This window comes from Flavobacterium sp. Leaf359 (genome assembly GCF_001423985.1).
GTDB lineage: Bacteria > Bacteroidota > Bacteroidia > Flavobacteriales > Flavobacteriaceae > Flavobacterium > Flavobacterium lindanitolerans.
Map to the genome: position 1 here is coordinate 380,685 of NZ_LMPW01000001.1, position 57,671 is coordinate 438,355.

Here is a 57,671-nt window from a genome sequence, read left to right on the forward strand (position 1 = left end):
TTGTCGGAAGAAACCAACAAAGACAAACGTTTTATTTATCGAACCCCGGGTGCTGACGGGATTTTTGATACGGCTGTAAAGAATAGGGATAATGGGCAGACCAAATGGGAGGTATTAAGATGGGCAGCTACTAATTTTGTTCCAATGGAAGAATCTGACTTCAACGGATTTGTAGTTGGCATGAAAGAGTTAGGAGTCTGGATAGCAAAAAACAAACATTCATACACCATTGCGGAACTGACACAAAAAGTTACGGCAATTCAACAGGCATTGAGTTTAAGTGACGTATTCCTTTTATGGGAAAACCTTTTTTATCAGGTAGCGACTCATAAAGATTTTTATTTAAAGGAATCCATAATGCAGCTTTTGAAAGCAAATCATGTGTTTGAAAATTTTGATGCTAATAACACCAAATTAATTAAACAGCTCATGAACGTTAAGGTAGTGTTACCTAAAGAACTTTTTGTAGAAGATGCTGCTGTATTACCGACTACTCCGGCAGGACAAACAATTACATTACCGGGTAAGGAAATGAAAAGGGTACAGACTATTTCCAAAACCAATGAAAGTATTGAGAGGCACAGAAAACTCAAGAAAGAGATGGAAAAAGTGGAGAAGATTTATAAAAGAGATTATAAAATCGCTTATGATAATGCATTAAAGCAATATAGAGAGGATATAAAGCCTATTTTAGCTGCTTATGAAGCTGCTTTAGAAACTGAAAAGCAAAACTGGTGCTCAATAAGAAATCCTGAACTACCCTATAATCCTAATGATCCGTGTGATAATCCTGTGAAAGTTCCGGAGCCGGAATTGCCGGAGTTTAAGTTTTCATTTAGGGATGAGTTGGATTTAGGTTATTTGGAAGGTGTACTGTCTGCTCCTTCTTATGAAACCCTCTTGGAGGTTTTAGATATTGATACAAAAATTGCATCAAGATCGGGCGCAATTGAGAATTTTTCTCTTGATCCTGTTTTGCCATCTTTTGGAGGGCTTAATCTTTTGATTGATGACGGTATTAATAATAATACACAGGTCATTATTGGTAACACGCCGGGGCAAGGCAATACTTCTATTAGTATAGGTGGAGTGGTAATTCCTTCTACTGGAACCCTGGATTTATTGGCAGAACCGTTTGCCTATCAGATTTGCCCAAAAGACTATAAGAGTTCCTCTGTTGGCGGTACCTATATAAATTTTGACCTTACATTTTCGATACCGGATTCTTCATGGCAAATAATTGGAGTTAGAACTACAGTAGAGAATTTGTCAGGTGTAAAGACTTATGGAACTGCTTTTACACAAAGTTGGACAGGAAATAAAGTAACATTGCCCAATCTTCATAATGATGCTTTGACAGAAGATGATTTCTATTCGACTATGAAAACACTGACAGTGGAAATTTCTTTTTCAAATGGTGCTAAAAAGTCACTAACTGTTAATTTCTTCCAATCATTTAATTGTATTTCCGGAAGAAAAATGGTGACTATTACAGAGCCAAACCAAGAAACACCTGAAATACCAACAATACCGTCTGTGCCTGAAACGGGAATTGAAGGTACGTTTATTCCTTCCGGGTTTGGGGTGAGGCAGTTAGGAATTGCCGATTATAAAAAAGTAGAGCAAAGTATTCAAGGGTATGTTGAGGGCGAAGTAGCGGCGATTGAAAATGTTATGGCCCGTGAATACAAAGAAAAAGCAACCCGCAGACTGCGTAGAAGCGAAAACACAACTACCACTTCGTCTGAAAATGAAAGAGAGCAGTTGACGGATACTACGAGTACCACACGCCATGAAATGCAGAATGAAATAGCGAGGATTATCCAAGATGATAAGAATTTTGCAGCCGGAACTTTTTTTAATGCTGATTTAGGAAAGTATAACATTGGGGGGAATGTCAACATGGCTACGCATTCATCGAAAGAAGAAAGTACACGTCAGGCTGTGACCGAGGCCAAAGAAATTACTGAACGTGCCATGGAGCGAATCGTTGCAAAAGTCAAGGAAGAACGTATTGAGAAAATCATTGATGAATTTGAGGAAAATAACAAACATGGTTTTGACAATACAAAAGGCGACAACCATGTTGTGGGCGTTTACCGCTGGGTAGACAAGGTGTTTAAGAACCAGGTTCTTAACTATGGCAAGCGCCTTATGTTTGAATTTATGATTCCTGAACCGGCAAAACTACACTTTTTGGGGATGGCAGAAAATCCTGCAATAACAAAATTGGTAGAGCCTGTTGATCCAAGAACTTATGTAGATCCGGCTAATGCAGCTATTAAATTCAACTTAGAGAACTATGCTTTGGTGAATGAGAATACGGTAAGATATTGGGCCGGAAAATACAATGTTGAAATACCTGACAAACCTGAAGAGGTAATTCATTGTGGTGCTTCATTTGGAGTTACTTTTGATGGGGTTACATCATCTCGACATGAAGGTGCTGCAGGGTCTGGAAAGATTGAGATTCCTGAAGGATATATCACAACTCGTGGGACTTTAAATTTTACTGCGACAAAAGATAATGACAGACAAGTATATTCAGGAATGCATGCTTCACTTGGAAAAGTAAATAAGCTATTGCCAGGTCAGGATGGTTCGATTGACCTTAATGAAACATTTGATTTGGTAGGTTATGTGAAAAATGTGCCCGTTTCTTATACTATGTCCAACTTCTTACATGGAAATCTGAACGCTTCGGTTGAATGCAAGCTTACTAACGAAGTAAAAGACAGATGGCAAAAAGAAACTTTTAAGGCAATTATTGATGCTTATGAAGATGCTGTTGCAGAATATGAGCAAAAGTTAGCTGAGGAAAAAGCTAAGGAAGTGATTATTAAAGAAACGAATAGCGGTTTTTATCGCCAGATAGAGAACCTGATACTCCGCAAAAACTGTATCTCTTATATTATTGACCAAAATAGCACTGCAAAAAGAACTTATGGCAAGAATATGAGCAAACCACTAGGCGCAGGAGTTGTAAAAAACTTTGGTAATCATGAAATACAGGTAGATGCCAATCTTGATGACTATACAGCTTTCGTGAAATTTATCGAACAGGCATTTGAATGGGATATTATGTCTTATAACTTCTATCCGTATTACTGGGGAGCAAGACAAAGTTGGGAGAAATTATACCAAAATGAAAATAATGATCCATTATTCCGAAGCTTTATACAGGCAGGTATGGCAAGAGTTATTGTAACGGTTAGACCAGGATTTGAAGAAGCTGTAAGTTATTATATGCAGACAGGCCAAATCTGGAATGGTGGAGAAGTACCGGTAATTGAAGACAAGTTATTCCTTTCTATTGTAGACGAATTGAATCAGACAGAAGGACAGAAAGAAGGAAAAGCATGGGCGACAAGAATCCCGACTTCCCTGACTATCCTTCAGGCAGACAGCATCGGATTAAAAGTCGACAAAGCATTGCCGTTTGATGAAGACTTGTCTGATTTTGAAGATCCGACATCAGTACCGCAATCTGAAAATTTCTATGTCAGTGATTCGTTGCTTAGTGGAGAAGATGAAAATTTAGCGGAACAAGTTGAGGAAATAGCCTCAAAAATGATAGGAAAAATAGCTATCGAAGATGGATATTTAAAACTGAAGACTAATTCTGAGCCAAGCCAGACCATCTCACAGATTACTATTGAAACCCTTAAGGAATCCATGAATTTTTAATCTTAACCACAAGGGAAGAAGGTAACTCTTCTTCCCTTATTTTATAATAAAAGATATGGCGACAAATATATTTGAAGATTTTGATGAAGAAAGTCAAAATCGATTGGCAGGATTGAAGATGCTGGATTTTGAACAAGTTATGGAGAATAGACAAAACAGCAGTTTTCAGTCGGTAATTAAAAATAAAAGTTTTGAAGAACGTTCAAATGAATATTCTAAGAAAAGTCCTTTTGGAGAAGGGAGTGTTTTTTATAAACAAAAAGGTATAAAGGCTTTAATTGGAGAGATAGAAAATAAGAATGTTGGAAAATGGGTATATATTATCAAAACAGCATCACAAGGAACGGAACTTATTGAAGAATATAAGAAATATGATTCTGTCCTGGCGGAATCAGAAGGGAAATTCGATAAAAATATAGATTTTATAATTTATCTCGAAACGGATTATAATGTAAGTTTTGGCGATGTGTTGTTGGTTAAAATGAGTAATGCCATGTTAAAGGCTCATTTTGAATCATTAAAAGAGCTACCTGACCCAAAATTATTAATGACATGGAGTAAGCTGATTTACGAGCAAAATAGAAATACTCCAGGTTTTAAGGCTTCTATTGAAGATTTGATGAATGCTTTTATAATTGAGGTTGAATATAGGCTAATTAAAAATTTTGGCGAAATGAAATACACTCCGTCAGAATTTTGGTCTGCAGCTACGGATAAAATATCTGAAAAAATACGGGAACTAAAAATTGACAGAGAAAGTTGGGATCCGACTGTAAAATCAGAAAAATATAAAGCAGTAATCTTTGAAAAAGCTATCGATTCTGTTGTTCTTCGTATGGAAGATATAAGAAATGAAATTTCAGGCTTTAGAAAGAAACTGGAAATAATGAACAGGATTGCGGGATTCTTTTCTGACCGACCAGGCTTTATTGATAAAATCGTTCAATTTTTACAATTTATAGAACACACAATTACAAAGACTACCCAATTGCTCAAAGGACTTAAAAATGGAGGAAGATATTACTTTGCATTTATTTGTGGGATTATTAATGGAATGATTGAGTTTATTTGTGGGTTGGTTGATGTCGTTCTTTTAATAATGAAAATCCTTGCCTATGATAGTCTTAGTCAGGGAGCAGAAGTAGAACTTGATATTTTGAAGATTAGAGAGGGGCTAGAAGAGTTTATAGAAGATTATATAAATAATCCTAATCTTATCGATAAAAAAGTTAGTGAAATGGCTGCTTCCTATTCTTATGCCAGATATGAGGACAAAAATCTAACCGGATATCAGGTAGCTCACAATGCAGGCGAAGATTTTGTAATAACTATAGATATTATACTTAGCTTTATAGCTATAATAAAAGGAATTACAAAATCATCTGAGTATTTGCCTAAATTTGCTAGATGGATTGATGATGTGGTAGAAAGAAACCCTAGAATTGCTAATAAAGTTGAAAATGTAATTCTAAAGATTGTTAAAACAGCTTATGGGGAAAGTGAATTAAGTAAATTAGCTATTGAATTGAGGAAAACTTTATCTGTTCCACGTCATGGCGGAAATATTGCTGTTTTTGAATATATTGATGATAGTGGGCAAATCTTGAGAAAGGGGTTTACCACCGAAGTAATGAGTGACGCACACTCGGAAGCAATAGGTATACAGTGGCTGAATGAGAATAAAATTCCAGATGAAAGAGTATTGAGAGTTTATAGTGAATTAGAACCATGTAGTCTTAAGAAGCATAACTGTAAACAAAAATTGCTAAAATTTAAGAATGCTCGAATTGAATATAGTTATGACTATCCTGGAGATAATACTATCGGAGTAGAAATTAGAAAAATGTCAATAACTGAAAGAGATAAACAATTGAGAAGAATGATAAAATAATATGTTATGATAGTACTAGAAGAAATAAAAGAATATTTTGGAGAAAAATGCAAGACATTTCCCGAAGCAACAGAAGTGAATGATAGATTATCTGAAAAGACCAAACATATTTTATATAAAATAGGGTTGCCAAGCTATTCAGGGTATGGGGGAGATTATATTGTATTGGATGCTTTACAAATTATTAATAATAGATACTTGAAATTTGCAACACGAAAAGGAGATGAAGAGTATTACAGTGAATGTATTGATTTATTTACAGAAAAAATCGTTTTTAATTTAAACTATGAGGGTAACAATAACGAGTTTCATGTTTTAAATTCAAATCTGGAGTTTTTCTTAAAATACACATATATCTATGTCAAGTTTAAAAATGAAATTAAAATACCTCAAAAATTAGGGGATTATTATAAAAACCATTCCAAATATGCAAAAGAACTAAAACGCCAATTACTGCAGATAAATAAAGATGTTGAGGAAGGTTCATGGGGTGATTTGATTGAGGAAATGGATTTAGGAGTAATCTGATGCTTTATTAATAACATGCATGTCCCATCCTGAAATAAGTTAACACAAAATGATTTTACACATACAATGTAAAATTTGAAAAGTAGTTTTTGATTATAAGAAGTTTTTTACGCTGGGATATATATAATGAGTTTGTTTAAAATTCATTAGAACCGGTTTGCAATTTAAGTTCATCAAAAAATACAAACAATATGGAAAAAAAGTTTTATATATATGGTGTAAGACCAATATTTGAAGAAGTTGAGGAGAATTATTCTACATTTTATGCTTTTCAATTTGATACTGGTGAATTTAAAGAAGATATGACCTATGCCTCTAAAATATGGTCAGATTTTTCAGGTGATGCAAAAGAATTTACAGAAGAAGAATTTAATGCTTATGTAAGAGAATTGAAAACAGAAAGAGGGTTGCCTTGAAAGATATCAATGATGAGGTAATCTGAATTAAGATAAGCATAATTAAAATTAAAAGGTCAATATTTATGATAACATTAGAGGAAATAAAAGAATATTTTGGAAAAGAAGGCAGGACATTTCCCGAGGCAACAGAAGTGAATGATAGATTACCTGAAAAGACAAAACAGATTTTATATAAAATAGGTCTTCCAGATTATTCAGGATATGGAGGTGACTACATTACGTTGGATAGATTAGAAATTATCAATAACAGGTACTTAAAATATGGTACTCGAAAAAGAGATAGTGAGTATTATCGCGAATGTATTGATATGTTTACTGGAGAGATTGTTTTTAATTTAAATTATAAAGGTGATAATAATGAATACCATTTTTGGAATTCCAATTTGGAAGCATACCTTAAGTATGTATATACGTATACAAAATATGTCAATGAATTAGAGATTCCTCAAAAACTAGGTGATTACTATAAAAATCACTCTAAATATGCAAAAGAGTTAAAACGTCAATTTTTACAAATAAATAAAGATGTAGAAAATGGTTGTTGGGCTAATCTTATTGAAGAAATGGACTTAGGTGTGATTTAATCCTTCACTGTATTTGACAAAAGAAATTGTATATAATAAAAAATCCAGCTTTAAGCTGGATTTTTTAATATCAAAATACGATTAATACAAATTAGGAAACTTCACAGGATTCACCTCATTCATAATAGCATATACTTTTTCATAGATATCTTCAACAGATGGCTTAGAAAAATAATCTCCATCGGTTCCGTAAGCCGGACGGTGTGCTTTTGCAGCCAATGTTTCCGGTTTGCTGTCCAGATATTTATATCCGTTCTGTTCGTCAAGAATCTGTTGCAGGATATAAGCTGAAGCTCCACCAGGAACATCTTCGTCTATGACTAACAGACGGTTTGTTTTGGCAAGTGATTTTACGATATCGTGGTTGATGTCAAAAGGCAATAACGACTGTACGTCAATGATTTCAGCATCAATACCAATTTCCAGAAGTTCTTTTGCAGCTTGCTCAACCAATCGCAATGTTGAACCGTAAGAAACCAAAGTAATATCTTTTCCTTCTTTAAGTGTTTCCACAACACCAATTGGTGTTTTGAATTCACCCATATTTACAGGCATGGCTTCTTTTAGTCGGTAGCCGTTTAGGCATTCCACAACTAAAGCAGGCTCGTCTGTTTCTAATAAGGTGTTATAGAATCCGGCGGCTTTGGTCATGTTTCTGGGAACCAAAACGTGTATTCCTCGAATAGCATTGATAATCATTCCCATTGGAGAACCGGAGTGCCAGATACCTTCCAAACGGTGTCCTCTGGTTCTGATGATTAGCGGTGCTTTCTGTTTTCCTTTGGTTCTGTATTGTAATGTAGCCAAATCGTCGCTCATAATCTGAATAGCATACAACAGATAATCCAGGTATTGGATTTCGGCAATAGGACGTAATCCTCTCATTGCCATCCCAATTCCCTGTCCTAAGATTGTAGCTTCACGAATACCGGCATCAGCTACACGCAGCTCGCCATATTTTTCCTGCATTCCTTCCAAGCCCTGGTTCACGTCACCAATATTACCGGCATCTTCACCAAAAACAAGAGTTTCAGGATATTTGCTGAAAATAGCATCAAAGTTGTCACGGATGATAATTCTTCCGTCTACTTCTTCCGCATTTTCTGCATATTGAGGGCGTACTTCCTCTACAGAAAGAACATTTTGTGTTGATTCTGAGAACAGGTTAGAACTGAATTTTGGCTGTATTTTTTCAATATAAGTTGTAATCCATTGTGCTAACTGGTTTTTACCGTTTTCTTTAGCAATTAGACGTAACACTTTTCGCGCTGTTACGATAATATCTTTACGGATTGGTTCTTTAATACCTGCTAAATCAGAAGAGAACTTTTGGATAAAAACCTTGTTCTCGCTTGAAGCTGCAATGTTTTCTAATAGAGCAACCAATTCCTTCTGTTCTGTTTTTATTGGGTCTACAAAAGCGCTCCATGCCGCTTTTTTGCCTTCAAAAACCTCTTTTTTAACGGCATTGTCAATCTCATCTAATTCTTCCTGAGTTGCAATATTAATAGCAATCATCCATAATTTCATTTGGCGGATGCAATCGTAATCAGCTTCCCATGCCAAACGGTCTGCATTTTTATAGCGTTCGTGCGAACCTGAAGTTGAGTGACCTTGCGGTTGAGTCAATTCCTGAACGTGGATTAACACAGGAACGTGTTCTTCTCTTGCAATTTGTGCTGCCTGTTCGTAAGCAGTGACTAAAGCCGGATAATCCCATCCTTTTACGCGGATGATTTCATAACCTTTATTTTCATTGTCTCTTTGGAAACCTTTCAGAATTTCAGAGATGTTTTCTTTTGTAGTCTGGTATTTGGCATGTACAGAAATTCCGTATTCGTCATCCCAAACGCTCATTACCATCGGAACCTGTAAAACTCCGGCAGCATTGATGGTTTCAAAAAACAAACCTTCGGATGTACTTGCATTTCCAATGGTCCCCCAGGCAATTTCATTACCATTGATAGAGAAATTGGTTTTGTTGTTGATTCCCGAAACGTTTCTGTATATTTTAGAAGCCTGTGCCAATCCTAACAATCTAGGCATCTGGCCTGCAGTAGGAGAGATGTCGGCACTTGAGTTTTTCTGTAAGGTAAGATTCTTCCACGAACCGTCTTCATTCAAACTGTGCGTCGCGAAGTGCCCACCCATTTGACGTCCGGCAGACATCGGGTCATGGTCAATATCGGCATGGCCATAAAGTCCCGCAAAAAACTGTTGTATTGTCATTTGCCCAATAGCCATCATAAAAGTCTGGTCGCGATAGTAGCCGGAACGGAAATCTCCATTCTTGAAAGCCTTGGCCATAGCCAGCTGCGGCACTTCTTTTCCGTCACCAAAAATCCCGAATTTGGCTTTTCCGGTCAAAACTTCACGGCGTCCTAACAGGCTGCATTCCCTGCTGATAACGGCAATTCTATAGTCATTCAATACTTCAGTTTTGAAATCTTCAAACGAAAGTTCTTTTTTGGAAGCTATCTGTGTCATAAAATGGAATTTCTTGAATAGAAAACAAATTTAATCATTTCTGCTTACAAAACAAGAGAGAATTAATTTTGATATTTTCAGTCAAGTTGTTTGAAATGCTATTTTGGATAGAAAATAATCAGGAAAACCTCTTTAAAATTATTTTTTATGCAATTTTAAGGCGAAATAATTGATTCTCAATATTCTTGTGCCTAAATTGAGATTTAAAACCATTTTCTGGTAAAGAGATTAATTAATGTTCTTGGACTGAAAGTAATGATGAAGCGTACCTTTTCATTGTAATGAGGTTGTCCTACTTCCCATCCGTTGCTGGAGTACACAGGGAAATAAAGTTCAAAATAATCGGTGACGAGATTGAGTCGGATACCACTGTCATACACAAAATTTGGGTCATTGTGTCTGTTTTTGACGAATCCGGCATCTCCGTAGATTTCAATCCATTGCCAGATATTGAAACTACCATTTAGGGTTGCCATCCAATGATTGGCAAAAGGAGTATCGAGCTTTGATTTAAAACCACCTTCGGCAAGAATCAATTGCTGACTAAAAAATCCGGTACTTTCGGAACGTCCGTAATAGTTGTAATCAAATAAATAGTCGGTTGGGCGGTCAAGTGCAAAACTGAAATAATCCGTATTGGTTTTATTATACAGGAAGGTTCCGGCATACAATCTAAGATTTAGCTGCCTGTTGTCTTCAAACAGCCTGCGGTATTCGATTTCGGTTGAAAGTTTACCAAATTTTCCTGAAAGCTGCAGGTCGGTCAAAAAATTAAAATGGTTGGTTACTTCTGTTTTTATATTGTAGTATTTGGCATTAAAGACAGAATAATTTTCAGTTCTTTCTACACTATAAGCCGATTTGTCCCTGTTTACGAGCACTTCCCGAAATTGGATACCCTGTTTTCTGTTGTCCCTGAAATTGTTTTCACGGAAAAGCATGGTTACCGTTGGTGTTAATTTGGTGTAGGCTGCATCGGGCGCATAATGGAAATAGGAGCCGCTTAACTGATAACGGACATTAAAAGGACTGTTAGTATTGCGATTGTGTTGGTTTACCAGAAATGAAAACGAACCTGTCAGTGTTTGTGTATTAGGAGAGTAAATAGGATTGATTTCATAAATAAACGGTTTGTCGAGTATGGTCTTATTGTTGAAACGAATACCAGGCGAAAGTCCGTCATAAAGGTTATAACTTATTGTGGGTATGTAAAGTATCTGGTTGTAATACGGGTCTTCAAGGTCTTTCATGAAATTGAACTTGATTGGCCGGTTCTGAGAAAAGAAACCTTTTAAAGATTTCCAGTTGTTGCGGAGATTGTATTCCGGAACCTCGTTTTTATAATTTAATACGATTTTATCGGCATCATTTCGCGGAACGGTAAAAGTACTGTCGGTTTTGATATTATTGAGCCATTTTTTAAAAACGACTTCATTTTTTTTAATTCCGTAAACAGGAATAGGAACAACGGTTTTTGTCTTGTTCCGTACCGTAAATGTCACGCTGTCTTTTGTTTTTGAAACATCCGTAAATCTATAATCTACAATGTCTCTGGAATCGATGATGGTATTGAAAAACCAGTCGATATTTTGGTTGGCGTTAGACTTGAGAATGTTTTCAAAATCAGTACGGGAAGTGATATGCTCACTGTTGAGGTTATAAAACTCTTTGATACTGTTTTCTACGATATCATTTCCAAGATAATTGTCTAAATATTTAAGGCTGAGTCCGGCTCTGTATTTGCTTGCAATCTGCTCGTTGAACTTAATGAAAGTGTTTTTTGGGTCGCCTAAGGGCTGGTCGAGGTTTTTTCGGGCCATGAGCATATAGAAATAGCTGTACTGCTCATTAAAGTCAATAGTGGTGAGATTATAGCCACGCAAAAGCCACCATTGCGAAAGGTTACCCATCATTTTGCTGTTGGGATGATTTTCGTCAATGTATTTCATCATGGTATAAATCTGTATGCCGTCATAAATCCAGTTGTCGTCTCTGGCATTCAGATGCAGGCTGGTTTTTAGAAAATTGTTGAGGTAAGTCTTTAAGAATTTTATCTCAAACATAAACTCATCCGGAAACGGACTTATAAAGGAAGGAAGCTGGTTGAGTCCGTAAAAAGGGTTTCTCTCGTAGTCGGTTTGGGAAACCGTTATTTTTTCAAATGGATAGCTTCCAATATTCTCATGGACAAAATTCACGATTCTGTCAATTACAATAGCTTTTTGTATATCGTTCAGCCTGTTTTCCTTCAAATTGGTTTCTACTGTAACATTATTGTTTTTGTAACTGTAGAATGTTGTCTTTGGCTCTACAAACAGATTAAAGTCCAGACGGTTTTTTCCCGTCAGTTCATAAGTTGAAAATGAACTGTCTTTTATGTGGTTTACTTCGTCGAGGTCTGAAGTCGCTATCAGTCCCGGTGGCAGTTTTAAGGTTACGTCAAAATCAGTCGCTGCATTGGTAATATCGTCAAGATTGTTATTGCTGTACATTATGAAACGATGGTTTTCATAGCGGGCAGGAGCAAGGCACCAGTTTTTAAGGTTAAATTCGCCTTTATCGTTCCATCCGTATTTTGTAAAACGGTCGTTAGGGAATTTAACCTGATAGGTCAGTTTTAGTATTATTCTTTCGTTTGGAGCTAATTTTTCACGAAGATTGATTTCGATCACGTCAGGGTGCTTTTCAAATCGGTGCCACTTCAAAAACAGATTTTCCTGGTCAATAATGGTTATGTTTTCTGTTTTTCCTCTGTCTTCATCATGGGCTAGGTGGAAGCTGCGTACAAATTCATCAGAAAAACGTTTGGCTAAAGGCGTGTTTTTATCAGAATAAGCCTGATTCCAGTCGTTTACTACAATTGAAGTTAACGTATCGCCGGTTTGGTTGTAGAAAGTAATTTCCTGCTGCACATAGGCTGACTTTTCTTCGCTGTTGATTTCAACATTCACTTTTGAATGATGTTGTGCATTTCCCCTGGTGGAAAAAAATAAAGACAGGCAGGCAATAGCAATTTTGGCGAAAGTCTTCAAAGGATGATTTTAATTATAGCAAGTTTACTTATAATTAGATACATTTCCTAATAAAGGTTGCTTAAGATTGGCTTAAAGATTCAAAAACAAAAAAGCACCCTTGTTTGAGGATGCTCTTTAATATGTGACTGGTATTCCTGAATTAAAAGTTTGGACTTAAATTGTATTTTTTATAGAAGTTATCCAGTACATCCAGTACTTCGTCTTCGTTGTCTACAATTTTAATAAGGTCCATATCACCAGGACTTACATTGCTGTATTTTTCAATCAGTACGGTTTTTACCCATTCAATCAGTCCGGCCCAGAAATCTCTTCCTACCAGAATGATTGGGAATTTCCCTATTTTTTTGGTCTGAATCAACGTTATCGCTTCAAAAAGCTCATCCAGAGTTCCAAAACCACCCGGCATAACCACGAAACCTTGGGAGTATTTCACGAACATTACCTTGCGAACAAAGAAATAGTCAAAGTTCAGGTTTTTGTCTTTATCGATATAAGGATTGAAGTGCTGTTCAAAAGGCAGTTCAATGTTCAAACCTACAGAAGTTCCGCCTCCGAGGTGGGCACCTTTGTTTCCGGCTTCCATAATTCCGGGACCACCACCGGTAATGACACCATATCCGGCTTTACTTATTTTATAGGCAATTTTTTCTGCAAGCAGGTAATATTTATCTTCGGGCTTAGTTCTTGCTGAACCAAAAATCGAAACGCAAGGGCCTATTCTTCCCATATTTTCGTAGCCGTTAACAAACTCGGACATAATCTTGAAAATTGCCCACGAGTCATTGCTTCGTATTTCGTTCCAGGTTTTTTGTTTAAATACTTCTTGTATTTTGTCGTCTTCGTTTTCGAATGTCTCTTTTTTCATCTTTCTTAAAAATTAATCAGCCTGCTAAGATAGCTCTTTTTTGAGGAATTGCGCGGTGTAGCTGTTTTTATTTTTGGCAACTTCTTCCGGCGTTCCTTTGGCAATCAGCTGTCCGCCGCCTTTTCCTCCTTCAGGTCCGATATCGATAATATAGTCGGCTAATTTGATAACGTCCATGTTATGTTCAATAATTAGGACGGTATTTCCTTTGTCGACCAGTTTGTCAATTACTTCCATCAAAACGCGGATGTCCTCAAAATGCAACCCGGTTGTAGGTTCGTCCAGAATGTAAAATGTATTTCCGGTATCTTTTTTAGACAATTCGCCGGCCAGTTTAATTCGTTGGGCTTCACCACCGGAAAGCGTTGTACTTTGCTGTCCGAGTGTAATATATCCTAAACCGACATCTTGCAAGGCTTTGACTTTTCGGTAGATTTTCGGGATATTTTCAAAAAACTCCACACCTTCATCAACCGTCATGTTCAATACGTCAGAAATGGATTTTCCTTTGTAGCGTATTTCTAAAGTTTCACGGTTAAAGCGTTTTCCCTGACAGGTTTCACATTCTACATACACATCTGGCAGGAAGCTCATTTCAATAGTTCGTACTCCGGAACCTTCGCAGGTTTCGCATCTTCCACCAGAAACGTTAAAGCTGAAACGTCCCGGTTTGTAACCGCGTATCATGGCTTCGGGTGTTTGTGTAAACAGGCTTCTGATTTCCGAAAAAACTTCGGTATAGGTTGCCGGATTGGAACGCGGTGTTCTTCCAATAGGCGACTGGTCAATATCAATAATCTTGTCAATATTTTCCAATCCTTCAATCTTTTTGTAAGGCTGAGGTTTTTTGACACCATTAAAGAAATGGGCGTTCAGAATTGGATAAAGCGTTTCATTAATGAGTGTTGATTTCCCACTTCCGGAAACTCCGGTTACGCATATCAGCTTGCCCAAAGGCAGCTCAATCGAAACATTTTTCAGGTTGTTTCCGGTTGCTCCCGTGAGTTTAAGGAATTTTCCGTTGCCCTCACGTCGCTTTTTCGGAACGGCAATTTCCATCTCACCATTCAGATAGGAAGCCGTAAGGGTATGTTCTTTTAAAAGTTCCTTAGGTGTTCCTTTGCTGATAATCTGTCCGCCAAAACGTCCTGCTTTTGGACCTATGTCAATAACATAATCCGCTCTTTCAATCATGTCTTTATCGTGCTCTACAACAACAACTGAATTTCCGATGTCACGCAATTGTTCTAAGGAATGGATTAGCTTTTCGTTGTCTCTTTGGTGCAATCCAATGCTTGGTTCATCCAATATATAAAGTACGCCAACCAATTGTGAGCCAATTTGGGTAGCCAGACGGATTCGTTGGGCTTCTCCACCGGAAAGCGATTTGGAACTTCGGCTAAGGGCAAGATAATTTAATCCGACATTCACTAAAAAGCTCAATCTGGATTTGATTTCCTTCACGACTTCAGAAGCAATTTTCTTTTGTTTTTCTGTTAGGTCGTTATCCAGTTGCTCAAACCAAACCGCCAGGTCAGAAATATCCATATCGGTTAATTCTGCAATATTTTTTCCATTTACTTTGAAATATAAGGATTCTTTTTTCAGACGGGAACCTTCGCAAACCGGACATTTAACTTCATCCATGAACTCTTTTGCCCAGCGTCTGATGGTTGTAGAGCCGCTTTCGTCGAATTGGTTCTTTATAAAGTTGGAAATTCCTTCAAAGTCAATCTTATAGTCTTTTGTAACTCCCAGTGTTTTAGAAGAAACCTCAAATTTCTCTTTGCCGCCATGCATGATAATTTCCATGGCTTCGTCGGAGATTTTTTCAATCGGGTCGGTCAGTTTAAAACCGAATTTCTCTCCAATGATTTCCAATTGTTTGAAAATCCAGGAACTTTTGTATTCTCCTAAAGGAGCAAAACCGCCTTGTTTGATAGAAAGTTTCGGATTCGGAATGATTTTTTTCATATTGATTTCGTTCACGGTTCCCAGGCCATTGCAATGGTCGCAAGCCCCTTTTGGTGAGTTGAACGAAAAATTATTCGGTTCCGGATTCGGATAGGAGATACCTGAAGTAGGACACATCAGATTTCGGCTGAAATAGCGTATTTCCTGGCTGTCCTGGTCAATAATCATCAGAATATCATCACCATGATACATGGCTGTCTTAATGCTTTCGGTCAGGCGCTTGTCATTTTCCGGTGTATTTTCGATGAGCATCCTGTCGATAACCGTTTCAATATCGTGTGTTTTGTAACGGTCGAGCTTCATTCCTGCAGTAATATCTTTGATTTCGCCGTTGATGCGGACTTTCAGGAATCCCTGTTTGGTAATCTGTTCAAATAATTCACGGTAGTGTCCTTTTCTGGAACGGATTATAGGAGCCAGGATATTGATTCGTCGCCCTTTGAACTGTTCGAAAATAAGTTCCTTGATTTGTTCGTCGCTATAGCTTACCATTTTTTCTCCGGTTACATAGCTGTAAGCGTCACCGGCTCTGGCATATAATAAACGCAGGAAATCGTAAATTTCCGTAATGGTTCCTACAGTAGAACGCGGGCTTTTGCTGGTGGTTTTTTGCTCGATGGCAATTACAGGCGAAAGTCCGTCGATTTTATCTACATCCGGGCGTTCCAAACCGCCAAGAAACTGTCTTGCATAAGCAGAAAAGGTTTCAATATAGCGACGTTGTCCTTCGGCATAAATTGTATCGAAGGCCAAAGACGATTTTCCCGAACCTGAAAGCCCGGTAATTACTACCAGTTTTTCACGAGGAATCGTAACGTCAATATTTTTCAGATTGTGGACGCGGGCGCCCAAAACTTCAATCGTATTTTCAGTGTCTAGCATAGCATTTTTTGCAAAACGCAAAGGTACGTTTTTGTAATTTATTTTTAGTTAAAGACTGAGGTCCAAAACTTAAAATTTATTAAAGATAAAATGGTCTTTAAAAAAGGATAAAGCTTTTAGTTTAAAGTTTTTGGATTATAGAAGAATGTATGCTTTGTGGCTCTGCGTCTTTGCGAGCAATTATTTTCACGCAAAGGCGCAGAGCCGCAAAATATAGCGATTAAACCTTTCTCTGCGTTTTATTCGATGACCATTTCTTTTAATTTCTTTCTATAGGTTTCAAGCACATGAACTTTAGAAATGAATCCGAAATACTTACCGTTTTTAGTAACGGGAAGTTGTTCCAGATGGGCATTTTCAAATTTTTCCATTACGACTTCCATTCCATCTTCATAAGAAATCACATCCAAAGGTGGTTTCATGACTTCAGGAATGGTAGTGTATTTTAACCGGAAAGAATTGAAAACGATGGGTTTCAGGTCTTCAAAGTCAATAATTCCAATGAGTTCATTTTTGGCATTTACCACCGGAAAAACTTCCTGCCTGGAATTGGCAAGATATTCTACGAGGCTTTCCAGTTTGTCTTCCGGACTAACGGTTTTGTATTCTGAATTGATATGGCTTAAAATATCAATGTTGGAAAGAATATTTTTGTCTTTATCGCTCGTAAATACGTCACCTTTGTCCGCCAGATGCTTGACATCCATTGAATGCGTTTCGAATCGTTTGGAAACGGCAAAACTTATAGACGATACAATCATTAAGGGTACCATCAGGTTATAGCCTCCGGTAATTTCACCAATAAGGAAGATAGCTGTTAGTGGCGCATGGAACAGGCCGCTCAATATTCCCGCCATACCTACGATTGTGAAATTTCCAACAGGAAGTTCTTTTCCAATGCCCAGAATGTTGAAAAACTTGGCTACGAAAAATCCTAAATAAGAACCTACAAAAAGGGAAGGAGCAAAGTTGCCTCCGTTACCGCCACTGCCTAAAGTAAGTCCTGTGGCATACACTTTCAATAACATCGTGATACCTACAAACAGCAGTAAAATCCATTCGTTACTCTTGTATTCGTCAAGTAAGGTGTTTTCTAAAAGCATTTGCGGATTAGCATTAGATAAGGTCTTGATGCTTTCATAGCCCTCACCAAAAAGTGTCGGGAAAAAGAAAATAAGCACCGCCAGTATGGAAGCACCAAACAATGCCTTTTTATAAGTGCCGTTTTTAATTTTCTTAAAAAAGCCTTCTATTTTTTGAAACTTTCGGGCATGGTAAACAGAAACCAATCCTGCCAGAATTCCCAAAAGGATATAAAAGGGAATGTTATGATAATCAAATGTCTGTTGCTGCTTGAAAGACAAAAGTACGTCTTCGTTTAAAACGATGGTTGAAACCAAAGCTCCTGTGGCTGCAGAAATCATAATCGGAATAAAAGCCGTAATGGCCACATCGGTCAATACTACCTCAATAGCAAATAATACTCCGGCAATAGGAGCGTTAAAGGCAGCCGCAATACCGGAAGCCACACCACAGGCAAGCAATAGAATCCTGTCTTTTTGCGAGAGTCTGTATTTTTGGGCAAAGTTAGAACCAAAAGCAGCTCCGGTAATTGTAATTGGTGACTCTAATCCTGCAGAACCACCCAAACCTACCGTTAAGGAACTGGTGATTATCTGCGCATACATTTGCTTTTTGGGCAGTATTCCGCCCTTTTTTGCAACAGCATACAATATTCTGGAACTTCCCTTTTCTAAACTTCCATCCAATACGTTTTTGACAACAAAAACCGTTAGCAGGATTCCTATGATGGGAAGGATACTATTGATGTAAGGCAGTTTTAAATAACCGTTCACATAGGTGGCAAATACAAAAACGGAGTGCGCAAAACCTTTCAGCACAATTACGGCAAAAGCACAGGAAATCCCTACGATAACACAGGATAAATAAATAAAATGCCTTTCAGAAAGGAAATTCTTGAACAAAAAAAACAAGGTTTCAATTTGCCGGAAAATGTTTCTGAAAAATACTTTTATTTTAGGTGCTTTTTTGGCTGACATTTTTTCTTTTGGAAAAATTACGATTAAGAATCGCTAAAATAAGCCTTTTGTTAAAATTTTATTGATAAAAGTATTATAAAGTTTTAATTTTCTCGGCTACGAATTCCCGAAGTTCCTTAAAAAACAAAGTAAACTCCTGCTCGAATTCTTTGTAGAATTGTTCCAGTTCTTGCACAGATTCGCCCATTTTTGAAGTGTTTTTTGTACGTCGGTCCATTTGTGATAAAATAGTTCCTATACCGTCAACAAACTGGTAATTCCAAAGCCAGTTGCCTCGTTCCATGTGCGGTAGCATGTTTTGGACTTTTGGAGTAAGCATATCAAAATTGTCTTCCAGAGACTGGTAAAAGTTTTGTACAAAAACATCCAGCTTTTCATTCGAATAGTCCTGCCAGTTTTTGGCTAAAAAATGGTCATAAAAAACATCGATAATTACTCCGGAATAGTGGCCATATCGTTCATGAAGCCGATGCTTGCTGATTCTAAAAACGGCATGTGCATCTGTAAAAGTATCTATAGCACGATGCAGCAGGATTCCTTTTCGGATATCGTCCGGGAAATGCTCGTAATCTTTTCCACGTACGCCATCAGCCATGAAACCGCCTATTTTCATGAAGTCGTTATTGCCTGAGAGATAAATATGGGCTAGAAAATTCATTCGCCTAATTTAGGAATTTTATATTACTTAAATGGCAATTCATATATTTGCTAACAATTTAAATTCTGAAACAAAAAATCAAACCTTAATATGACTTTAATCAAATCAATATCAGGAATCCGAGGCACCATCGGAGGTAAAGTAGGAGATAACCTGACTCTGGTTGACGCTGTAAAATTTGCATCGGCTTATGGAACCTGGCTGAAGAATTACTCAAATAAAGAAAAACTGACTGTAGTAATTGGCCGCGATGCCAGAATTTCCGGACCTATGATTCATAATCTGGTGGTGAATACGCTAATCGGATTGGGAATTGATGTTATTGATTTGGGATTATCAACAACGCCAACTGTTGAGGTTGCCGTTCCGTTGGAAAAAGCAGACGGAGGAATCATCCTGACCGCCAGCCACAATCCAAAGCAATGGAATGCGTTGAAATTATTAAACGAAAAAGGGGAATTCCTGAGCGGTGCCGAGGGCGCGAAGATTTTAGATATTGCCGAAAGGGAAGCATTTGATTTTTCGGATGTAGACAGCCTGGGCGAAATTATTCCAAATGACGCTTACATGGATATTCATATTGATGAAGTGCTGGAGCTTCCTTTAGTGGATGTTGAAGCCGTGAAAGGAGCCAAATTCAAAGTGGTGGTTGACGGCGTGAATTCTTCGGGAGGTATCATTGTTCCTAAATTACTGGAATTGATGGGGGTTGAGGTCGTTAAACTGTATTGTGAGCCCAACGGACATTTTCCGCACAATCCGGAACCTTTAAAAGAACACCTGACAGACATTTCCCAATTGGTCGTAAGCGAAAAAGCCGATTTTGGAATTGTAGTTGACCCTGATGTTGACCGTTTGGCTTTTATTTCTGAAGATGGAGAAATGTTTGGGGAAGAATATACTTTGGTTGCCGTTGCAGATTATGTGCTAAGCAAGACACCCGGTAATACGGTTTCCAACATGTCATCCTCACGTGCTTTGAGTGATGTGACCAATAATCACGGGGGAACATATGAAGCAAGTGCTGTTGGAGAAGTCAATGTGGTAGAGTTAATGAAGAAAAATAATGCGGTTATTGGAGGTGAAGGAAACGGAGGAATTATTTATCCGGAACTTCATTATGGTCGCGATTCTATCGTTGGAATTGCGTTGTTCCTGACGCATCTGGCAAATAAAAAGATGAAAGTTTCTGAGTTGAGGGCTTCTTATCCGGAATATTTCATGAGCAAGAACAAAATCGAACTGACACCACAGATTGATGTTGATGCTATTTTAACAGCTATGACTGATAAATACAAATCAGAAAATATTTCGACAATTGACGGGGTAAAAATCGATTTTCCTCAAAACTGGGTGCATTTAAGAAAATCAAATACAGAGCCTATCATCAGAATTTATACTGAAGCAAAAAGTCAGGCAGAAGCAGATGCTTTGGCCTTGAGAATTATAGAAGAAATTAAAGTAATAGCAGGAATATAAATAATGGAAGACCAATCACATGGAAATTTTGGGCCAGAATCGCACTGGCCGGAGTCGGGTAGACCCGAACCGCCAAGACCGGAACCATTAAGGGCAGAACCGTACAGGAAACTTTATTACAGAAAACAGCTTCCTAATGCAGTGACCGTGCTTATTTTAGGAATTATGTCAATAATAGCCGCATTTTGTTATGGCTTTTTCGGGATTGTGCTGGGAATCATTGCACTGGTGATTGCAAGAAATGATATGCAATTGCATCGGGAAAATCCGGGCGAATATGACGGTTATCCGAATTTAAGTGCTGGAAGGGTTTGCGCCATTATTGGATTGTCATTAGGTTCCCTTTTCTTTATAGGTTTGTTTTTTTTATTCTTTTTGACGACTGTTTTTAGTTAGAAATTTCACGATGGAAAAGAAAATCATGCTATTTGCGTTTTTGTTTCTGGGACTTGGAGTTTCAGCACAGCATTTTACGAAGTCGGAGAGAAGCCTGATTCAGTCCGGAGATACAAAAACAATGCTCAGGGTAATCCAGATTACTGATGAGAAGGAATTAAAAATACTCCAATCAGTTTCTACCGATATTGACCCTGATGACAAGCTTCTTCCATTATTGGCAGAGAGAATGTTTCTGGCAATGCGCGACCCTGCAAATCCGGGAATAGGAATTGCAGCACCGCAGGTGGGAATTAACAGGAATGTAATCTGGGTGCAGCGTTTTGATAAAGAAGGCGAGCCTTTTGAGCTGTATCTGAACCCCAAAATAATATGGAGGTCGGCTATGTTGCGAAAAGGAATGGAAGGTTGCCTTTCCATTCCCGACATCAGTGGTAATGTTTATAGAAATTATAGCATCAAACTGACCTATCAGGATAAAACGGGAAAGAAACACGAAGAAGTCATTGAAGGTTTTACCGCTGTTATCTTCCAACACGAAACCGACCATCTTAACGGAATCCTTTTTACAGATAGAATGAAAGAACAGGAAAAACTTGAAGTTTCTCCTGTTGATGATGAAATGAATGACCTGTTTTTAGAAAAAAAGCCTTAACCGGCAGTTATTCCATCCGTATATTTTTTGAAAACGGTACTGGCTGTATGGCCTCCAAAACCAAAAGTATTGTTTAGGGCATAATTCACTTTTTTGCGTACAGAATTGCCCAAAACAATGTTCAGATCGGTCATGGCTTCATCAATTTCTGTCGTATTGATTGTTGGAGGAATGATATCATTTTTTAGAGCTAAAACCGTGATAATGCTTTCAACGGCTCCGGCTGCTCCTAATAAATGCCCGGTCATTGATTTGGTGGCGCTGATAGCCACCGGATGATTTCCAAAAACTTCCCGAATGGCGGTCAGTTCACTGCTATCACCCTGAGGTGTTGAGGTAGCATGAGCATTAACATAATCTACTTCTTTGGCTGTTATTCCGGCATCGTTTAAGGCTTTCTGCATGCCCAAAGCCGCACCAAATCCATTTTCAGGAGTTCCTGTCAGATGGTAGGCGTCTGCTGCCATACCACCACCAACTATTTCGGCATAGATTGTGGCACCTCTGGCTATGGCATAATCCAAATCTTCAAGAATAAGGGCTCCGGCACCTTCACCAATTACAAATCCATCACGGTTTTTGTCAAATGGACGGGAAGCTTTTTCCGGTTCCTCATTTCTTTTTGATAATGCCTGTGATGCGTTAAAACCGCCAACAGAAGCTGCTGTAATGGCTGCTTCAGAGCCGCCGGCAATCATGATTTTAGCTTTGCCCAAACGAATGGTGTCAAAAGCATTGATAAGTGCCGTATTGCTGGAGGCGCAAGCTGAAACAGTTGCATAATTAGGACCATGCAGTTTGTGCCGGATTGAAATCACCCCGGCTGCAATGTCTACAATCATTTTTGGAATAAAGAACGGATTGAAATGAGGTGTGCCATCACCTGTAAAGAATTCTTTTAACTGCTCTTCAAAAGTGGAAATACCTCCGTTTCCGGATGCCCAAATAACGCCAATCTCTGAACGTTCTTTTTGAGACATGGATTCAAAGTCCAATCCGGAGTCTTTGATAGCCTGTTCCGAAGCCGCAACGGCATATTGCGTAAACAGGTCATATTTTCTGCTTTCTTTCCTGTCCATATATTCTTCCGGATTGAAGTTTTTTACTTCACATCCAAATTGCGTCTTGAATTTTGAGGTATCAAATTTGGTCAGTAATCCCGCGCCGCTTTTCCCGGCAACAATATTATCCCAGAATTCGTCAATAGAATTTCCTAATGGAGTGATGGCTCCTAAGCCTGTTATTACTACTCGTTTCATTTTATTTCTGTTTTTAGCAGGTTGGTATAGCCCTTAGCCAGCATTTTTGTCTTATCGCTATTCCAGATTTCGCACTGGGCATTGACGATGGTTTTTCCCTTTTTATTGATGGCGGTTGTGGCAATAATGATGTCGTTTTCTCTGCCGGAAGCGAAATAATCGATTACATTATTAATGGTGACATAGAAATTAGGTTCGCCATAAGAAATTAGTGTGGCGCCTATGGCATCATCAATTATAGCACCTATGACACCGCCGTGAAGCGTTCCAAAAGGATTGGTCATTTCTTTTCTGACTGTATATTCAAAAGAAAGGCTTCCTTCCGTGACGGCAATCATTTTTGGCTTTAGCCAATTCATAAATGGCGATGGCGATTGTGTGACTTCTTTGCCAATATGCTGTTTTAAAAAATTAAAGGCATCCTTATTCATCGTGTTCTTTTTAAGATTGGGAATTCATCGTCAGTAAAGCATCTTTAGGGGAAGTGAGTGACAATTCATAAATGTAAGATGTCTGCCCAACATGGATTTCATATTGGTTTTCCTCAAAAGCACGCAATAAATCCTGGGCTACAACTTCAGGACTGATTCCGTTTTCACCACCTATTTCTTTTGAAAATTCAGTATTCACCAATGGTGGCATGATTTCATAAACCTGGGTTGCATAAGGGCTCCCATCTAAAGCAATTCGTAAGGATTGGGTGTAGGAATGCAAGGCAGCCTTGCTGGCAGAATAAGTAATCAGGGTTTTGTTTGGAACCAGAGCCACGATGGATGACACGTTTACGATAGCGGCTTCTGTTTGAGAGTTCAGTAAAGGCAGAAATTTTTCCGTAAGTCGTACGATAGAAAGATAATTGGTATTCATTTCGTCGGAAGCCTTTGTGAATGCATCAGTATTAGGAGTTAAAACATCGTAATAAGAAGTATTACCGGCATTATTTATGAGCACGTTCAGGCTTGGATATTGTTTTGTGATTGTTTGCACCAGTTTGTCAATATCTTCCTCACGGGTAATATCAGCAACTATAGCTGTCGTGTTTTTAAGCAAAGCTGCAGCTTTGTTTAATTTTTCTTCATTTCTTCCTGTAATAATGACCTGATTGTCATTTTCAGAGAATATTTTGGCGAATTCAAACCCAATTCCAGAGCCTCCGCCAGTTATTAAGATTGTGTTTTTGCTAGTTTTCATTTTAGTAATAATTTATTTTATACCATTCGGTATATTTTTGATTAAAAAAAATTTATAAGTCGTTTATGATTTTGCGTAAGGAATGCATCAGAGACTTCAGGTAATTCGTTTTTCCGGTAAGTTTTGATATCATTACGGTTCCTTCAATAATGGAAAGCATTAGCAGGGCAGCTTCTTCAGGATTAGTTTCCGGTTTAAATTCTTTGCTGTCAATTCCTTTTTGAATTAGGCTGGCCAGATTCTCTTTCCAATTCAAGAGTGCTTTCTTAGCGGCCTCTTTGAGCATTGGATGGGTATCGTCTGCTTCAATTGCCGTATTCATTATCGGGCAACCGCCATCAATAAAATGTCCGTTAAAAACATGGTTGTACAGTTCAGGAAAAGTGAGAAGTTTGTCTTTATAGGTTTTCTTCCTGCTGATTTCCAATGCAAAAAAGTCCTGCATTTTCTTTTTGTTATACTCGAAAACTTCCAGGGCGACTTCGTCTTTATTCCTGAAATTTCCATAAATGCTGCCTTTGGTAAGTCCTGTAGCTTCTGTAATATCATTCATAGACGTACCGGCATAACCTTTAATATTAAAGATTGGTGCTGTTTTCTCTATAATATAGGAACGGGTTTTTTCTGCCTTGCCCATGATATGATAAAATTTCATGGCAAAGATAAATATACCGATTGGTATTATTTGTTAATTTTTGATTAAAGTTTTAATTGCTCATTGAAAGTGTTTAATAACCTAACTTTTGCGTCTTGGCAACTTTGCGTGAAATTGTTGCTCGCAAAGTCGCCAAGGCGCAAAGTTTATTATGAGATCTTAAAGCGACCCATTTGCTTTTTACTTAGTACAATCCACCTGAAATTAAGAATTGTTTGAATTTTGCAATTTTTGCTTTGCTCTGCGCAATAACTGTGTTCCACTTTGCCAATAATTTTGCCTTATCAAATTCAAACAGAATCATTAATCTTTTTAAAAAACTAAATCATGGAAAATTCAAATCAGAAAGTTTGGTATATCACTGGAGCATCAAAAGGCCTGGGTCTGGCTCTGGTGAAACAGTTACTAAATGAAGGTAAAAAAGTGGCGGCTACATCAAGAAGTATAGAAGAACTTAAAAAAGCTATAGGTGATGCGGATAATTTTCTGCCTTTGCAGGTAAATCTTCTTAGTGAAGAGAGTATCGAAAAAAGCATACAGGCAACTGTAGCGCAATTTGGGAGAGTTGACGTTATTGTTAATAATGCAGGTTACGGTCTTGCAGGAGCTTTGGAAGAGCTTACTGATGTTGAAGCAAGACAAAACTTTGATGTCAATGTTTTCGGTTCTTTAAATGTTATCCGTAAAGTATTGCCTTATTTGAGAAAGCAACAATCAGGACATATTTTTAATGTTTCTTCTATTGGAGGATTCACAGGAGCTTTTCCCGGCTTTGGAATCTATTGCGCGACCAAGTTCGCTGTTCAGGGATTTACAGAGTCGTTGGCAGAAGAAGTAAAACCTTTCGGAATAAAAGCAACTATTGTTTCTCCGGGTTATTTCCGTACAGATTTCCTGAAAGATTCCTCATTGAGTGTTCCTAAAAATCAACTCCAGGAATACAAAACAGTTAGAGATGTCCAATCTGCACATGAAAACGAAATCAATGGCAATCAGCCTGGTGACCCGCATAAAGCAGCCTTAGCTTTTATCAGAACAGCCGAAATGCAAAATCCTCCGGTGCATTTGTTTTTAGGACAGGATGCTTATGCAATGGCAGAAGTCAAAATACAATCAGTAAAAGAAAATATGGAAGCAGTTCGGGAGTATGCCGCAGCTACCGGATTCGACAACTAAATTCTTTTACGACGCAAGCCTTATTTATTATTAATTAAACGAAAAAAATATGAAAACAGATAAAATTTGGTATGTAACAGGAGCTTCAAAAGGACTGGGACTTGCCTTAGTAAAAAAATTACTGGCAACAGGTTATAAAGTTGCCGCAACATCAAGAAATGCTGCTACTTTGAGTGAAGCTGTTGGTGCAGGAAATTCAGAAAATTTCTTACCTTTGGAAGTAGATTTGGTAGATGAACAATCTGTAGCTGAATCTATTAGGAGAACACAGGAAGTTTATGGAAAGATTGATGTGATTGTGAACAATGCCGGTTACGGAATAGGAGGTACTATTGAAGAATTGTCACAGGAAGAAATTTCGGAGGCCTTTAATATCAACGTTTTCGGGACCATCAATGTCATCAAATATGCCATGCCTTATCTAAGAGCACAACGTTCCGGATATATTATCAATATTTCTTCTATAGCCGGATTTGCACCTGCTACGGGATGGTCTATTTATGCGGCGGCCAAACACGCTATCATTGGTTTGTCAGAATCATTGGCAGATGATGTAAGGCAACTTGGTACCAAAGTTACGGCTATCGCCCCGGGAGCTTTCCGAACGCAGTTTTTGACAAAAGAATCGCTAGTGTTCGCTGAGAATTCAATAGAAGATTATGAAGAGGTTCATGCATCACACGATAAGTTCCATAAAATGAATGGCAATCAGCTAGGCGACCCTGAAAAAGCAGCAGAAGTGATGATTCATCTGGCTGAAAGCGATAATCCTCCTGTAAGATTATATCTTGGAAGTGATGCTTACAGAAGAGCGTCAGCAAAATTAGGAACGCTAACACAAATGTTAGAAGATTGGAAAGATACCACACTTTCAACCGACTTTCAGGAATGATAGCCGTATTTGAATTTTACAATTGAAACTTACAATATACAACCAGCCTGTAAAAAGGCTGGTTCCTAAAAAAATAAAATTATGCCGAAGACCGAAACGATAGAAGATTTTTATAAACAAAAGCTCAATTACTTACCTGAGGATTTACAGCAAGGGTTGGGGTACTTTAATGTTATCAGAGCCGAAGACTGCTATAAAAATGATGTATATGTCCCGATAAGTTATACAAGAAGAGATTTTTATAAAATTAGCCTGGCAAGAGGAAAAAATGTTTTCCATTATGCCGATAAAAGCCTTGAAGTTAACGGTTCCGCACTTATTTTTTTCAATCCGCAGGTGCCTTATACTGTTGAATCGTTGTCTGACGACCGTTCAGGTTTTTTCTGTATTTTCAAAGAAGCCTTTTTTACGGAGTCATTACGAAACAGCATTTCCAGTCTGCCTATGTTCAAAATAGGGGGCAAGCCGGCTTATATTCTTAATGAAGAGCAGGACAAACAGATTAGTGATATTTTCCAGAGGATGATTAACGAAATCAATTCGGATTATGTTTATAAATATGATTTGATTCGCAATTATGTTACGGAAATGATTCACAGTGCGATGAAAATTGAGCCGTCTGAAAAACTATACCAACATCCGGATGCAAATTCCAGAATAACTTCGGTTTTTACGGAATTGCTGGAAAGACAGTTTCCTATAGAATCGCCATCGCAGCGGTTTACGCTTCGTTCCGCTAAAGATTTTGCCGAAAAACTCTACGTTCATGTGAATCACCTGAACCGTGCCATTAAGATGACTACCGGAAAAACTACAACCGATTTGATTTCACAGCGATTGGTTAATGAAGCGCAAGCCTTGCTAAAGCATACAGACTGGAACATTTCGGAAATCAGTTATTGTCTGGGTTTTGAAGAACCGGCTCATTTTAATAATTTTTTCAAGAAACAGATGCAGGTGGCACCTTCAGTTTATCGTTCTGCATAAAACAAACAATTTCTCTATTTATAAAAAAAGCCGGCTTGTTTTAAAGTCGGCTTTTCCATTATTTTAAAATGTTTGAATTTTATTCCTTCATATACTAAACAGAAATCAGGAAAGTTTCCCTGTTCATGTCTGACGTATGGTATTGCCAGTAGGTTTTGAAAATATGCTGGAGTATTTTTTTCATGGCAGCATAATCGCTAGGCTTTTTTATATAAACATTAGCCCCTAATGTAAAGGTGTCTTCCTGGTCCTGATCGGAAGATGAGGTGGAATAAATGGCAATTGCGGTGTCAGAATATTTTTCGTCGGCACGTATCTGTCTCAAACAGTCTACTCCTGACATAAAAGGCATATTGAGGTCTAAAAAGATGATGTCGGGATTATGGATTTCATTGTCGTTCAGGTAGTCCATAAGTTCTTTTCCGTTAGAGAAAAAAATAAGATTGTAATTCTCATTGATTTCGCTAACTGCCTCTTTAAATAATTCACATTCATCCCTGTCATCATCAGCCAATACAATGTTAATCTTTTCTTCGAATAGTCTCATACTTAATGCTAAATTTTTGATTTAAAATTAATTACAAGCAAGATTCAAATTAGTTTGTTTACCAAAGATAGAAAATGTAATTCTAAATGAATGGGTTTGGCTATACTTTAACGTAATGAAATCTGTAAATCATAGCGACAATTGTATAATGGTTTTTTGGCAGAAATAACCGAAATTTATAAAAACTGAAAATAAATTTAAAAAAGATTACAATGGTCGCAATGTGCCAATTTAAGATGCCGGAGAGATTAAAAATTGCAGGTAAAAACCTTGATGATGAGACAACGAGAGATATCATTGACAGGATAATTGACTGCCTTAAATCGGGGAAAGCCGAATTGTATAAGGTGGAATCGTTCTGCGATATCGAAAGCCAGTCAGATACTCCGGACAATATAAAAGAAGAACCGGCCACCTTTTTTGAGGTTATTCTTATTCTGGATGAACACCAGGTACAGGATTATAAGATTTATGATGCCCTGATAATTGATAAGGCCATTCAATGCCTTGAGGAGGATGAAAACTATATTTCACGCTATTGGATTAATGGGAATCAGGAATATATAGGAATTGAGACGGAATTTTAATCAAAAATAAAGCCCGAACAATTAAGTTCGGGCTTCTTTTTATTCAAGATATCCAAAACGGCCGATATTAAAATCATTAAAGGCCTGAATTATTTCCTGCTGAGTGTTCATTACAAACGGACCATGTGCGGCTATAGGTTCATTAATAGGTTCTCCGCCCAAAACCAATACTACAGCATTTTCTAATGCTTCAATCGTAAATTCTTCACCTTCATTGGCAAATAATACGAAATGGTCTGTTGCCACTTTATCTTCACCATTGACTTTGATGCTTCCTTCCAATACAAGCAATGCCGTATTATAGGAAGCCGGAAAATCAAATGAAGCGGAGGCTCCTTTATTCAGTTTAGCATTCAACAGATTTACGGGAGTAAATGTAGAGGCAGTTCCGGAAATACCGTTATAGGTTCCAGCAATTACTTCTACTAGCCCTTTGTCATTTGGCAATCGGAATTTGTTAATAGCATCGTTTGTGATTCCCTGATATTTTGGAGCCGACATTTTATCTTTTGCCGGTAAGTTTACCCAAAGCTGTACCATTTGGAACTCTCCGCCTTCTTTACTGAATTGCTCTTCATGATATTCTTTGTGAAGAATTCCCGATGCCGCGGTCATCCATTGCACGTCACCTTCGCCAATAACACCGCTGTTGCCGGCACTGTCATGATGCGCTACTTTTCCTTTGTAGGCAATAGTTACGGTTTCAAACCCTCTGTGCGGATGTACGCCAACGCCTCTTAATTCCTGCGTAGGAGGAAAGTAAAATTTAGAATTATAGTCCATCATAATAAAAGGACTCATGCGTTGCATACTCAAACCATATGCAGACGGAATAAAATTATGTACTCTGAAACCGTCCCCAACCATATGCGGAGCTGGTGGTGTAATTATGCGTTCTATTTTTTTTGTTGTCATGATACTCAATGTTTAGTGTGAAAAAGTGAATTTTCCTGATATTCAGGATGCCTGTCGATATAAGCATTAATAAACGGACAATAAGGTTTTACTTTCAGTCTGTTATTCTTTGCATAGTCGAGGACATATTTTGCGAGGGCAGAAGCTATTCCTTTACCTTCCAGTTCAGCAGGAACAATAGTGTGCATATAAGCAATGCCTCCGTCAAAAAGTTCATATTTTACATAGGCCGTCTTTCCATCCAAACTGATTTCGAATCGTTTACGGCTTTCATTATGTGTGATTGTATAGTCCATGATTGAATGTTTTTTTACTACTGTAAAGGTAGACAGTATCAAAATCATGGCTCTTAACCTAGGTTAAGAAATGGATAACGGCTAATCTCTGTTGAAGTTTTTATTTGCCAGTTCTTTTCTGACGCGGCTTAAACCTTCCGGAGTAATACCCAGGTAGGAAGCAATGAGCAGTTGTGGAACCCTAAGCGATAAATCACGATAGGTTTCAATGAATTTCAAATATCTTTTTTCTGCAGATGCACTTAAAAGATAATTGATTCTTTTTTCCATATGCCTGATATTGTTATGGAGTGCAAGCGTATTGACTTTTGTGAAATTTTCAAACTTTTTTGCAGCAATGTCAAAAAATTCTTTTTGCACATAAACCGCTTCGGTGTTTTCCAAAGCATCGATATACATTTCTGAAGGTTCGTGAAAATAAAAACTGCTTCTGTCTGCAATAATCCAGTTTTCCGGAGCAAATTGGATGGTGTGCTCTTTGCCGGCTTCATCCAAAGTATAGGAGCGAAGAATACCTTTGCAAACAAAATAGGCCTTGTCGCAGATTTCGCCTTCCTGTAATAATAACTGCCCTTTTGCTATATTGACAGGATGGACAAGATGCTCCACTTCTTCATATTGACTTTCAGTGGCGCATTGGGTATCAATAATGTATTTTTTAAAGAGGTCGGTCATGCTTTGGGATAGAACAATTACGAATTTAAGAAATAAAAGCGATTATTTAGGATAAGCTTTTGTAATATATCTCGATAAGTTTATTTAGCGCCTTTGCGTCTTAGCGTGAAAATAATTGCTCGCAAATGCGCAAAGGTGCTAAGGTTTTGTGATACTAAAATTATAAAAAAGGCTCCCGAAAAAGATTCCGGGAGCCAAAGGGTTATTTAGAAGGGGAGGAAATTTTATTTTACAGGAGTTCCGTCTTTTATTTCTTCCGAAGCCAGTTTGACCAATTGTGCGTTTTCGGGAATATCTCCGAAAATTTCCACACGGTCTTCTACTTCGCGGCCTTTTTGAACCTGTTTTCTGACTGTTTTATTATCTACAACTTCCAAAACAAATGTTCCTTCGCTTGAGGTAACCAATGCAGTTTTAGGAATAACATAATTGCTGTCCTGAGCTTTTAGTGGCAGTAATACTTCAGCTACCATGCCCGGTAAAAGTTTTTTAGTAGTATTGATAACATCCATTTCAACACGTTCTGAACGCAGTCGGCTATCCAAAGCTCCTGACATACGGGATACTTTTGCTTTAAAAGTTTGTCCCGGCATTGATTTGACGCTGAAACTAATCTCATCTCCGTTTTTCAAATAGCCTGTATACATTTCAGGAACATATACGGAAAGGCGAAGTTTGCTTTGTTCCTGTAATGTAAACAAAGGCAGTTCTGAGCCTTTTCCGGCCGGGCCAACATAAGCGCCAAGATTGACATTACGGGCAGCAACGACTCCATCAAATGGTGCACGAATTTGCAGATAACCCTGAATGTTCTGGATTTCTTTATAAGACGCTTTGGCTGCCTGTAGCTGTGCATAATCCGAATTTTTTCTGGCTTCAGACTGCTCCAGGTCATTTTTGGAAATAGTTCCTTCTACCTTACTGGTTTCCAGAATTCTTTTATAGGTGCTGTTGCTTGCCATATAGACCGCTTCCTGTGAGCGGAGTCTTGATTCTGAAGCGGCAAGTTGGGAACTGATTTCCGGTGCTTCCAAAACCATTAAAAGCTGTCCTTTTTTTACCTGGCTACCAATATCTACTTTCAGTTCTTTTACAAAGCTACTTACTTTAGCATAAATATCAACCTGTTGGAAACCTGTAAGTTCTGCAGGAATCCGGAGTTCTGTAGATAATTTTTCTTTGCTGATTTGAAAAGTTTCAATAGCAGCAGGTGCTGTTTCTTCAACAGGAGCGGCTTCAGCCTTTTCTGACGGGCCACAGCTGTTTAAAACAGCCAGAAGCAATAATAGGGCCGATGTTCTGTATAAATTATTTTTCATTTTGTGGGTGTAATGATGATATATAATGTTTACTTTCTTTGTCTTCCGGGTCCAGTGATACGGATTGTGTTGAGGTTTTACCTTGTACCCATGCAAAAATCAGAGGTAAGATAATGAGCACCGTAAAAGTAGAGAATAATAAGCCTCCAATAACGGCTCTTCCCAAAGGCGAAACCTGGTCACCTCCTTCACCATGGCCTATGGCCATTGGCAACATTCCTGCAATCATGGCAACGCTGGTCATCAGGATTGGGCGAAGTCTTAAAGAAGCCGCTTCTCTGGCAGATAGGAGCGCGTCACCGTTATGTTTCCGAAGTTGTTCTGCATTCGTGACCAAAAGTACGGCATTGGCAATGGATACTCCAACAGACATGATGATTCCCATATAGGATTGAAGGTTTAACGTTGAGCCGGTGATTAACAAAAGCAATAACGAACCAAGAACTACCGCAGGAACTGTTGTCAGGATAACTAACGAAATACGGAACGATTGGAAATTGGCTGAAAGCATCAGGAAGATAACAACCACGGCAACCAATAATCCGCCTTGCAGGCTGCTCATCGTTTCTCCCAATACTTTGCTTAATCCGATAGGTTCGATAAACAGACCTCTAGGCAGTTCTCCTAAAGAAGCGATAGTTTTCTGTACGTCTTTTGAAGCCGTTCCCAAATCGGTTTGGTGAATATTTCCGGTTACAGAAATATAGGGCATGGCACCTAAATTGTCATTTTCTCCATAGGTGAAAGAGGGCGTGATTGTAGCCACATCGCTCAAGACAGGCCTTGTTGAATTTTTAAGCAAAGGAATTTCGCCCATATCATGAACGCTTTTCATCTTGTTTAAAGGAACCTGTACCTGTACATTATAAGACAGTCCGGCTTTTTCATCAATCCAGGTATTTTTTTCGGTATATCGGGAAGATGAAGTCGAAGCGATTAAGGAACGCGATATTTCGTTCATATCAACGCCAACCTGCGCTGCACGTGTCCTGTCGATGTTAATATCCAATGACGGATATTTGATAGGTTGCGCAATCTGAACGTCTCTGAAATAGCTGATTTTGTTTAGCTTGGCAATAATCTTATTGGCATATTCTTCATTCAGCTTTTTATTTTTTCCCGCAATACGGATTTCAATAGGAGTAGGAGAACCCTGGCTCAATACCTTATCTGTGAGTTCGATTGGTTCAAAAGAAATCTTCACGTCTGGCAGGATTTTCTTAATCCTTTCACGGAATTGGTCTTTAAATTCATCCATGTCGGCATGATAATCTTTCAATCCAATCTGGAAAACGGCTTCATGCGGTCCGGCTGTAAACATATAGATTGGCGATACGGAAAAGAGGGAAGGGTGTTGCCCAACATAAACCGAAGAGATAGAAACATGTTCCTTGCCTACCATATTTTCAAGTTCTTTTAAAGCTTTTAAGGCTTTTTCTTCCGTACGCTCCAAACGGGTTCCGTCGGCAGCACGAAGTCGCATCTGGAACTGACTTGAATTGACTTTAGGAAATACGTCCTGTCCAATTACGTTAAGGAGCAGTATTGCCAATCCTGTGATACCTAACAAATAGAAAAGCGCAACCGGTTTTCGAAGCGGGAACAGGCGTTCCAGCATTCGCATAAACCGATTTCTGAATCGTTCAAAACGACTGATTTTTCCATCATTATTAAAATCCTTCCTTTCAACTAATATTTTCTTTTGGTTGAATGTGTCATCTTCTGATTCCGGCGTAAGTCCTGAAGCAATAAATTCAGCTTCATCGTCTGTCATTTCCGGACCATGTTTTTGTTTAGGATGGCTTTTCATCAGCCAGTTTGCCATAACCGGAACAAACGTCTGCGATAGCAGGAAGGAAATAATCATCGAGAAACCAATTGCTAAAGCCAACGGCAGGAATAAGGCTCCGGGTATTCCTTTCATGGTAAATGCAGGGGCAAAAACAGCAAGAATACACAGAAGAATCAGCAGTTTTGGCAATGCAATTTCCTTACAGGCATCCCAAATGGCGAGTGCCTTGGGTTTTCCCATGTCGAGATGCTGGTGTATGTTTTCAATAGTCACCGTACTTTCGTCAACCAGAATTCCAATAGCCAATGCCAATCCGCTGAGAGACATCAGGTTGATGGTTTGTCCGAATAATTTTAAGAACAATACACCGGAAATGATAGAGATAGGAATGGTAAGGATTACGATTATAGCGGCTCTGCGGTCACCTAAAAATAAAAGTACCATCAATCCAGTCAGTACCGCACCAATAATACCTTCGGTAATCAAACTTTTTACGGAATTGATTACGTAAACAGACTGGTCAAATTCGTAGGATAATTTTACATCTTCCGGAAGCGTGCTTTGTATTTTTGGCAAATCTGCCTTTAGCTTTTGTACTACATCCCAGGTAGAAGCATCTCCGGCTTTTGCAATACTCACATAAACGGAGCGTTTTCCGTTAACCAAAGCATATCCGGCAGTAATATCGGCACCATCTTTTACAGTAGCTACATCGCCAAGATACAGGTTTTGAATACCGCCTTTAAATAATGGAATCTTTTCAAAATCCTTAATTTCCTTGATAGTATTGTTTGTTGGCGTGATATAGTTCTGGTCTCCAATCCTTACGTTTCCGGAAGGAGCCGTTTGGTTGTTGATACGGATAGCATCTACAATCTGATCAGGGGTAAGATTATGTGAACGCAATAAATCCGGGTCAACATTTATTTCAATAGTTCGCGGGCTTCCTCCAAATGGTGGCGGTGACAGCAATCCGGGAATTGAAGTAAAGGAAGCACGGACATACACGTTAGCCAAATCCTGTAATTCATTGTTTGAACGCGTTTTACTGCTCAATACCAACTGACCAACAGGAAGGGAAGAAGCATCAAAGCGGATAATAAACGGCGGTTGTGAACCCGGAGGGAAAGCGGCCTGAATCCTGTTGGAAAGCGCACTTAATTCGGCAGCGGCTTGTGCCATGTTGGTATCCTCATAATAGGTCACTTTCATCAATGTCAATCCCTGAATGTTTTTGGTTTCAATCGACTTGACACCATTGGCAAAAAGCATAACGTTGACATAGTTTTTTGCAAAATAGGATTCCATCTGGTTTGGAGTATAACCTCCAAAAGGGTGAGCCAGATAAATTACCGGAAGGTTCATTTTTGGCAGAATATCTACTTTGACGTCACGAACGGCCCCAATTCCGAAAAAGAAAAGCCCGGCCACTAGTACCAATATGGAGATAGGTTTGCGAAGTGCAAAACGTATTAAATTCATCTGTGGTAAAAATTAAAATTCATTAATAAATAATTCAAAATCTCCTGTTGCGGCGGCTTTCATCAAAAGCGATTGCCAAACATTGGTATAAATGATGTCCCTGTCTATTTCGGCACGGTTCAGCGTATAAAGCGTTTGGGTGACATCCACAAGATTGGTCAGTCCGTTTTTATAGAGGGTTGTTTTTTGAAGATAGGCCTGTTCTGCCGCCTGTACCTGTTTTGGAGCCTCAGCATAATTGTCCATGGCATATCTGATTTTGGCATCGGCAGCATCAGATTGTGTCTTGAGTTGCTGGTCAATTACATTGTATTCCTCCTGCAAAGCTTCTGAGATGAGCTTTTGGGCACTCACTTTTTTGCTTGACCTTGCAATGGAGGTAAGATTCCAGGTAACACCAACACCAAGAAGATAATTCTGGCGGTCAGGACTGACTCCGTCAAAATAATTTCGTGTATAAGAAGTCTGGTCGACAGCATAATTGGAATTGAATCCCGAAGCACGTGTCTGGTAAACACCAAAAAGACTAAAAGTAGGATAGTACTCCCTTTTGAAAAGCCTTACCTGCTGTTTGCTGAAATCGATTCGGCTTCTGTAATATTGCAGTATAGGATTTAGTGTGTCGGTTGCTGTTTCGAGTCTTAGGATGGACGTCGGTATTTTTTTTACGAATGTACTGTCAAGAACATAGTCTTTGATGTCTGTCCCCATAAGAGCCACCAGCTTGTTGTTCAATTCTTTGACCTGGTCTTTGCCCTGATTCAGCATGATTTTTGCCCTGGATACTTCTGCAGAAGCCAATGTTGAATCTACACCGGGAAGCAATCCGTTTTTTACTCGTGCCGCCGCTATTTTTTGGAAAACAACGGCTCGCTCCAGATTTTTTTCCTGTGAAATCAGCAGTCGTTGGCTTGCCAGCAGGTTGAGATAGGCAGCAGAAATTTTGATTTTGTGCTGGAATTTCTCCTGTTCCAAATCTTTTTCAGAACGTTCAGCATCAGCTTTTGCCAGATTGATTCGCTGTTTTGCTCTTCCAAAAGTGAAGAAATCCCAATTCATGTTGACCAGATATAAGGCCCCAAAAGCCGCATTCCAGTTTTGTTCCGGGAGTGGTAGTCCGGATGAAGCAACACCAAGTCCGCCAAATCCATACAAAGGTCCGTTTTGGCCATTGACAGTTCCGTAGTCTTGTTGGGCCGCCAGATTTAAGTTGGGCAGATAGTCTCTGCGTGCCTGTTTTACGCTTTCTTTGGAAGCCTCGGCATATTTGTTTTTTGCCTTTAGGGTTCCGTAGTTAGTCATTCCCGTTTCTACAGCTTCTTTCAGGCTAAGGGTTTGGGAAAACCCTTGAAAGAAAAAGAGGGTTAGAAGGAAAAGACTTATTCTTTTTGTAGTCATTTTTTAAGCCTGATATAAGTTTGAAAGTGCAAATTTACAGCAGACGTAGCAGGTGAGGCTGTTTTAAATGACAAATCGTTCATAAAAAATGACGAATTCAATTGGTCATTAAATCCGATAAAAATTTAATAATAAATCGTTAATTTGTAGCCTTAATTGCAAAAAATGAAATTGAAAGTCGACAATGTTTTGGACAATAAATGGTGGCAGGAGGTTGCAATATTACTGTTTTCATTCTCTATTTTTTCCCTGAAAAACGATTGGATTTTATTTAATTCTCCAATTGCTGTTTTTTCCGGTGTAGGCTATTACCTGATGCTATACCTGCATGCACAGGCCAACCGCTTTTTTCTATTACCCATATTGGTAAAAAAACATAAAGGACTTTTATATCTGGGACTGACGATTTTGCTGGCGCTTCTTTTTTCGGTTATTGTTTATGAGATTTCATCGGTTTGGCTAACCAAAGCTTCCTCCTTATATGAATTCTCTCACCAGAAGAGCTACCAATACCAACTGGCAACTGTTGTAGGTACGTTAATTTGTATTTTAGGGCCTGTCATGTTCCTTAAGTTTTACAGAGAAGAAAAGAAAAAAAGGGAAGAGGCTTTACTCTTTAACCAGATGCAGCTCAACTCGCTTAAAAGCCAATTGAATCCGCATTTTCTTTTTAATACTTTTAATACGCTTTACGGAATCAGTCTTGAATTTCCGCAAAGAACTCCGGATTTGATTATGAAAGTATCGCAACTGATGCGCTATCAGCTGGAAAGCAATGCGAAACAATGCGTATCGCTGGACGAAGAACTGTCTTTTATTAACAGCTACATACAGCTTGAAAAGGAGCGCGTTGGTTATCGTTGCGAGATTACTTATGAAAGCAGGATTGATAATGAAAATGCCTATAAGATTTCTCCCATGCTGCTGATTGCTTTTGTAGAAAATGCATTCAAACACGGAACCTGTGCTATTGAAAATTGCTATGTACATATTACCATAGTCGTAGAAAAAGGAAAATTGTGTCTGAAAATCCGAAATTCCATACCCGAAAAGAAAGTAAATGTCGTTTCTACAGGAATAGGAATCAGGAACACGACGGAACGCCTAAAGCTTATTTACGGCAATGATTACAAACTGGACATCAACAATTCAGGTAAGGAATATGCAGTCGATTTAGAACTTCCCCTGAAAAAAATAGCCGAATGATGAAGGACCCTAAAAAATGCATTATTGTTGATGACGAACCTGCGGCCCATTATGTGCTAACGAATTATATTCGTCAAAATCCGGAACTGGAACTGGTACACCAATGCTATAATGGCATTGAGGCAATGAACTATATTAGGGAAAACCCGGTTGACCTGATGTTTCTCGATATTGATATGCCTGAAATAACCGGACTGGAATTGCTAAAGATTCTTCCGTCACAACCCAGAACCATCCTCACTACGGCCTATTCTGAATTTGCTTTGGAAAGTTATGATTATGGCGTAATTGATTACCTTTTAAAACCCATTTATTTTCCACGTTTTTTGAAATCTATTGAGCGTTTCTTTTCTTTTTATGCCGAAAAAAAAGCGATGGTTTCCAACCTGTTCATCAGCATAAAAGCAGATGGGGGAATAGTAGACCTGGATGTCAGAAAAATCCTTTTTGCACAGAGCTATGGCAATTATGTCAAGATTTTTACATCCGGGAAAACATATTTGGCTTCAATGACTACCAATGAACTGGAAGCAAGCTTACCGGGAGGGCAGTTTTTACGGGTTCATAAATCGTATATAGTGGCCGTTGACAAGATTGAAGAAAATGAAAGAGATGTACTTGTCGTGAACAGCCAAAAGATTCCGGTGGGCATTACTTACAGAAGAGAACTGGAGCGTGTGCTTGCCCGATAGGTTTTATCTGATTTCTCCTTCCAATTTATAAATCCTTTTAATTTCATTCATAGCACGGTTGCTTAGGAAATATTTTGTTATCATGGAATCGTTATATTCTGCTTTGTATTCCTGTAGCTGTTCCGGTGTCAATATACTTCTGAATTCATTTTCAGATTGAAAAATAACCAATGCGATATCGGAATTTTTTTTCAGCCTGTTTTTTTCCAACTGTTCCTTTTCCTTTTTCCAGATGCCAATGGCAATTTCTTCCTGTTCTTCACTTAATGGCAGGAATGAAATGGAAGTAATCTTATGTTTTATGAACTCTACTTCGGTTTCGGCTGCATTGGATTTGGCATTAATCATGGTTATTGTTTTGGTAACCCTGCAGCTTGTAAGCGTCATAAGTGCAATTAAAGAAATAAGGAAAAATGATTTTTTCATTGATGATGTGGTATTTTGCTGTTACAGTTTTTAATGGAATAAGTATAGAAAGGGCTAAAAATACAGTAAATTATTACCTTAATTTTTTAGCCCTGATAATCCGATATAATATTAGAAGCTAAATCCGACTTTTAATCCTGCTCTGAATACAAAGTTATCGACGTTTTTATTGTCTACATCACCTTTACCTTTTACTTCCCATTTCCAGTTAGCTCCAACGTAGGGGTCGATGCTGAATTTTTTTCCAATCATGAATTTGTAACCTACGTTTGGATTAATGATACTCCAGTAAGAATAGGTTCCGTCGAACTTTCCTAAACCGCCAATAGTTTCATCAAATTTTATGTTTCCATAAGAAATAAAGTTTTCAGCATAAAATCCGTCCCATTTTCCTTTTTCAATATAGGTTCTGCTTCCCAATTCAATTACAAAACCGGTTCCGTCTACATCTATAATATCGTTGTCATAATTCATCATTCCATAAGAAAGATTCAATATGTTGGAAGAGTTTCTGCCACTGTCTAAATTCTTGCTTTTATATTCCAGTGTCAATCCTGTTTGTATGGGATCAGAATAGGTGGAATTTCCATAAATCCAGAATCTTTGTTTTAATTCAGGTGTTTCTGTGTTGTCATTTTGTTTTTCCTGAGCAAAACTGAATGTTGGCAATAGGATGGCTAAAAGTAAAATACGTTTCATTTTTATATGTTTTAAAGTTTGTGTTTCTGGTGCCGATTAAAAACCGACTTCTATTAGCATAGACGCAACTCGTTTGAAAATGGTTGCATAGGCTGTGAAAAAAAATAAAAATCTTACCCAAATGACCCTCGATATTGTCGCATTTTACCCCTTTATACTAATCAAAAAGGACGGATATTTGTAATAGATGGTCTGATAAACAGACTGCTACAACTAAAAAAACAATAAAACGATGAAAAAAATAGAATTTTCAATAGAAGTCGATGCACCACGCGAAAAAGTATGGGACATTTTATGGGGAAAAGAAACATATCCGCAATGGACAGCTCCTTTTAGCGAAGGCTCTAGGGCTGAAACGGATTGGAAAGAGGGGAGTAAAGTACTTTTCCTGAATGCTGATAATGAAGGCATGATAGCCAGAATTGCGAAAAACATTCCCAATGAATACATGTCTATTGAGCATTTAGGAGTCATAATGGACGGAATCGAGCATACAGAAAACGAAAAGAGTAACGATTGGGCCGGAGCCCTTGAAAATTATACCCTAAAGACGGTAAATGGTAAGACGCAGCTTTTGGTTGATATGGGCATAACCGAGGAATATGAGGATTTCTTCAATGAAACCTGGCCCAAAGCGCTGAATAAAATCAAGGAATTATCTGAAAAGAAATAGCAAACGATTTCAGAAATGGCCACTACTTAAATTCGGAATAATAAGTCCTAATTTCTATATTTGTAAACAGTTAAGTTTAAATAGTTCGATATCAGTATATTGCTTGAACTTATAATTGTTTTCAATTATATAGGATTTGAATTAGTTACTTAAATTATGCAAGCAATGAGCCCCATGGAAATGGGGCTTTTTGGTTTTGTAAGGTAAATTTTTATAAAGCCATAATTTTTCCCCGATTAATCAGCATTCCAAATATTGCTGTATCAGAGAGATGCCGTATCTTTATAGTACTTTTCAATTAACTAATACGTGTGATTTATGACAAAAGACATTTATCAGATTAAGAAATTGCTGAATACCAAAAACGGGGCCTTTACTTATTATAGCCTGCCTGAAATGGAAAAGCACGGATTCAACATCAAAAAGATGCCATTTTCTATCCGGATACTGTTGGAAAATGCATTGCGCAACTTTGATGATTTTGCGATTACACGCGAAAATATTGAAACCCTGCTGAATTGGAAACCCGAAGCTTCGGATAAGGACATTCCTTTTAAGCCGGCCCGCGTTCTGATGCAGGATTTTACAGGCGTTCCCGCAGTTGTTGATATTGCTTCACTAAGGGCCGAAATTGCCCGTAAAGGCAAGAATCCCGATGAAATAAATCCGTTGATTCCTGTAGATTTGGTTATTGACCATTCTGTGCAGGTCGATTATTTTGGAACGGAGTATTCCTATGCCCGTAATATGGATGAAGAATACAAGCGAAACAAAGAACGTTATCAGTTTTTGAAATGGGCACAAAAGTCATTTAGCAATTTTAGTGTGGTACCGCCGGGCATGGGTATCTGCCATCAGGTCAATCTGGAATACCTGTCTAAAGGTGTGATTGAGCGTAATGGGGAAGTGTTTCCGGACACACTGGTAGGAACAGACAGCCATACGCCAATGGTGAACGGAATAGGTGTCATAGCATGGGGTGTTGGAGGAATAGAGGCAGAAGCTGCCATTTTAGGACAGCCTATCTATTTTATCATGCCGGAAGTTATAGGATTACGACTTACAGGAAAGATTCCGTTAGGCTCTACGGCAACCGATATGGTTTTGACCATTGCCGAACTGCTTCGCAAATATGGCGTAGTTGGAAAGTTTGTTGAAGTTTTTGGTCCGGGACTGGATAATCTTACTGTTCCTGACCGGGCTACAATAGGCAATATGTCGCCGGAATTTGGTTGTACGGTAACCTATTTCCCAATTGATGAGAAAACGTTGGAATATATGCGTATGACGAACCATTCGGAGAATCAGGTGCAGCTTGTAGAAGATTACTGCAAGGCCAATTTATTGTGGCGTACCGGAAATGAAGAAATCACCTATACACATGTTCTGGAATTAGACCTTTCAACGATAGAGCCAACAGTTGCCGGACCTAAAAGACCGCAGGATAAGATATTGCTGAAAAATTTTCCGACAACGTTTATCGATGTCCTGAATCAGTCATTCGGGCGTAAATACATCAAACCTCAGGAACAACTGACACGATGGTTTGCCGAAGGAGGAAGCAGTTTGCCAATACAAACGGAAACTGCGATGGTGCCGGATACGAAGATTGAAGAAAAAATAGAAGACGGTATGAAAATCGTTACCGTAACTGTAGGGCAGGAGCAGTTCATGTTGTCGGATGGTGCTGTTGTTATTGCCGCCATAACTTCTTGTACGAATACCTCAAATCCCTATGTGATGATTGGGGCAGGACTGGTAGCCCGAAAAGCAAGAGAACGCGGACTCAATGTAAAACCGTGGGTCAAAACCTCTTTGGCGCCGGGTTCCAAAGTTGTAACGGATTATCTCATCAAAGCCGACTTATTAGATGACCTGCAATCAATGAAATTTCATATCGTAGGTTATGGCTGTACTTCCTGTATTGGAAATTCAGGACCGCTTCCTGCGCATATAGCCAAAGCTATTGAAGAGCATGATTTGGTAATGGCTTCTGTACTTTCCGGTAACAGAAATTTTGAAGCAAGGATACATCCGCAAATCAAAATGAACTTCCTGATGTCGCCAATGCTGGTTGTTGCTTATGCAATTGCCGGTCGCGTTGACATTGACCTTTTAAATGAACCAATTAGCTATGACCCAAACCAGCAGCCGGTCTATTTAAAAGATATATGGCCTTCAAACGATGAGATTAACAGCATCATGAGCTCAGTATTATCACCTAAACAATTTGCCAATAGCTACGGGACTATTTTTGACGGTAACGAAATCTGGCAGAACCTTGAGGTGCCAAACGAAAAAATATATGTCTGGGACAATCAATCTACCTACATAAAGGAAGCTCCTTTCTTTAAAAATCTTCCTGACCATCCGCAACCCTTGAAAGATATAGAAAATGCCAGTGCATTACTGGTTTTGGGAGACAGTATTACAACCGACCATATTTCGCCTGCCGGTTCTTATGGTGAATCATCCGCTGCAGGAAAATACCTGCTTAGCCGCGGAGTACCTAAAGAAGAGTTTAATTCGTATGGTTCGCGTCGTGGACATGATGAGGTTATGATTCGCGGTACTTTTGCCAACGTCCGTATTAAAAACAAATTGGCAGATAAAGAAGGCGGTTATACAAAATATCTGCCAACAGGAGAGGAAATGACAGTGTATGATGCTTCGGTTAAATATAAAGAAGCACAGACTCCGCTGATTATCCTGGCCGGAAAAGAATACGGAAGTGGTTCTTCAAGAGACTGGGCTGCGAAGGGAACTTTTTTATTAGGTGTTAAGGCAGTATTGGCCGAAAGTTATGAAAGAATCCACAGGAGCAATCTGGTAGGAATGGGCGTGTTGCCTTTACAATATCTGTCCGGTCAGAATGCGGAGAGTTTAGGTCTTACCGGAACCGAACAATTCAGCATAACAGGAATTGCCAATGACATCAGGCCGTTAAAAGAAGTTGAGGTTACTGCCCAAAGGAAAAACGGAGAAAAAATCCAATTTAAAGCTATTGCCCGACTGGATTCCAAAATTGAAATAGAATACTATAGAAACGAAGGAATATTGCAGTATGTATTAAGGCAGTTCCTTCATAAATCATAGGGCAAATCCAATTAGTATAAAAAAAGCGAAAAGATATTCTTTTCGCTTTTTCTTTTTTAAAGCACTTCATTTAAGTTTTGCGGTGCTTCATCTTGTGACGTTGTTACCTGAGTATACTGTGTTTTTTTAATTGTCAGCTTGTAGACACGCCACATCAGGATAATACTGATAATAGAGATACAGACAATTACATATCCTACAATATTGTAATTTACTAATGGACTTCCTTTGCTTTCCTGCGTAACAATCATACCGGCTACTGCAGCGGCAATTCCTCCCGCAATTTGCTGTAGTGAGGAGTTGATACTCATAAAAGCGCCACGGTCTGCCATATCAGGAACAGCACTTGTCAAAGCCGAAGATGGAATCATACGGCTCATAATGCCCATCATCATCATGATATTCAATACCATAACAATTGGCAAGGGCGTAACACTAAGATTAGTATAAACTACACATATAATCATCATCCATACCGATGCTCCTGCAAATAAAGTGTACTTGTTTATTTTGTCACTTAGTTTTCCTATTATTGGCATGACAACCAGCGAACTGATACCCGAAACCATTAGCAACATGGTAAGTTGATTATAATTAACCCCAAGATTGTTAACCGCAAAGGCACTCCCAAACGGCATCATCATAAATCCACCTATTGAAAGCAGGGCTGTTGATGTGAAAGCAATGCGGTAATCGCGTTTTGAAACCGTATGCCATAAGTGAACAAAGGCGGACTTATCGTGCTGTAAGGACAGGTGGGCTGTTAATGGTTTTAAATAGACAGCAATGGCAATGGCTATGAGAACACTGAAAGCAGCAATCATCCAGAACGGAGCTTCCCATTTCCACAATGTAGCAATATAGATACCGATAGGTACCCCTAAAACCTGGCTGGCTCCAAATCCCATCTGGATGAATCCCATGACGCGACCACGTTGTTGCAAAGCAAATATATCAGTAATAATAGCCATGGATATGGAACCGATAACACCGCCAAAGAGTCCGGTAAAGATTCGTGCGGCAACCAGCATCGTGTAATTTTCTGCGAGTCCGCAAAAAATAGTTCCGATAATAAAACCGATGTAAAAGAACAGTAATAACTTCTTTCTGTCAAATTTGTCTGCAAAACCGGCCGTTAGCAATCCGGATACTCCGGCACTAAACGCATAGGCTGAAACGGCAACGCCAAAAGCCGAAGGTTTTAAATCAAGTGATTTCATAAGCATATCACCCAAAGGCGACATGACCATAAAATCCAGTATGACCGTAAACTGTGTTATGGCCAATATAAAGATTACGAATTTTTGATAACCCGTAAAAGACAAGGATTGTTGTTTGTCCATATTTTTGATGAATTGATGATTTTAATTAGCGTATGAATTATTTTTTCAATGCTTTTATTACAAAGTCGAAGGTCAGCCATAATACTTCGTCAGTAAGCTTAAAAGGTCTCCCTCCTTTGCTTTTTCCTTCGTTATGAAAGCGGATGAGATTGTAGAGTGGAGCAAAAGCTATGGACCAATATACTTCAAAAGGCATTTTTTCAATTTCTCCTCTTTCGATGATATTATGCATGAACTTGCCTACAACAGACTTGAATTCTTTGAGGAACGAGGCGAGAAATTCTTCCTGATAGGACGAGCTACGAAGCTGTTCAAAAAAAAGTGATGTCTTAGGATTTTTCATAGAATAGTTGCAACGGTTTTCCCATTGCTTACGCAAGCCTTCTTCGAGCGACATTTCAGGGTCAAATCCAACAATCATGGCAGCCCCCATTATGTTTCCTTCTTCTACTGCAATTTTCAGGATAAGGTCATCCCGGTCCTTATAATAAATGTAAAGTGTGGCCACAGAAATACCGCAGGCTTTGGCAAGCTTGTTCATGCTAAAACCTTCCAGGCCATGTGTCGCAATTAATTCAATTGCTTTTTGCCTTACAAGACTAATCTTGTCTGCATCTCTCATTCTCATGGTGCAAATATAAATGAATATTCATTCATTTATAAAAACAATGTAGAATTTTTTAAAAAATTATTGAAGAAATATTTTTGCTGTTCTTTAAAAAACATTTTTCAAAAGTCGGTTTCAGATGGGTATTTTAGCGCAATGTTTCAACCCGGTCAATGGAAGGCTCAGCCATAATCCTGTTGTTAAATGATATGAAATGGGTCTGATTTCCATGTATTTCCCAAACGGCGGTCATATTTTCCTTTTCCCTGATTTGCTTTACCATCTGATAGCGTATCCTGTGCTGTTTCATCAGGTTTTCGCATAGTTCAAGAGCCCCGGAGTTTTGCCGGTATTCAATGGTAAGTACCCTTAACTGATTTTTCTTATCGATGATTTTTTGAAAATAGGGAAGTATCAACAAGATAAATAATATGAGAATGCTGCCGCTTGCAGAAGCGAAATAATAACCTCCTCCAATTCCCATTCCTACAGCTGCAACAGCCCAAACGGTGGCTGCTGTGGTTATTCCGTTAATATGGTTGTCTGATTTGAAAATGACTCCGGCACATAAAAATCCCAATCCGGTTACAATATTAGAAGCTATCCTGTCAGGACTGCTGTCGCCTCCAATGGCAATCGACATTATTGTAAAGAAACAGGCTCCGAAAGAAATCATGATAGTAGTCCGGAATCCCGCAGGTTTTCCTTTGTATTCTCTTTCGGCACCCACAAGACCACCCCATAAGATGGCGAGCAGGAATCGTATTATTATTTCAAAATCTACTGACATTGTATTTCTTGTTAGGGGTTATTCTTTAAACTCTTCGCTTATACTTTCTTTCAGGTCATACAATAGCCATTGTTTGTCTAACACTTTTTGTTTTTCTGATTGAAGCAGTTTGATAAAATCATTTACTCCCACAGGTTCGTTCCCGTTTCCGTGAATAAGAACGATGCTTCCCGCATTAGCTTTCTGTCCTTTAGCCAGCCAGGCATCGCTGCCAATAGGAATCAACCCGTAATTGATAATGTTACTGCTAACGCTGTTGTCTGAAACAAGTCCCGGAAATCTAAAAAAGACCGATGGCAATAGCTGACGTTCCAGGAGCGCAATTTCAGTTTGTAAAACTTCAAAATCAATATTGGTGCCCGGTTTCAGAAGAAAGTTTTCTGTCAGGGGCATTTTTGGCTCATAATAATGGTTGTAGGTATGGTTTATCCAGGTAATATCAATATCGCCCTTGGCTTCCAAACTACTGAGCCATTCCATATCGTTGGTATGGTCGAGCATAAATCGTCCTGTGATAGAAAGTGCAATTGGTACCGGCTTTTCAATTTTTCCGAATTCAGATATCAATGACGTAAAGATGGTCCTGTCAAGAGGTTTGTGAGACGGGCATAAATCGACAGTCAGGTTTATGCCTTTTTCTACAGGCCAACCGTGAATTATTCCGGCATCCTGTAACGCAAAAGACTGCTTTTTGGCATAGGTTAGTGCTTTTATGTAAGGTGTATTGGCATAGTCGGAATATAATTTTTGCCAGCTGATAGTAGTAGTTATTAGCTTGTCGGCCCTAAGGATTTGCGTGTCCATAGTGTTGAGGTCGACAGTAAGATAATTGGTCTTTCCGTACTGCTCAAATTTCCGTATTATAAGTAGGTTTTTTGTACCGGAACTGACTGTTGCCAGAAAAACTTTATAATTGCTTATTGTGGCTTGTGGCCATGCCGAAGCGCAAAAGAAAAAAAGCAGGCAAATCAGTAAGGGCTTATTTCTCATTTTATACCAATTGTCAAATAGTACTGCTAAAATAAAGATTTTTGGAAAAAGAAGCTATAATAATCTGACAACGAACCCTATCGGATTTTTAAATTCCGGCTATTGAGTCTGTGCAGTGAAATCAACAGCCGGAATTGGATAGTTAAAGAGAATAGTTCAGGTTCAATGACCATCTGTAATTAGCCTCGACTCTGCCACCTGTCAGGTTTTGGTTAATAGGCAGCATAGTACTTAGTCCTAACGACCATTTTTGAAGTCCTATTTCTACGCCCATTTTACCAAACAATATGTCTCCTGCCGTGAGTGGTACTTTTTCGCCATGGTCTTTATTTTCCTCATATTTTTCTCCGGCAAGTCCTAATTGCGGTACTACATTCAGGTTTTCAATTTTAGCGTTGTAAAACAGCGTAGCCGCATAATTAAACTGATTGCCAAACTGATATTTTTTCTCATTTTCAGTTTTGAAAATATAGTTGAGTATAGCATTAAGTCCCAGATTCTTTCTCTTAACAGTATATTCTGTAGCCAGCATATAATCCCAACTTCCGGTTCCCAACTGGAAACTTGGGTTTACGCTGCCGTTATTGGCGCTGTCATATTTTCCGGTAGGCGCTTTTAGGCCCGCACCTAATTGAAATTTGTGAAATACGGTTGCACTGTCGGTTCGGGTTCCGAAAAGTGTATAGAAACCCATTACGGTAATGTCGCCTAATCCGTTAATATCTTCTTTTCCTGTTGCTTTTTCGCGGTTGTTAAAGTGATAAGGAATCAGGCCCATAACTTCGATACGCTTTCCCAAAGGTATTCTTGCCCATACCTGGGCGGTGTTGAAGTTTTCATCTATCCACGGAGAATTATTAAACACACCGTCACGGCTTTTATAACTTTGATGGAAATACCGGATGCCCACAAAATTGTTATTCAGCATGGAACTGAATCCCATGCTTCCGCCATTGGCAGAGCAACCACAGGCGTCACAGTCTTCTCCAAAAAACAGGCTGTAGTTTCGGAACGGGTTGTAAATATAATCTTCTTCGGCGCCTGCACTGGCTGTCTGCCCGAAAAGGGCAAATAATGCGAGAATAAAAAATATCTTTTTCATTATTATGATTTTAGGTACGGAAATAGAAGAGTGGGTTTTGGATAAACTCTTCATCGGTTAGTGTTTTCAGAAATGCGATAATCGCTTCTTTTTCTGTTTGATTGAGCGGTATACCTAAGGTTGGATGCTGTTGAAGCAACGGGTCGAGGTTTTCCGTGTTTTGTACTCCGTTAGAGTAAAAATTCAATACAGATTGCAGCGAACCAAAACGGCCATCGTGCATGTAAGGAGCAGTAAGCGCAACATTCCGGAGGCTCGGGACTTTAAATTTATAGCGGTCGCGGGCAAATCCGGTAACGGTTTCCCTGCCCAAATCATTTAGATTAGGATTGGGTGGCAGGCCATTGTTGCGAAAGGAATTGTCTGTAAAGAGGTCGGTTTTGTGGCATGTGGCACAATTGGACTGGAACAGGGCACGTCCTTGTAATTCCTGGTTGTTGAGTGTTCCGCCGGGCTCATTGCGTACAAATTTATCATATCTTGAATTGGCGGAAATCATCATCGTCATGAACTGACCTAATGCCTTAAGCATGTTGCCTGAACTGACTTCCCTGTTTTCGAATGCCTGTGCAAACAGCTTGACATAGGCAGCGTCCTGTTTGAGTTTGGACACAATATTTTCCAGCGTTTCATCCATTTCTACGGGATTGTGTATGGGTACTATCGAAAGCATTTCCAGACTGTTGGAAGCCCCATCATAAAAATATTCGCTTTGAAAAGCCATGTTCTGTACAGCCGGAGCATTCCTGATTCCGGCAAGGTTGTCAATGCCATGGCTGAAATCGTGCCCATGATGCGTAAAAGCCGATGACTGTTCATGGCAGAAAGAACAGGAAACGGTTCCGTCTCTCGAAAGCCGTCCGTCATAAAATAATTTCCTTCCAAGCTCAAAACCTTTTTGTGTTGGGAAATTACGGCTGATGTCCTGAGCTGTTTCGGGAAAGTTTGCCGGGACAATAAAATCCAGCGGCTGGTTGATTTCAGTATAATTGCTATCATCATCCTGACATGAGAATATCGATAGCAGTATCAGAAAGAGTGCTATTCTTTTCATTGTATAAGTTTTGCTTGGAGTTTCCAGATTAGCATACGGAGACTATCCGGCCCTGTAACTTATTTAGGGCCGGATTCCTCTTTTTTAGATTAGAAATACGGTGAATTAGTGGTGGGTTCCGGCACCATTGTGCACGTGGTCTACCGTAAACATCTTTTTAGTATTTTCCGCAATACTGATGAGGTTTTCTCCTCCCATAATGCTGGCTGCCGTGCCGGCCGGATTCATGTTCAGGCGTAATGCAATCTTATTATCACCGTCCAGAATAACATTCGCATCGCTTTTGAGGTGGATGTTTGGCATTTCTCCTGTTCTGACACGTGCTGTGGTTGGAAGGTTAAGGGTAACTTCTCTATAGTTATCGGTAGCGGTATTGCTTCCCTGATGCACCATAAAGTTTCTGGAAACACCATCGCCTCCGGCGGCAGTAAACGTTCCCTCAAAATTGATGAAGCGATATCCTGTAGACCAGGTCCAGGTCATATTATTGGCGGCTGCCAGGTCCCAAAAGCTTTGCTGTGCAGTTTCGCCCTGCAGGTAGCGTTGCTGGTCGACCCCAATACCGAATATGATTTTTTTATAATCGCCTACCGGTACGTTTTCTAAGTGAACTGTAAAAGTTCCGGCTTCTTCGCTGATAATAAAGTAGCTGTCGTCTTTTGGATAGGTAAACTGACTGCCATCTTCTTTAATGAGTACAAAGTTGCTCACGATATAATTAAAACGTTGCAGTTTCAGGGTTTCGCCATTAGAATTGGTATAGGAATTTCCAAGCGTCAGTGCATCGCCTGACACGCCATTATCAAAAAATAATTCCACGTCGCCAAAAGTTCCCTCTACGGGTTTGCTATCGTCATCACTGGAACAAGAAGTTAGAAATAGGGTAAATGCAATACATATTGCGATGTTTTTTAGATATGATTTCATGATGTTTTTTTAAAATTTGATATAAGAGTATTGGCTCCGCAAGTTTTTGCGGAGAAAAAAGAGAAAAGTCCATAAGCAGGCACTTTTCGGAATATCAAAAATTAAAAAACGGGAGGGCGGAAGATAGACCTGCCATCCAAGTGACTGTACAAATTGGAGTAGAAGGTGTTGGAACTTTGGTTGGCCAAAGGGCTTTTTACAGGAACGAGTCCGAAATCAAGTATTTCCTCAAAAAACAGGATATGGCTTTCGGAAGTCATAAACCTTTTTTCTTTGGGCTGATCGCTATCGTCCTGAGAAGATTTGGCAAGCTCCTTCATCAGATGACACTTACCGTTACATTTCATTTCGGGCTTGTCTTTGTTAATACAGAGCACCGTTGCGATGTAATCGTAATTAATGGCATATTCGATGACTGGAAGCACAGGCTTCAGGAGCATAAACAATGCGAATATGGATGCCATTTTTTTCACAGCGCAAATTTACGGAAACACAATCAAATAGTGTAGGCTGTTACTTGTTTTTATTTGTTAAATAAGCAAAAAGATATTGTATTTTTTTCTTTTTAAATTATCAGAACATAATTTCGCCGGAAATGTACTTATACCAAAAAAAGGGCTGCCATACAGCAGCCCTTTAATCATACAAAATGGTGTGTGTTATTGTTTTATTATTGTAGTATTTTTTGTGATTCCGTTGCTGGTTATCTGAACCAGATAGGGGCCGGCAGGTAGTTGAGATAAATCAATACTGCCGTTTTTGTCATTGATTTCTTTAGAAACTATAGCTTGTCCCAAAGCATTATAAATCCTGACATCTGTAATAATCTGGTCATAAGCCAGATTTACTATATTCTGTACAGGGTTTGGATAGGTTTTAAATTTATCTGTTTTAAACTCAGGAGTTGTTAATGAAGTGCTCCATGCTGAAATGGTAAAAGGTTTTTGGTCATCATTACCAATTTCCCATACTCTAATGAGGAGTTCTTCTCCGGGATATCCGTTTGTGATACTGATTCTGGAATTTACTTCTGTTGATGATATATTGTCATTACATGCTATCATTTCTATTTCACCATCGCAAGTTCCATAATAGGCGGCCAAACCAGAGTCGAAAGGTGAATTTGTAGAATTTTCCGGATCACCGGTTTGTATATGGAGTTCACCATTTGGAGGTATGATTGTTTTAAACCATACATCTCCACGACTATAAACAGCACATGTTGGTAGAGGGTAATAATAAAAATCAGTAGCTCCTACAGTGGTAGAATTGATTATTCCTTCCTCCATACTGGTTGCAATTGTCAAACTTATTGCTCCTGAACAATTATCATTTATTGGTGCGGGAGGAAGTGTTCCTATGCATAATTCAAACGTATCAGTAGTTGATCCGTAGCTAAGTACTCGTACTAAATAGGTATTCCCTATTGTGAGTCCATGTGGTATTTTGTCACCCTGGAGGGTTGTTTGAGTCGTTACCCTGAATCTGTTGGATTGGCAATCTTCGGCATATTGGTAGACTTCACAGTCAAAAGCAGATGAATTAATTTTAATTTGGTGGTATGGGGCAGTAGCTATAAAAGAATACCATACATCACGCGGTGCAAATTGACTATTTGGATTTGTTTCGTCAGTAGCATTTATTAAAGTACCTGTAGCTTTTATGGTACAGGACAAATCCGTATTAACGGCTAACGGAATAGCATTGGCACAATTGTCATTTTGAGGCCTCTGTTCAGTGGTGACGCAGATGACAAAGGAGGAAGAGCCAACGGAATCAATTGTTGAACTGTATACCCGTACATAGTATGTGTTTCCTATAGTTAACCCGGAAACAATATCTTCATATAGATTACTCCTGCCAATGGAGATCATCTGATTTCCACATGAACCATTCAATATTTCCAACACAAGGTCAGTTTGTTCTCCTGCTACATTCATTAGTTTTATTTTATGTGATGTTGCAGTGGCAATAAACATGTACCACACGTCATCGTCTGGTGTATTGGTTCCGTTACCAACCTGTGAATTGGTGGCACCTGTTATTGTTCCTGAGGCTGTTTGCGTACAAGAAGCATTTGGGTTGACTGCAAGACTTACAGCATTTTCGCAGTTGTCATTTGCAGGAGGCGGAGGCGGTACTGCGACACAAATGTTAAAGCTAGTGTCGACGTTTACACCTTCATAACTGCTAAAAACTCTGATATAATAGGTTTCTCCAACCACAAGTCCTGAAATTTTATTGGATGATCTGTTGCTGGAATAGAGGCTATGCAATTGACCTCCACAGCTTCCTTGCATTATTTCATAAACCAGAACGGGATTTCCTACTATGTCCAGAAGACTAACTGTGTGTGAAGTTGATGTTGCTACAAAGCTATACCATACATCATCATCAGGAGTACCCAATGAATTATCCCCTTCCCAGGAATTTGTGGTATTTGCAATAGTTCCGGCTGATTTTAGCGTACAGGAAGAATCAGAATTCATGGCAAGCGTAATCGCATTTATGCAATCATCGTTGACTGGTGCAGGTAAGGGAATTCCTATACAAATATCAAAAGTTGATGTCCTCACTTCATATTGAGGATTATTGAATACTCTTATAGAATAAGTTGTTCCTATAGTAAGTGATGGAATTGTTGCAGACCCGGACAGAGAACCGCTAATACTTCGCAATTGTCCGCAAAATCCTTCTAAAACTTCAAATCGAACAGCTTCCTGATCCGGACCGGTTGCATTCAACAACTCTATTTTATGGGATGTGGCGGTAGCTGTAAAACTATACCATATATCATTAGCTATCCCTGAAATATCACTGTTTTCGTTTGAAGCCGTGGCACCGCCTAATGCGCCAGAAGTAGTTAATGTACAGGATTCATCGGTATTTACAGGAAGCGCTATTGCATTAGGACATTCGTCATTACTGGGTACTGGAAATGTTCCGACACAGATGTCAAAAGTCGTTGCAATAGGCACTCTGAGACCACTAAAAACCCTTATATAATAGGTAGTTCCGGGAACCAGATTGATACCATCACGTGAATCGTTATTTATAAAAAAGATACCTACAAATTTGCTGTTCAATTGATCACAATTTCCTTCGAAAAGCTGAAGTCCAAGCGGAGGTTCAGTAACGCCATAATTTTGTAGGCTTATCCTATGATTTGGCTTTGTTGCGGTAAAAGAGTACCATACATCTTCACTTGGTAAAACATCCTCAAAACTTCCGGAACTTGTAGCGCCTATAAGATGCCCTGAAGTTACTGATGCGCAGTTTAGGTCAGGATTTACGGTTAAGTCGATGGCAGTAGAACATTCATCATTTGTTATAGGAGGAGGCGTACTGATACAAATATCAAAAGTAGTTGGAGAAGGTCGAAAAGTGAAGATTCTGACATAAAATGTCGTACCTATGGCCAATCCCGTAAGAGGAACAGAATAGTCAGGACTGAAGGTTAGAGAGGTGAGCTGCCCACAATTTCCAACAAGAACCTCAATATAAGGACGGATATTACTTCCCTGCACATTATGCAGGCTGATTTTATGATTGGTAGCAGTAGCTGTAAATACATACCATACGTCGTTATTGGGAATATAACCACTTATGCCACTTTCCACATTGGATCTTGTAGCTTCAGAAAGTGTTCCGGAAGTTTTTAATGTACACGAAAGACCTGTATTTACATTGAGTGGAACCGCACCAGTGCAATCGTCATTAGCCGGTGCCTGTGCATTTGTGTGATAGCTGAAAAAAATAAAAGCTATCAAAGAAAAAATAATTTTATTCATTTGATGTTTGTTTTTTGTGAACGTTCTGATAACAAAAACGATCGGGTTAGTGGAATTTGTAACTTGTGTAATTTGTTTTCTTATCATGAATTGATGAAGAAACCAGGCGTAAAATGAAAGGGTGTGGAGTATTAGATAATAAATGGGCGTAAATTTGCTGATTCGTTGATTCTAAATCAATTGCAAAGTAGTAACTGGTCGTTTTAAGGTATAACTGGTTTGTTATTTAGTATAACTGGTTTTTACGAAGCGTTCTTGGATGGATATTAAAGCACTGAAAAATGTCATTCGCTCATAATTTAAATCTGCTAAAAAGTAAAATGGGCTGTCACATTTTGTGACAGCCCATTTTTTCAGATTACCTAATTGGAGAAATTTTTCGGCCATTTCTGGAGGCCCAAACTTACTTTTAGACAATTATCCCTTTTTTTTTAATATTGTAGATGAAATTATTATATTAAAAATTGTTTTTGATGTGAAATATTCTATGATTTAAGATTTTACTCTTTATTTTCAAGTTCCAGGAGCATCTGTATATTGGCTCGTTTATAAGGGGAATTTTTTCTTTTAATCTCTTTAAATCCCAGCTTGTAGTAGAGATTAATGGCAGGTTCCAGTTGCGTATTACTTTCCAGGTAGATTGTTGTAGCTTTGTTTTTAGCAGCCCAATCAATCACAAATCTGCCCAACAGCAGTCCAATGCCTTTTCCCTGTGCTTTGGGGCTAACGGCCATTTTCGCCATTTCATAATCAAAATCTTCCTGCATTTTAATCATAGCACAAACGCCTACAGGTTCATCATTCAAAAGGGCTATAAAAATTTCACCTCCTTTGTCAAGTATGTATTCTTTGGGATGGTCTAATGCGATAGTATCTGCAGCTTCAATTTCAAAATACTTTGAAATCCATTCGGTATTTAAGGATTTGAAAGCTTCCTGGTATTGAGGCTCATAAGTGACAATCCTGATAGTTTCTGTTTCTTTGTTTGTATTCATTAAGGGAGTTTTATCTATTTTAAATACTGTTCTTTATTAGTTTTCCTAATTTTTCCAGGTCGTTTTCTACACGATCAGTCCATTCCAGAGCATAATTCAAACGCATGCAATTATTGTATTGGTTGTATTGGGAGAACATTCTTCCCGGAGCAAAATTAATCTTCTGGCTTCCGGCTACATCATAAAGGTCTTCGGTACAAATGCGTTTGTCCAATTCCAGCCATAACATAAAACCTCCTTTAGGTTGGGAGATTTTGGTATTGTCCGGGAAATAAGCTTCAACGGCACGTTGAATCTGCAGGTAGTTGGCATATAGCTTGTTTCGGAACGTGCGAAGATGGTGGTCATAACGGCCATGCTCTAAAAAATCGGCAATAACATCCGAATAAAGTGACGGATTGCAGACAGTCTGTACCAATTTTTGCCGTATAATTTTATCTTTGAATTTGCCGGGAGCAATCCAACCCACGCGATAACCGGGAGCCAGCGTTTTAGAAACAGAACCGCTCCACAGCACAAGTCCTGCTTCATCATAAAACTTGCAGGGTTTAGGGCGTTCTGCACCAAAGAACAAATTACCGTAAATATCGTCCTCAATTAGCGGAACATTATATTCTGTAATGAGCCGTACCAATTCTTTCTTATTCTCATCAGGCATCTGGAAGCCCAACGGATTATTAAAATTGGTTACAAAACAACAGGCTGCTATGTCAGGAAGCACTTTTTTTAAGGCATCCAGGTCTACGCCAAAAATAGGGTGGGTAGGAATTTCGACTGCTTTTAGTCCGAGCAATTGTATGGCCTGCAGAAATCCGAAATAAACAGGACTTTCTACAGCTACGGAATCGCCTGGTTTGGTTACGGCCATCAGCGCATTGTAGATGGCATTCATAGCACCGGAAGTAATGACAAGGTCGTCTTCGGTTATTTTTCCTTCCAGAACGAGCGCCCATTTTGCCACTTCGCGGAGCAGATGCTCGTTGCCTTGTACGGGCTCGTAAGCAGTACCGCCATCATTTCTACGACGAACAGTATTGATGAGGCTTTTATTTAATTTAGCTAACGGGAGAAAATTTTTTCCCGGAATTCCCAACGCAAACTGAGTAAAATCAGATTTGGCAATAGTACCGAATACTTTGTCAATCAGGTCTTCCGGGGTTTTCTCTTTTTCAGTACTGCTAATTTTAGCCACAGTAGGCAGGGCAAGCTTGCGTTGCGATGTCTTACTGACATAATAGCCTGATTTTGGCCGTGATTCAATCAGCGAACGGCTTTCGAGTTCCAGATAGGCCTGCTTGGCAGTATTGATACTAACATTGTATAACTTCTGGGCGCTACGTATCGATGGCAATTTGTCTCCCAAACGCAAAGTATCGCTTTGAATCTGCTCTTCAATAATTTTGGCAATCTTCAGGTATAGCGTTTCCTTGGGTTTTTCTGCATGGTTTCTTTTTTTTACACTGTTAAAGTTGTGATTTAGTTGAGCCATTGCAATATTTTGTTTATCATGTTTTTTAATTGCTCAGGACTGCGATAGTTTCCGTTATCCTGTTTTTTAATATAGTCGGTAACGAAAGATACGAAGATTAATTTTTCTTCATCAGTCATTACAGGCTCACTATTATAAATATTAAAATCAATTTCATCTTTTGAATTAAGGACGAAACTGGCAAAGGCTACAGTTTTGTTTTCTTTTTTGGCTATTAAAAAGGGTACACCAAAGGCAGGAGTAATATCTCGATTTTTTGGGAACGCCTGAAAGAAAATTGTTTTTAGCGGTGCTATATCGGAAAGGTATACTTCAGCAAATTGAAGTGTTTCCTGATGTGTTAAGGGCGTTTCCATGATTTCTCGCGTCTAATTGTTAGAGTAAAGGTAGATAGGTTTCGGATTTGGTTACAGATACAGAAATATGTTTTTTAATGGGTACAGATGGTTGAAAATTTAGATTTCAGATTTTAGATTTAGGATTTAAGGTTTGTGATTTAGGATTTTGTAGTATTGTTTCTAAAAATACTTGGTATATTTGTTTTTACTTAACTTAAAAACAGTGAATTATGAGAAAAACTTTACCCTTCCTTGCTTTATTAGCAAGCACTTTTTCTTTTGCACAGGTTACTATCGGTTCCGGAACATTGACAGATAGTAATGCCGGGCTTTCAACGCCCATTTCGATTTATTATTCCACTTCGTTGGCACAGATGATTTATATGGCTTCGGAGATTGGTACGGCGGGAACCATTACATCTATTGATTTTAAAGTCAACAATACCAATTCGTTAGTTAATACAAACGGCATGATTGACGTATGGATAGGACATACCACAAGGTCATCATACAATCCCGTGGTAGGTACTTCCGGAGCCGATTGGATTAGTATTGCCGGACATAGCCAGGTAGTGGCAAATGGTACTTTTACGCAAACGGGCACCACGATTACATTTACGTTTAGTACTCCTTTTGCATACAACGGGACAGATAATCTTGTAATTACTGTAGATGCAAATAA

At 38.8% G+C, this 57,671-nt stretch carries 48 protein-coding genes (1 of these 48 only partly in view); 17 read left to right on the top strand and 31 right to left on the bottom strand.

Annotation, left to right across the window (positions count from 1 at the left end):
* The 5 genes from ASG38_RS18095 to ASG38_RS01745 form a co-directional block, all read left to right on the top strand.
* On the top strand, positions 1-3,687 hold a 3,687-nt coding region (locus ASG38_RS18095; protein ID WP_200937024.1), incomplete at its 5' end, for a hypothetical protein.
* A gap of 55 nt (positions 3,688-3,742) precedes the next feature.
* A complete protein-coding gene (locus ASG38_RS01730; RefSeq protein ID WP_056066247.1) occupies positions 3,743-5,578 on the top strand; it encodes a nucleic acid/nucleotide deaminase domain-containing protein in 1,836 nt (611 codons plus the stop codon).
* Positions 5,579-5,584: 6 nt separating this feature from the next.
* Positions 5,585-6,106 carry a hypothetical protein gene (locus ASG38_RS01735; RefSeq protein ID WP_056066250.1) on the top strand — a complete coding sequence of 174 codons (522 nt, stop codon included), beginning with the start codon at positions 5,585-5,587 and terminating at the stop codon, positions 6,104-6,106.
* Between the two features lie 191 nt (positions 6,107-6,297).
* Positions 6,298-6,522 carry a hypothetical protein gene (locus tag ASG38_RS01740; protein WP_056066253.1) on the top strand — a complete coding sequence of 75 codons (225 nt, stop codon included), beginning with the start codon at positions 6,298-6,300 and terminating at the stop codon, positions 6,520-6,522.
* A 65-nt stretch (positions 6,523-6,587) separates the two neighbouring features.
* Positions 6,588-7,109, top strand: coding sequence for a hypothetical protein (locus tag ASG38_RS01745; RefSeq protein WP_056066256.1), 522 nt, complete (start codon positions 6,588-6,590; stop codon positions 7,107-7,109).
* A gap of 81 nt (positions 7,110-7,190) precedes the next feature.
* On the opposite strand, the gene ASG38_RS01750 is transcribed toward ASG38_RS01745, so the two are convergent.
* The 6 genes from ASG38_RS01750 to ASG38_RS01775 form a co-directional block, all read right to left on the bottom strand.
* Positions 7,191-9,596 carry a thiamine pyrophosphate-dependent enzyme gene (locus tag ASG38_RS01750; RefSeq protein WP_056066259.1) on the bottom strand — a complete coding sequence of 802 codons (2,406 nt, stop codon included), beginning with the start codon at positions 9,594-9,596 and terminating at the stop codon, positions 7,191-7,193.
* A 203-nt stretch (positions 9,597-9,799) separates the two neighbouring features.
* Entirely contained in the window at positions 9,800-12,547 is a 2,748-nt protein-coding gene (locus ASG38_RS01755; protein ID WP_056066735.1) for a hypothetical protein, read from the bottom strand.
* Positions 12,548-12,770: 223 nt separating this feature from the next.
* A complete protein-coding gene (locus ASG38_RS01760) occupies positions 12,771-13,496 on the bottom strand; it encodes a TIGR00730 family Rossman fold protein (protein WP_056066262.1) in 726 nt (241 codons plus the stop codon).
* A gap of 24 nt (positions 13,497-13,520) precedes the next feature.
* Positions 13,521-16,352, bottom strand: coding sequence for an excinuclease ABC subunit UvrA (gene uvrA / locus ASG38_RS01765; RefSeq protein WP_056066265.1), 2,832 nt, complete (start codon positions 16,350-16,352; stop codon positions 13,521-13,523).
* Positions 16,353-16,591: 239 nt separating this feature from the next.
* Positions 16,592-18,412 carry a chloride channel protein gene (locus tag ASG38_RS01770; protein ID WP_056066267.1) on the bottom strand — a complete coding sequence of 607 codons (1,821 nt, stop codon included), beginning with the start codon at positions 18,410-18,412 and terminating at the stop codon, positions 16,592-16,594.
* 73 nt (positions 18,413-18,485) lie between these two features.
* Positions 18,486-19,070 carry an ACP phosphodiesterase gene (locus ASG38_RS01775; protein WP_056066270.1) on the bottom strand — a complete coding sequence of 195 codons (585 nt, stop codon included), beginning with the start codon at positions 19,068-19,070 and terminating at the stop codon, positions 18,486-18,488.
* 90 nt (positions 19,071-19,160) lie between these two features.
* On the opposite strand from ASG38_RS01775, the gene glmM reads away from it, so the two are divergent.
* From glmM to def, 3 genes are read left to right on the top strand one after another with little or no spacing between them, the layout of a single operon-like run.
* Positions 19,161-20,549, top strand: a complete 1,389-nt coding sequence (gene glmM / locus ASG38_RS01780) for a phosphoglucosamine mutase (RefSeq protein ID WP_056066273.1) — start codon at positions 19,161-19,163, stop codon at positions 20,547-20,549.
* 3 nt (positions 20,550-20,552) lie between these two features.
* Entirely contained in the window at positions 20,553-20,945 is a 393-nt protein-coding gene (locus ASG38_RS01785) for a CCC motif membrane protein (protein WP_056066276.1), read from the top strand.
* Positions 20,946-20,955: 10 nt separating this feature from the next.
* Positions 20,956-21,600 (top strand): peptide deformylase, encoded by a 645-nt coding sequence (def, locus tag ASG38_RS01790; protein WP_082482127.1) that lies wholly within the window; start codon positions 20,956-20,958, stop codon positions 21,598-21,600.
* Here the strand turns inward: def and fabF are convergent.
* Genes fabF through ASG38_RS01810 form a run of 4 tightly spaced genes read right to left on the bottom strand, consistent with a single transcriptional unit; the run spans position 21,597 to position 24,705 of the window.
* Positions 21,597-22,859, bottom strand: coding sequence for a beta-ketoacyl-ACP synthase II (fabF, locus tag ASG38_RS01795; protein WP_056066279.1), 1,263 nt, complete (start codon positions 22,857-22,859; stop codon positions 21,597-21,599). The genes def and fabF overlap by 4 nt on opposite strands.
* On the bottom strand, positions 22,856-23,290 hold the full coding sequence (locus tag ASG38_RS01800) for a PaaI family thioesterase (RefSeq protein WP_056066281.1): 435 nt from the start codon (positions 23,288-23,290) through the stop codon (positions 22,856-22,858). Before ASG38_RS01800 ends, fabF begins: the two co-directional genes overlap by 4 nt.
* Before the next feature lie 10 nt (positions 23,291-23,300).
* On the bottom strand, positions 23,301-24,050 hold the full coding sequence (locus ASG38_RS01805) for an SDR family oxidoreductase (protein WP_056066283.1): 750 nt from the start codon (positions 24,048-24,050) through the stop codon (positions 23,301-23,303).
* A gap of 52 nt (positions 24,051-24,102) precedes the next feature.
* Positions 24,103-24,705: a TetR/AcrR family transcriptional regulator gene (locus ASG38_RS01810; RefSeq protein WP_235498545.1), complete on the bottom strand. Its 603-nt coding sequence runs from the start codon at positions 24,703-24,705 to the stop codon at positions 24,103-24,105.
* A gap of 327 nt (positions 24,706-25,032) precedes the next feature.
* On the opposite strand from ASG38_RS01810, the gene ASG38_RS01815 reads away from it, so the two are divergent.
* The 3 genes from ASG38_RS01815 (at position 25,033) to ASG38_RS01825 (ending at position 27,760) form a co-directional block, all read left to right on the top strand.
* The gene (locus ASG38_RS01815; RefSeq protein WP_056066289.1) at positions 25,033-25,881 is read left to right on the top strand and encodes an SDR family oxidoreductase; all 849 of its coding nucleotides are present in this window, start codon (positions 25,033-25,035) and stop codon (positions 25,879-25,881) included.
* A gap of 49 nt (positions 25,882-25,930) precedes the next feature.
* A complete protein-coding gene (locus ASG38_RS01820; RefSeq protein ID WP_056066292.1) occupies positions 25,931-26,773 on the top strand; it encodes an SDR family NAD(P)-dependent oxidoreductase in 843 nt (280 codons plus the stop codon).
* An 81-nt stretch (positions 26,774-26,854) separates the two neighbouring features.
* Complete coding sequence (locus tag ASG38_RS01825; protein ID WP_056066295.1) at positions 26,855-27,760, top strand: AraC family transcriptional regulator; 906 nt, start codon at positions 26,855-26,857, stop codon at positions 27,758-27,760.
* Between the two features lie 94 nt (positions 27,761-27,854).
* On the opposite strand, the gene ASG38_RS01830 is transcribed toward ASG38_RS01825, so the two are convergent.
* Complete coding sequence (locus tag ASG38_RS01830) at positions 27,855-28,307, bottom strand: response regulator (RefSeq protein ID WP_056066298.1); 453 nt, start codon at positions 28,305-28,307, stop codon at positions 27,855-27,857.
* A 236-nt stretch (positions 28,308-28,543) separates the two neighbouring features.
* On the opposite strand from ASG38_RS01830, the gene ASG38_RS01835 reads away from it, so the two are divergent.
* Positions 28,544-28,894 (top strand): hypothetical protein, encoded by a 351-nt coding sequence (locus ASG38_RS01835; protein WP_056066303.1) that lies wholly within the window; start codon positions 28,544-28,546, stop codon positions 28,892-28,894.
* Positions 28,895-28,933: 39 nt separating this feature from the next.
* Here ASG38_RS01835 and ASG38_RS01840 read toward each other — a convergent pair whose 3' ends face one another.
* From ASG38_RS01840 to ASG38_RS01865, 6 genes are all read right to left on the bottom strand, one after another.
* On the bottom strand, positions 28,934-29,809 hold the full coding sequence (locus ASG38_RS01840; protein ID WP_056066306.1) for a pirin family protein: 876 nt from the start codon (positions 29,807-29,809) through the stop codon (positions 28,934-28,936).
* A gap of 5 nt (positions 29,810-29,814) precedes the next feature.
* Positions 29,815-30,105, bottom strand: a complete 291-nt coding sequence (locus ASG38_RS01845; protein WP_056066740.1) for a GNAT family N-acetyltransferase — start codon at positions 30,103-30,105, stop codon at positions 29,815-29,817.
* An 81-nt stretch (positions 30,106-30,186) separates the two neighbouring features.
* Positions 30,187-30,780, bottom strand: coding sequence for a Crp/Fnr family transcriptional regulator (locus tag ASG38_RS01850; protein ID WP_056066309.1), 594 nt, complete (start codon positions 30,778-30,780; stop codon positions 30,187-30,189).
* A gap of 224 nt (positions 30,781-31,004) precedes the next feature.
* A complete protein-coding gene (locus ASG38_RS01855) occupies positions 31,005-32,099 on the bottom strand; it encodes an efflux RND transporter periplasmic adaptor subunit (RefSeq protein WP_056066311.1) in 1,095 nt (364 codons plus the stop codon).
* Positions 32,089-35,373: an efflux RND transporter permease subunit gene (locus tag ASG38_RS01860; RefSeq protein WP_056066314.1), complete on the bottom strand. Its 3,285-nt coding sequence runs from the start codon at positions 35,371-35,373 to the stop codon at positions 32,089-32,091. The genes ASG38_RS01855 and ASG38_RS01860 overlap by 11 nt, the downstream gene beginning before the upstream one ends.
* Before the next feature lie 12 nt (positions 35,374-35,385).
* Positions 35,386-36,771: a TolC family protein gene (locus ASG38_RS01865; RefSeq protein WP_056066317.1), complete on the bottom strand. Its 1,386-nt coding sequence runs from the start codon at positions 36,769-36,771 to the stop codon at positions 35,386-35,388.
* A gap of 165 nt (positions 36,772-36,936) precedes the next feature.
* Here ASG38_RS01865 and ASG38_RS01870 point away from each other — a divergent pair, with 165 nt between their 5' ends.
* The gene (locus tag ASG38_RS01870) at positions 36,937-37,977 is read left to right on the top strand and encodes a sensor histidine kinase (RefSeq protein ID WP_056066320.1); all 1,041 of its coding nucleotides are present in this window, start codon (positions 36,937-36,939) and stop codon (positions 37,975-37,977) included.
* Positions 37,974-38,669, top strand: a complete 696-nt coding sequence (locus ASG38_RS01875) for a LytTR family DNA-binding domain-containing protein (RefSeq protein ID WP_306565942.1) — start codon at positions 37,974-37,976, stop codon at positions 38,667-38,669. The genes ASG38_RS01870 and ASG38_RS01875 overlap by 4 nt, the downstream gene beginning before the upstream one ends.
* Positions 38,670-38,672: 3 nt before the next feature.
* On the opposite strand, the gene ASG38_RS01880 is transcribed toward ASG38_RS01875, so the two are convergent.
* Both ASG38_RS01880 and ASG38_RS01885 read right to left on the bottom strand, forming a co-directional pair.
* Positions 38,673-39,095, bottom strand: coding sequence for a hypothetical protein (locus tag ASG38_RS01880; RefSeq protein WP_056066323.1), 423 nt, complete (start codon positions 39,093-39,095; stop codon positions 38,673-38,675).
* Between the two features lie 111 nt (positions 39,096-39,206).
* Positions 39,207-39,794 (bottom strand): autotransporter domain-containing protein, encoded by a 588-nt coding sequence (locus ASG38_RS01885; protein WP_056066326.1) that lies wholly within the window; start codon positions 39,792-39,794, stop codon positions 39,207-39,209.
* A gap of 232 nt (positions 39,795-40,026) precedes the next feature.
* Between ASG38_RS01885 and ASG38_RS01890 the strand changes: the two genes are divergently transcribed.
* On the top strand, positions 40,027-40,467 hold the full coding sequence (locus ASG38_RS01890) for an SRPBCC domain-containing protein (RefSeq protein WP_056066328.1): 441 nt from the start codon (positions 40,027-40,029) through the stop codon (positions 40,465-40,467).
* A gap of 318 nt (positions 40,468-40,785) precedes the next feature.
* The gene (gene acnA, locus ASG38_RS01895; RefSeq protein ID WP_056066331.1) at positions 40,786-43,563 is read left to right on the top strand and encodes an aconitate hydratase AcnA; all 2,778 of its coding nucleotides are present in this window, start codon (positions 40,786-40,788) and stop codon (positions 43,561-43,563) included.
* A gap of 56 nt (positions 43,564-43,619) precedes the next feature.
* On the opposite strand, the gene ASG38_RS01900 is transcribed toward acnA, so the two are convergent.
* The 12 genes from ASG38_RS01900 to ASG38_RS01955 all read right to left on the bottom strand — a co-directional run bounded on the left by ASG38_RS01900 (position 43,620) and on the right by ASG38_RS01955 (position 57,007).
* Positions 43,620-44,906 (bottom strand): MFS transporter, encoded by a 1,287-nt coding sequence (locus tag ASG38_RS01900; RefSeq protein ID WP_056066335.1) that lies wholly within the window; start codon positions 44,904-44,906, stop codon positions 43,620-43,622.
* Between the two features lie 37 nt (positions 44,907-44,943).
* Positions 44,944-45,534, bottom strand: a complete 591-nt coding sequence (locus tag ASG38_RS01905) for a TetR/AcrR family transcriptional regulator (protein ID WP_056066338.1) — start codon at positions 45,532-45,534, stop codon at positions 44,944-44,946.
* Positions 45,535-45,661: 127 nt separating this feature from the next.
* Positions 45,662-46,303 carry an MgtC/SapB family protein gene (locus ASG38_RS01910; protein ID WP_056066341.1) on the bottom strand — a complete coding sequence of 214 codons (642 nt, stop codon included), beginning with the start codon at positions 46,301-46,303 and terminating at the stop codon, positions 45,662-45,664.
* An 18-nt stretch (positions 46,304-46,321) separates the two neighbouring features.
* Complete coding sequence (locus ASG38_RS01915; RefSeq protein ID WP_056066344.1) at positions 46,322-47,293, bottom strand: hypothetical protein; 972 nt, start codon at positions 47,291-47,293, stop codon at positions 46,322-46,324.
* A 142-nt stretch (positions 47,294-47,435) separates the two neighbouring features.
* Positions 47,436-48,395, bottom strand: a complete 960-nt coding sequence (locus tag ASG38_RS01920) for a transporter (RefSeq protein ID WP_056066346.1) — start codon at positions 48,393-48,395, stop codon at positions 47,436-47,438.
* Between the two features lie 10 nt (positions 48,396-48,405).
* Positions 48,406-49,449 (bottom strand): cytochrome-c peroxidase, encoded by a 1,044-nt coding sequence (locus ASG38_RS01925; RefSeq protein ID WP_056066349.1) that lies wholly within the window; start codon positions 49,447-49,449, stop codon positions 48,406-48,408.
* Positions 49,450-49,554: 105 nt separating this feature from the next.
* Positions 49,555-50,376 carry an MbnP family protein gene (locus ASG38_RS01930; RefSeq protein ID WP_056066352.1) on the bottom strand — a complete coding sequence of 274 codons (822 nt, stop codon included), beginning with the start codon at positions 50,374-50,376 and terminating at the stop codon, positions 49,555-49,557.
* 101 nt (positions 50,377-50,477) lie between these two features.
* The gene (locus ASG38_RS01935) at positions 50,478-50,840 is read right to left on the bottom strand and encodes a hypothetical protein (RefSeq protein WP_235498546.1); all 363 of its coding nucleotides are present in this window, start codon (positions 50,838-50,840) and stop codon (positions 50,478-50,480) included.
* Between the two features lie 195 nt (positions 50,841-51,035).
* Positions 51,036-54,167, bottom strand: coding sequence for a T9SS type A sorting domain-containing protein (locus tag ASG38_RS01940; protein ID WP_162239636.1), 3,132 nt, complete (start codon positions 54,165-54,167; stop codon positions 51,036-51,038).
* Between the two features lie 500 nt (positions 54,168-54,667).
* Positions 54,668-55,162 carry a GNAT family N-acetyltransferase gene (locus ASG38_RS01945; RefSeq protein WP_056066357.1) on the bottom strand — a complete coding sequence of 165 codons (495 nt, stop codon included), beginning with the start codon at positions 55,160-55,162 and terminating at the stop codon, positions 54,668-54,670.
* 19 nt (positions 55,163-55,181) lie between these two features.
* Positions 55,182-56,651 (bottom strand): PLP-dependent aminotransferase family protein, encoded by a 1,470-nt coding sequence (locus ASG38_RS01950; RefSeq protein WP_056066359.1) that lies wholly within the window; start codon positions 56,649-56,651, stop codon positions 55,182-55,184.
* Complete coding sequence (locus tag ASG38_RS01955; protein WP_056066362.1) at positions 56,639-57,007, bottom strand: hypothetical protein; 369 nt, start codon at positions 57,005-57,007, stop codon at positions 56,639-56,641. Before ASG38_RS01955 ends, ASG38_RS01950 begins: the two co-directional genes overlap by 13 nt.
* 212 nt (positions 57,008-57,219) lie before the next feature.
* On the opposite strand from ASG38_RS01955, the gene ASG38_RS01960 reads away from it, so the two are divergent.
* On the top strand, positions 57,220-57,671 hold the 5' portion of the coding sequence (locus ASG38_RS01960) for a hypothetical protein (protein ID WP_056066365.1). The gene runs 298 nt beyond the window's last position; the window shows 452 of its 750 coding nt (coding positions 1-452); the start codon lies at positions 57,220-57,222; the stop codon falls past the right edge of the window.

Excerpts from the sequence above, each read along its gene's own strand:
- ASG38_RS01730 (WP_056066247.1), top strand. The coding sequence starts at position 3,743 with ATGGCGACAAATATATTTGAAGATTTTGATGAAGAAAGTCAAAATCGA.
- ASG38_RS01735 (WP_056066250.1), top strand. The coding sequence starts at position 5,585 with ATGATAGTACTAGAAGAAATAAAAGAATATTTTGGAGAAAAATGCAAG.
- ASG38_RS01740 (WP_056066253.1), top strand. The coding sequence starts at position 6,298 with ATGGAAAAAAAGTTTTATATATATGGTGTAAGACCAATATTTGAAGAA.
- ASG38_RS01745 (WP_056066256.1), top strand. The coding sequence starts at position 6,588 with ATGATAACATTAGAGGAAATAAAAGAATATTTTGGAAAAGAAGGCAGG.
- ASG38_RS01750 (WP_056066259.1), bottom strand. The coding sequence starts at position 9,596 with ATGACACAGATAGCTTCCAAAAAAGAACTTTCGTTTGAAGATTTCAAA.
- ASG38_RS01760 (WP_056066262.1), bottom strand. The coding sequence starts at position 13,496 with ATGAAAAAAGAGACATTCGAAAACGAAGACGACAAAATACAAGAAGTA.
- uvrA (WP_056066265.1), bottom strand. The coding sequence starts at position 16,352 with ATGCTAGACACTGAAAATACGATTGAAGTTTTGGGCGCCCGCGTCCAC.
- ASG38_RS01770 (WP_056066267.1), bottom strand. The coding sequence starts at position 18,412 with ATGTCAGCCAAAAAAGCACCTAAAATAAAAGTATTTTTCAGAAACATT.
- ASG38_RS01775 (WP_056066270.1), bottom strand. The coding sequence starts at position 19,070 with ATGAATTTTCTAGCCCATATTTATCTCTCAGGCAATAACGACTTCATG.
- glmM (WP_056066273.1), top strand. The coding sequence starts at position 19,161 with ATGACTTTAATCAAATCAATATCAGGAATCCGAGGCACCATCGGAGGT.
- ASG38_RS01785 (WP_056066276.1), top strand. The coding sequence starts at position 20,553 with ATGGAAGACCAATCACATGGAAATTTTGGGCCAGAATCGCACTGGCCG.
- def (WP_082482127.1), top strand. The coding sequence starts at position 20,956 with ATGGAAAAGAAAATCATGCTATTTGCGTTTTTGTTTCTGGGACTTGGA.
- fabF (WP_056066279.1), bottom strand. The coding sequence starts at position 22,859 with ATGAAACGAGTAGTAATAACAGGCTTAGGAGCCATCACTCCATTAGGA.
- ASG38_RS01800 (WP_056066281.1), bottom strand. The coding sequence starts at position 23,290 with ATGAATAAGGATGCCTTTAATTTTTTAAAACAGCATATTGGCAAAGAA.
- ASG38_RS01805 (WP_056066283.1), bottom strand. The coding sequence starts at position 24,050 with ATGAAAACTAGCAAAAACACAATCTTAATAACTGGCGGAGGCTCTGGA.
- ASG38_RS01810 (WP_235498545.1), bottom strand. The coding sequence starts at position 24,705 with ATGAAATTTTATCATATCATGGGCAAGGCAGAAAAAACCCGTTCCTAT.
- ASG38_RS01815 (WP_056066289.1), top strand. The coding sequence starts at position 25,033 with ATGGAAAATTCAAATCAGAAAGTTTGGTATATCACTGGAGCATCAAAA.
- ASG38_RS01820 (WP_056066292.1), top strand. The coding sequence starts at position 25,931 with ATGAAAACAGATAAAATTTGGTATGTAACAGGAGCTTCAAAAGGACTG.
- ASG38_RS01825 (WP_056066295.1), top strand. The coding sequence starts at position 26,855 with ATGCCGAAGACCGAAACGATAGAAGATTTTTATAAACAAAAGCTCAAT.
- ASG38_RS01830 (WP_056066298.1), bottom strand. The coding sequence starts at position 28,307 with ATGAGACTATTCGAAGAAAAGATTAACATTGTATTGGCTGATGATGAC.
- ASG38_RS01835 (WP_056066303.1), top strand. The coding sequence starts at position 28,544 with ATGCCGGAGAGATTAAAAATTGCAGGTAAAAACCTTGATGATGAGACA.
- ASG38_RS01840 (WP_056066306.1), bottom strand. The coding sequence starts at position 29,809 with ATGACAACAAAAAAAATAGAACGCATAATTACACCACCAGCTCCGCAT.
- ASG38_RS01845 (WP_056066740.1), bottom strand. The coding sequence starts at position 30,105 with ATGGACTATACAATCACACATAATGAAAGCCGTAAACGATTCGAAATC.
- ASG38_RS01850 (WP_056066309.1), bottom strand. The coding sequence starts at position 30,780 with ATGACCGACCTCTTTAAAAAATACATTATTGATACCCAATGCGCCACT.
- ASG38_RS01855 (WP_056066311.1), bottom strand. The coding sequence starts at position 32,099 with ATGAAAAATAATTTATACAGAACATCGGCCCTATTATTGCTTCTGGCT.
- ASG38_RS01860 (WP_056066314.1), bottom strand. The coding sequence starts at position 35,373 with ATGAATTTAATACGTTTTGCACTTCGCAAACCTATCTCCATATTGGTA.
- ASG38_RS01865 (WP_056066317.1), bottom strand. The coding sequence starts at position 36,771 with ATGACTACAAAAAGAATAAGTCTTTTCCTTCTAACCCTCTTTTTCTTT.
- ASG38_RS01870 (WP_056066320.1), top strand. The coding sequence starts at position 36,937 with ATGAAATTGAAAGTCGACAATGTTTTGGACAATAAATGGTGGCAGGAG.
- ASG38_RS01875 (WP_306565942.1), top strand. The coding sequence starts at position 37,974 with ATGATGAAGGACCCTAAAAAATGCATTATTGTTGATGACGAACCTGCG.
- ASG38_RS01880 (WP_056066323.1), bottom strand. The coding sequence starts at position 39,095 with ATGAAAAAATCATTTTTCCTTATTTCTTTAATTGCACTTATGACGCTT.
- ASG38_RS01885 (WP_056066326.1), bottom strand. The coding sequence starts at position 39,794 with ATGAAACGTATTTTACTTTTAGCCATCCTATTGCCAACATTCAGTTTT.
- ASG38_RS01890 (WP_056066328.1), top strand. The coding sequence starts at position 40,027 with ATGAAAAAAATAGAATTTTCAATAGAAGTCGATGCACCACGCGAAAAA.
- acnA (WP_056066331.1), top strand. The coding sequence starts at position 40,786 with ATGACAAAAGACATTTATCAGATTAAGAAATTGCTGAATACCAAAAAC.
- ASG38_RS01900 (WP_056066335.1), bottom strand. The coding sequence starts at position 44,906 with ATGGACAAACAACAATCCTTGTCTTTTACGGGTTATCAAAAATTCGTA.
- ASG38_RS01905 (WP_056066338.1), bottom strand. The coding sequence starts at position 45,534 with ATGAGAATGAGAGATGCAGACAAGATTAGTCTTGTAAGGCAAAAAGCA.
- ASG38_RS01910 (WP_056066341.1), bottom strand. The coding sequence starts at position 46,303 with ATGTCAGTAGATTTTGAAATAATAATACGATTCCTGCTCGCCATCTTA.
- ASG38_RS01915 (WP_056066344.1), bottom strand. The coding sequence starts at position 47,293 with ATGAGAAATAAGCCCTTACTGATTTGCCTGCTTTTTTTCTTTTGCGCT.
- ASG38_RS01920 (WP_056066346.1), bottom strand. The coding sequence starts at position 48,395 with ATGAAAAAGATATTTTTTATTCTCGCATTATTTGCCCTTTTCGGGCAG.
- ASG38_RS01925 (WP_056066349.1), bottom strand. The coding sequence starts at position 49,449 with ATGAAAAGAATAGCACTCTTTCTGATACTGCTATCGATATTCTCATGT.
- ASG38_RS01930 (WP_056066352.1), bottom strand. The coding sequence starts at position 50,376 with ATGAAATCATATCTAAAAAACATCGCAATATGTATTGCATTTACCCTA.
- ASG38_RS01935 (WP_235498546.1), bottom strand. The coding sequence starts at position 50,840 with ATGGCATCCATATTCGCATTGTTTATGCTCCTGAAGCCTGTGCTTCCA.
- ASG38_RS01940 (WP_162239636.1), bottom strand. The coding sequence starts at position 54,167 with ATGAATAAAATTATTTTTTCTTTGATAGCTTTTATTTTTTTCAGCTAT.
- ASG38_RS01945 (WP_056066357.1), bottom strand. The coding sequence starts at position 55,162 with ATGAATACAAACAAAGAAACAGAAACTATCAGGATTGTCACTTATGAG.
- ASG38_RS01950 (WP_056066359.1), bottom strand. The coding sequence starts at position 56,651 with ATGGCTCAACTAAATCACAACTTTAACAGTGTAAAAAAAAGAAACCAT.
- ASG38_RS01955 (WP_056066362.1), bottom strand. The coding sequence starts at position 57,007 with ATGGAAACGCCCTTAACACATCAGGAAACACTTCAATTTGCTGAAGTA.